A 56,245-nucleotide genomic window follows, 5' to 3' on the forward strand; every position below is an offset into this window, starting at 1 on the left:
CTGCACCTGACGGCTGAAACAACCGTGCCGCTGGTTTGCCAGCGCTGCCTGGCACCGGTGGATACGTTTGTTGCACCGGACCGCTGGTTCCGTTTCGTGGCCGATGAAGCCACGGCCGACGCCGAGGACGATGAATCGGAAGAAGACCTGCTGGTCGCGAGCCGCGATTTCGACCTCCACGCCTTGATCGAGGACGAGCTTTTGATGGAAATTCCCGTCATGCCCGTTCACGAGGTCTGCCCGACGCCAATCCAGCTGTCGTCCAGCGACGAGGACTTCAAGGCGGCGGAAGAGGCCAAGCCCAACCCGTTTGCGGTGCTCGGCGCGTTGCGCTCACGCAAACCGGAAGAGGGCAAGTAGCCCTTTTCCGTAGGCTGGGCTATAATCATGGGCTTCGCGCGCGCCGCCGTGAGCAGCAAGACAGACAAGGGCATTCCATACATGTCCCTGTATTGCCACCGCAAAAGAGCGCATCCAGTCACTCACCTAACAGTCCAGGAGCCATCATGGCCGTCCAGCAAAACAAGAAGTCGCCTTCCAAGCGCGGCATGCACCGTTCCCACAATGCGCTGGTCGTGCCCGGCATCGCCGTGGAACCGACCACCGGTGAAACGCATCTGCGTCACCATATCAGCCCGAACGGTTTCTACCGTGGCCGTCAGGTCCTCAAGAACAAGTCCGAAGCCTGATTTCGCATCCCAAGGCCGAGGCCCGAAGCTACTTTTGCTGTAGCGTCGGGCCTTTGTTTTGATGGTTACGTCTTCCTCCTCCGAATCCTCCGCCGCGCCCGCCGCAATCACGCTTGCCGTGGATTGCATGGGTGGCGACCATGGGCCGCGCGTCACGCTGGCGGCTTGCCGCGCGTTTCTCGACCGGCATGCGGAAGCATCGCTGCTTCTGGTCGGCGCGCCTGCCGCCTTGGCCGGTTTTGGCGAGCACCCGAGAGCGCGCATCGTGGCCGCCAGCGAAGTGGTGGGCATGGACGACCCGGTGGAAATCGCATTGCGCAAGAAGAAGGACTCTTCCATGCGCATCGCGATCCAGCAGGTCAAGGACGGCTCCGCCCAAGCCGCCATCTCGGCCGGCAACACAGGCGCGCTGATGGCCATCGCCCGCTATCTGCTCAAGACGCTCGACGGCATCGACCGCCCCGCAATTGCGCCCCAGCTGCCGAACATCAAGGGCGGCGCCACGACCGTGCTCGACCTAGGTGCGAATGTCGATTGCGACGCTGAAGACCTGTTGCAATTTGCCGTGCTCGGTTCGGCGCTGGTGTCGGCGCTCACCGGGAACGAGTCGCCCTCGGTCGGCTTGCTCAATGTGGGCGAAGAAGCGATCAAGGGCAGCGAAACGATCAAAAAAGCAAGTCAACTGCTTCGTACTGCCGCCAACTCGAAGGATCTGAACTTTTACGGAAACGTCGAAGGGAACGACATCTTCAAGGGAACCACCGATATCGTCGTTTGTGACGGCTTTGTCGGCAACGTGGCCCTGAAGGCGAGCGAGGGCGTCGCATCGATGATCGGCGAATTCATTCGCATCGAGTTTTCCCGAAGCATTCTGACCAAAGCTGCGGCAATTGTTGCTTATCCGGTGCTAAAAGCGTTTAAAAATCGCTTGGACCATCGCCGGTACAACGGCGCGGCGCTGTTGGGGCTGCGCGGGCTGGTGTTCAAGAGCCATGGCTCGGCTGATGAAGTGGCTTTCGGCCATGCGCTGGATCGCGCTTATGATGCCGCTCGCAACAACCTGCTCGATCGCGTGCGGGCCCGCATCGCCCACGCCGCGCCATTACTTGCGCGGCAGGACCCGGCGGTGCCAGCGGACGCGACGGCCCTTCACGTTTGATGAGCCCTTTTTCACGCATCACCGGCACCGGCAGCTATCTGCCCCCGCGCCGGGTGACCAACGACGACCTTGCCAGGGAATTGGCAACGCGCGGCATCGAAACTTCGGATCAGTGGATCGTCGAACGCACCGGCATCCATGCGCGCCACTTTGCGGCGCCCGAGGTAACGAGCAGCGATCTCGGCCTTGAAGCCGCCCGGCACGCGCTCGAGGCCGCCGGACGCAAGCCCGAAGACATCGACCTGATCATCGTCGCCACGTCGACGCCTGACATGGTGTTTCCGTCGTCGGCCGCTATTCTTCAGAACAAGCTCGGCATTGCCGGCTGCCCGGCGTTCGACGTGCAGGCGGTATGCAGCGGTTTTGTCTATGCGCTGACTGTGGCCGACGCCATGATCCGCACCGGCACCGCGCGTTGCGCGCTGGTGGTCGGCGCCGAAGTGTTCTCGCGCATTCTCGATTTCAACGACCGCACCACCTGCGTGCTGTTCGGCGATGGCGCCGGCGCGGTCGTGCTCGAAGCGAGCGAGGAGCCCGGCATCCTGGCGAGCGACCTGCACGCGGACGGCAAGCACGTCGGCATTCTTTGCGTGCCCGGCCATGTGTCGGGCGGCAATGTGCTGGGTACGCCCCTGCTGCACATGGACGGCCAAGCCGTGTTCAAGCTCGCGGTTCGCGTGCTCGAAGAGGCCGCGCGCGCCACGCTTGCAAAAGCGGGCAAGACCGAGGCCGACATCGACTGGCTCATTCCGCACCAGGCCAACATCCGCATCATGGAAGGCACGGCCAAGAAGCTGAAGCTTCCTCGCGAGAAGCTCATCGTCACGGTCAACGAGCATGGCAATACCTCGGCCGCCTCGATTCCGCTGGCACTCGATGAGGCCGTGCGGTCCGGCAAGGTGAAAAAAGGCGAGACCCTCATGCTGGAAGGTGTGGGCGGCGGCTTCACCTGGGGCGCGGTGCTATTGAATCTGTAGCGGATTGCAATGCCCGCATGGGCCTGCAGTGCGATATGACGCTTTAAAACATGAAATCCTTCGCTTTTGTCTTTCCAGGTCAGGGCTCGCAGGCCGTCGGCATGCTCGACGCCTGGGGCGACCATCCGGCCGTGGCTGAAACCCTGCGCGAGGCCTCCGAAGCGCTGGGCGAAGACATTGCCGGGCTGATCAAGAACGGCCCAAAGGAAGAGCTGGCGCTCACCACCAACACCCAGCCTGTGATGCTGGTGGCCGGTGTGGCCGCCTGGCGTGCATGGTTGGCCGAAGGCGGCGCAACCCCCTCCGTCGTGGCGGGACATTCGCTGGGCGAGTACTCGGCGCTGGTGGCGTCCGGCGTGCTTACGCTGGCACAAGCCGCGCCGCTGGTGCGCTTCCGTGCGCGGGCCATGCAGCAGGCGGTGCCGGTCGGAGCCGGCGCCATGGCCGCCGTTCTCGGCATGGAGGCCGGCAAGGTCGTGGCGGGCTGTGCGGAAATCACTGCGTCTTTCGGCGCAGACAGCGCCGAGATCGTCGAGGCGGTGAATTTCAACGATCCATTGCAAACCGTGATCGCGGGCAGCAAGGCGGCCGTCGACAAGGCGTGCGAGCTGCTGAAGGCCAACGGCGCCAAGCGGGCGCTGCTGTTGCCTGTGTCGGCGCCGTTCCATTCGAGCCTGATGAAGCCTGCTGCCGAAGCGCTGCAGGAGAAGCTCGGCACGATCACGCTCGCTGCACCCCGGATTCCGGTGCTGAACAACATCGACGTGGCCGTGGAAACCGACCCGGCGCGCATCCGCGAGGCCCTGGTGCGCCAGGCTGCCGGTCCGGTTCGCTGGGTTGAGAGCGTCCAGGCCTTGAAACTGCGCGGTGTAGCCGCCATCATCGAGTGCGGGCCCGGCAAGGTGCTGGCCGGAACAGTCAAGCGCATCGCCCCCGAGCTCGAAGCCGCGTCGGTGTACGACCCGGCAACGCTCGCGGACACCCGACAACTGCTCGCCGCCTGAACGGCGCAAGGCCCCCGATACTTCTTTTATGAGCATTCCCAAATTCGAAGGGCAAGTCGCCCTGGTCACCGGCGCATCGCGCGGCATCGGCGCAGCGATTGCGCTCGAACTGGCGCAGCGCGGCCTCAAGGTGGTTGGAACCGGCACCACCGAAGACGGCGCGGCCAAGATCACCTCGGCGCTCAGCGCCTTCGACGGCCGCGGCCGCGCGCTCGACGTGAACGACGGTGCCGCCGTCGAGGCATTGATCGACGAGATCGTGAAGGCCTACGGCGCCATCCACGTGCTGGTCAACAACGCCGGCATCACGCGCGACACGCTCGCCATGCGCATGAAGGACGACGACTGGGATGCGGTGCTCGACACCAATCTCAAGGCCGTGTTCGGCCTTTCGCGTGCCGTGATTCGCCCGATGATGAAGCAGCGCTACGGCCGCATCATCAGCATCACCAGCGTGGTCGGCGCCTCCGGCAATGCCGGGCAGGCCAACTACGCGGCCGCCAAGGCCGGCGTCGCGGGCATGACCCGTGCACTGGCACGCGAACTCGGCAGCCGCAACATCACGGTCAACTGCGTCGCGCCGGGTTTCATCGAAACCGATATGACGGCCAGCCTGCCCGAAGCACAACAACAGGCGCTGCTGCAGCAGATTCCGCTGGGCCATCTGGGCAAGCCGGCCGACATCGCGCATGCTGTAGCCTATCTCGCATCGCCCCAGGCTTCCTATGTGACGGGGCAGGAACTGCACGTCAACGGCGGCATGCACATGCAATAGAGCCGCAAGGCGCAATCTTTCCCCGTACCGGGTGCACGGCAAATGCCACAATGCGCCCGGCTAAAATCCACCGATTACCTACAACCCTCAGAGGGAACCAAATGAGCGATATCGAAGCACGTGTCAAGAAAATCATCGCCGAGCAACTCGGCGTGGAAGAGTCCCAAGTAACGAACGAAAAGGCCTTCGTGGCCGACCTCGGTGCGGACTCGCTCGACACGGTCGAACTGGTGATGGCACTCGAAGACGAATTCGGCATTGAAATTCCGGATGAAGACGCCGAGAAGATCACCACGGTGCAAAACGCCGTCGACTACGCCACCAAGAATCAAAAGGCCTGATCGGGCCGGCTGCAACTGCGACGGCCGGCGGCGCTTTTTTCCAGCTCCGTACGCGCCGCCAGCAGCTGTTCAGCGCTTCCAGAAAGGTTTGCCGGCATGACCAAACGCCGCGTCGTCGTGACCGGACTCGGTTGCATCGCTCCTGTCGGAAACACCGCACCCGAATCCTGGGCCAACCTGTTGGCCGGGAAGTCGGGCATTGCGAACATTACCGCGTTCGATGCAAGCGCCTTCGCCTGCAAGTTCGCAGGTGAGGTGAAGGGTTTCGACATCACCCAATACATCTCGGAGAAGGAAGCGCGCCACATGGACCGCTTCATTCATCTGGGGCTTGCCGCCGCCATGCAGGCGGTGCAGGACAGCGGACTGCCGACCGGCGAAGCGCTGCCCTATGAAAAAGCCGTGCGCATCGGCTGCAACATCGGCTCCGGCATCGGCGGCCTGCCGATGATCGAAGAGACGCACGGCGAATACGCGAGTCGCGGCCCGCGCCGCATTTCGCCGTTCTTCGTGCCGGCTTCCATCATCAACATGATCTCGGGCCACGTGTCGATCAAGTACGGCTTCAAGGGCCCGAACATCGCCGTCGTGACTGCCTGCACCACCGGCCTGCATGCCATCGGCACGTCGGCACGCATGATCGAATACGGCGATGCCGACGTCATGATCGCCGGCGGCGCGGAGTCGACCATTTCTCCGCTCGGCATCGGCGGCTTCACCGCACCGCGTGCACTGAGCACGCGCAACGACGACCCCGCAACGGCCTCCCGTCCTTGGGACAAGGACCGTGACGGTTTCGTGCTCGGCGAGGGCGCCGGCGTGCTGGTGCTCGAAGAGTACGAACACGCCAAGGCGCGCGGCGCCAAGATCTATGCGGAAGTGGCGGGCTTCGGCCTGACCGGCGACGCGTACCACATGACCGCACCCGACGTCGACGGCCCGCGCCGCTCGATGGCCATGGCGCTGGCCAATGCGGGCGTCAATGCCGACGAAGTGCAGTACCTGAATGCACACGGCACCTCCACGCAGATCGGCGACGTCAACGAGACCAATGCGGTCAAGAAGGCGTTTGGCGACCACGCTAAGAAGCTGGTCGTGAATTCGACCAAGTCGATGACCGGCCACTTGCTGGGCGGCGCCGGCGGTATCGAGTCGGTGTTCACGGTGCTTGCACTGCATCACCAGAAGAGCCCGCCGACCATCAACATCTTCAACCAGGATCCGGAGTGCGACCTCGACTACTGCGCCAATGCGGCGCGCGATCTCAAGATCGACGTCGCGGTCAAGAACAACTTCGGCTTCGGCGGCACCAACGGCACGCTGGTGTTCAAGCGCGCTTGAGCCTTGCTCTTTCATGCACAGCGCACCGTCGGTGACCTATCCGGTGGGGCGCTCGCGCGGCGCAACCCGGATTCTGATAGCCACATGGGCTCTGGGCGCCTGCTGTGCAGGCCTCTCATGCTATCTATTCGATAGTGCCGGCTGGCGCCAGGTGCTCCTGGTTCTGAGTGTTCTGTTTTCAGGCGTTGCGGCTGCACTCGGCCTGCGAAGCGACGGTGCCGGCGTCCTGCACTTCGACGGAATCTATTGGACCCTGACGGGCACCGACAAGGGCCGGGCCGTTCATGCGGCGCGGGCCTCCGTGGCGCTCGATCTTCAATCGCTGCTCCTGGTGCGGCTGACCCAGCCGGGCCGCGCCGGACGATGGATATGGATCGAGCAGCGCGCCATGCCGGAGCGCTGGCGCGATTTGCGTCGTGCGGTATATTCGCGCCCCCCGTCCGCGTCCCCCGCCGGCGAGCCTTGGCGAGCGACTGTGCCCGCCGACGCGCCCTGAACCCCCCTCGATGACAACTTCTCCGCCGCCAGTGCCACCGGACTCCGGCTTGACCGATGTGTCCGCCGAGGCGCCGCGCCCGGGCGAAGTCGACCTTCAGCTGGTTCAGCGCACGGTTGCGGGTGACCAGAAGGCATTCGAACTGCTGGTCATCAAATACCAGCGCCGGATCGAGCGCCTGATCGGGCGCATGGTGCGCGACGTCGACCTGGTCGAGGACATTGCGCAGGAAACCTTCATCCGGGCCTACCGGGCGCTCCACCAGTTCCGTGGCGACGCCCAGTTCTACACCTGGCTCTACCGGATCGCGGTCAATACCGCCAAGAAGGCGCTGGTCGACATGAAACGCGACCCGACCATCTCCGAAAGCGCCCTGCGGCCGTCTTCTGACGAAGACGATGAAACTTACCGCCCTGGAAACGAACCAATCAGCGACGAAACCCCCGAATCGATCCTGGCGGCGAACGAAATCGCCCGCGTTGTCGAGGCGGCCATGGAAGCGCTGCCTGCCGAGTTGCGCCAGGCTGTCACGCTGCGCGAGATCGAGGGCATGAGTTACGAAGAGATTGCCGAGGTCATGGATTGCCCTATCGGCACGGTGCGTTCGCGTATTTTCCGGGCGCGCGAGGCCATTTCGGCCAGGGTCAAACCGCTGCTGGACAACCAGTCCGGCAAGCGTTGGTAGGTAAGCAGGTGAACGAAATGAATCAGACAATGACGGCTCGTGAACAGGTGTCCGCGCTGGCGGACGGTCATTTGCAGGGCGAGGACTTCGCGCGGGCCATCGACGCCGTCTGCGCCGAAGACGACGCGCGCGGCGCCTGGCGCTCCTATCACCTGGTGGGCGACATCCTGCGCTCGGGCGCCCATGCGCCTTGCAGCGACACCGATGCGTTCCTGACCCGGTTCCAGCAGCGCCTTGCCGCCGAACCCGTGGTCGCGACCCCGGTCCTGGCACCGGTGACGGCAACCAAGGTGATTGCGATGCAGCGCAGGGCCGATGCAGCCAACGAACCGATGTTCCGCTGGAAGCTGGTGGCTGGCGCAGCGTCGCTGGTGGCCGTGGCCGCCATCAGCTGGACCCTGGTCGGTAACGGTGTCGGTTTTTCGTCGTCGGGAGCCCAGATCGCAGCCCAGCAGCAACCGGCCGCCAATTCGGTACTGGCCGCCGCTGCCGTCAACAACCAGCCGCCTGTCGCCAACACACTCACACCGACCCGCGTGATGGTCGGCAACGGCAGCCCCCAAGTCATGCTGCGCGATCCGCGCCTGGACCAATTGCTCGAGGCGCACCAGCAAGCCGGCGGCGCTTCGCAAATGCCTTCGAGTTTCCTGCGCAACGCGACCTTCGAGGGGCCTACGCGCTGACTGCGTGCCCGTTGTCGCTCCAATGACCGTTCAGATGCCGATCTCCGCACGCGCGTTCGCGCTAGTGTTCGCTGCTTTTTGTCTCGCGCAGATCGCGACTGCACAGACCCGTTCGGGTCCGGTGAATGCCAAGGGTGCGGCCTCGGCGCAGACGGGCGACGCGCCGCCGGCCATGGGTGTCGTCGAGTGGCTTCAGCGCATGCACACCGGAGCCCGGCAGCGCAATTACGTCGGCACTTTCGTGGTTTCTGCGGCGGGCGGCGATTTGTCGAGCGCACGCATCTGGCATGTTCGGGACGGCGACCTGCAGATCGAGCGCATCGAGGCCCTGTCGGGGCCGCCGCGCTCGACATTCAGGCGCAACCACCACGTGATGACCTTCCTGCCCGAGGCAAAGGTCGTGAAGGTCGAGAAGCGCGAGAACCTCGACATTTTCCCCAACCTGCCCGACAAGCCCGATTCGTCGATCGGCGATTTCTACGACGTCCGGGCCATCGGCAAAGACCGCGTGGCGGGCTTCGATGCCGATGTGGTGCAGTTGGTGCCGCACGACGCATTGCGCTTCGGTTACCGCATCTGGAGCGAGCGCCGCTCCGGTCTTGTCATCAAGCTGCAGACCGTGGACGGCGAATCCCGCGTGGTGGAGCAGTCGGCGTTTTCCGAATTGCAGCTCGATGCACCGGTCAAGGCACAGGCTCTCGCGCAGATGATGACCAATACCAGCGGTTACCGCATCGAGAAGCTGGAACTCGAGCGCACCAGCGCGCAGGACGAGGGCTGGGTTCTCAAGACGCCCGTGGCCGGATTCAAGCCGCGCAGCTTCTACCGCCGCCCGGCCGGCAGCGACAAGGCCGGGCAAGATCGCACCGTTCAGTGGACCTTCTCCGATGGCCTGGCTTCGGTGTCGCTTTTCATCGAGCGCTACGATGAGAAGCGCGCGCCGCGCGATGGGGTGCTGACAATCGGGGCCACCAACGCCATTCGCCGGCGATTGCCCGAGCCGGCGAGCGACTGGTGGCTCACTGCTGTGGGCGAAGTGCCGCAGCAGACGCTCAATGCGTTCGCTCAAAGTCTCGCGCGCACGCGCTGATTTTCTGCCCAAGCGCAGTTGGCGCTGAACCAAGTCCGCATCAGAGACTCATAGTTCTTCTTCTGGCCGCTCTGTTCTTTTGAAAGAAAACCGATGATTTTCAAAGTCGAGGGACACAAGCTTCGTTCCTATCTCTTCGCATTCGGTCTGGCCTGTTCGGCCACCGTGGGTTTCTTGCCGGCAACGTCGGCCCTTGCCCAGACACCGCAGGCGCGCGGATTGCCCGATTTCGCCGATCTGGTGGAGCAGGTAGGGCCTGCCGTGGTCGGGATCCGCACCGTCGAAAAAGTTGCCAACCGCGGCAGCGGCGGCGGCGGAGAAATGGACGAGGAAATGCAGGAGTTCTTCAAGCGCTTCTTCGGACAGCCGCTGCCCGGCAATCCGCGTCCGGGCCCGCGCCCGAACCGTCCGCAGCAGCCCCAGGAAGAAGAGCGTCCGCGCGGCGTGGGCTCGGGCTTCATCCTGACCGCCGACGGCTATGTGATGACCAATGCCCACGTGATCGAGGATGCATCCGAAATCCTCGTCACGCTGACCGACAAGCGCGAGTTCAAGGCCAAGCTGATCGGCGCCGACAAGCGCAGCGACGTCGCCGTGGTCAAGATCGAGGCGACGAGCCTGCCGGTGGTGAAGGTCGGCGACATCTCGAAGCTGCGCGTCGGCGAGTGGGTGATGGCCATCGGCTCGCCCTTCGGCCTCGAGAACACCGTGACCGCCGGCATCGTGAGCGCGAAGCAGCGCGACACCGGCGACCTCGTGCCGCTGATCCAGACGGACGTCGCCATCAACCCGGGCAACTCGGGCGGTCCGCTGATCAACCTGCGCGGTGAAGTGGTTGGCATCAACAGCCAGATCTATTCGCGCTCCGGCGGCTACATGGGCATTTCGTTCTCGATCCCGATCGACGAGGCGATCCGCGTCAGCGACCAGCTGCGCGCCACCGGCCGCGTCTCGCGCGGCCTCATTGGCGTGACCATCGGCTCAGTCTCGAGAGACGTGGCCGAGTCACTTGGCCTCGGCAAGGCGCGCGGCGCCGTGGTGAGCAGCGTGGTGCCGGGTTCGGCGGCCGACAAGGCCGGCGTGCGCGAAGGCGACATCATCACCAAGTACGGCGAGAAGCTCATCGAAACGCCGAGCGATCTCTCGCGCTCGGTGGCCAGCACCAAGCCGGGCGTCAAGAGCACGCTGACCGTGTTCCGCAACGGCAACTCGCGCGAGCTCTCGATCACCGTTGCAGAGGGCGATCCCGAAGCCAAGCCCTCCAGCAAGCGCCAGTCGGATCGCGAGGAGCCGCAGGCCAAGCCGCCGTCCGCGGCCGGCAAGTCGGTCGGTCTGGTGGTCAGCGATTTGACCGATGCCCAGAAGAAGGAACTCAAGGCCCGTGGCGTGCGCATCGACGCCGCGAGCGATGCCGCCGCGAGGGCCGGTCTGCGCGAAGGCGACGTGATTCTTTCGGTCGGCAATATCGAAGTGACGAGCGTCAAGGAATTCGAATCCGCGCTCGCGAAGGCCGACAAGAACAAGCCACTCAGCGTGCTGTTCCGCCGTGGCGAGTGGGCGCAATATGCCTTGATCCGACCCGCACGCTGATCTGGCGCTGCCGTCAAGTGGCCCCACCCGGCAGTCGGGTTTGGGGCCTTTTTTTGAGATGTTTGCGACGCCCAAGCGCCTGGTTTCAAAAAATTTTTTAGGCGCAAGAAAGCTGAATTTTGTTAGTGAAAACTAACTTATCCGAAGGCTTAGGACTGTTTTCGGTAGAATAGGGGCTGTTGGATGATGGGTCCATGCATAAGGAGTGTGATTTCCTTCACCATGCGAGATGTCAGACAGCAGTCCACCGGTGCTCCACAGATCGCCCACAAGTTGTTCATGGAGTGCTCCACCGATCCTGTGGATAAGTTGTTTATATCTTCCATGTTGTGGACCCGCAACGACCCGTTTTGACCCTGTCCCTGGATGTACGTGCCTCCCTTTTTGCCTACAATGAAGTTCCAACTACTGCAGTTGCCATTGCTTGTTGGTTCAGGGCGCGTCTCCAGAAGACGCGCCCTTTTTTCTTGCCTGTCGCACTCTGCGCACGAGCCAATTCAAGTACTTAAGCGTTCCCGTTGATGAATCACATCAGAAATTTTTCGATCATTGCGCACATCGATCACGGCAAGTCGACGCTCGCAGACCGTTTGATCCAGCGTTGCGGCGGTCTCGCAGAACGCGAGATGGAAGCGCAGGTGCTCGACTCGATGGACATCGAAAAAGAGCGTGGGATAACCATCAAGGCGCAGACCGCTGCGCTGCACTACAAGGCGCTCGATGGACAGGTCTACAACCTCAATCTGATCGACACGCCGGGCCACGTCGACTTTTCGTATGAAGTGAGCCGCTCTTTGTCGGCATGCGAAGGTGCGTTGCTCGTCGTCGACGCATCGCAAGGTGTTGAAGCGCAGACAGTGGCTAACTGCTACACCGCGCTCGACCTCGGTGTCGAAGTGGTGCCGGTGCTCAACAAGATGGATCTGCCGAACGCCGATCCCGACAACGCGCGCAGCGAAATCGAAGACGTGATCGGCATCGACGCCACCGATGCGATTCCGTGTTCCGCCAAGACGGGCCTCGGCATCGACGAGATTCTCGAAGCCGTCGTGCACAAGATGCCCGCACCGCGCGGCAATCCCGACGGCCCGCTGCGCGCCATGATCGTCGACAGCTGGTTCGATGCCTACGTCGGCGTCGTCATGCTGGTGCGCGTGGTGGACGGCCGGCTGGTGAAGGGCGAGCGCATCAAGATGATGGCGTCCGGCGCCATGTACAACGCCGACAACATCGGCGTCTTCACGCCGGCCAACGAACCGCGCGCATCGCTCGAGGCGGGCGAGGTGGGCTACATCATCGCGGGCATCAAGGAGCTGCAGGCCGCCAAGGTCGGCGACACCGTGACGCTCATCAAGCCGGGCACAGGCGGTGCGGCCGCCACAGCCACCGAAGCGCTGCCGGGCTTCAAGGAAATCCAGCCGCAGGTGTTTGCCGGCCTCTATCCGACCGAAGCCAGCGAGTACGACTCGCTGCGCGACGCGCTGGAAAAACTCAAGCTCAACGATTCGTCGCTGCGCTACGAGCCCGAGGTGAGCCAGGCGCTGGGCTTCGGCTTCCGCTGCGGCTTTCTCGGCCTGCTGCACATGGAAATCGTGCAGGAGCGGCTCGAGCGCGAGTTCGACCAGGACCTGATCACCACCGCGCCCAGTGTGGTGTACCAGGTGGTGCGCAACGACGGCGAAGTCATCATGGTCGAGAATCCGTCCAAGATGCCCGACGTCGGCAAGATGAGCGAGATTCGCGAGCCGATCGTCACCGTGCACCTTTATATGCCGCAGGAATACGTCGGCGCCGTCATGACGCTGGCCAACCAGAAGCGCGGCGTGCAGATGAACATGGCCTACCACGGCCGCCAGGTCATGCTGACCTACGAGATGCCGCTCGGCGAAATCGTGCTCGACTTCTTCGACAAGCTGAAGTCGGTCAGCCGGGGCTATGCCTCCATGGACTACGAATTCAAGGAATATCGCGCGTCCGACGTGGTCAAGGTCGACATCCTGCTGAACGGCGAGAAGGTCGATGCGCTGTCCATCATCGTGCACCGCACCCAGTCGCAGTACCGCGGCCGGGCCGTGGTCTCGAAGATGCGCGAGATCATTTCGCGCCAGATGTTCGACGTCGCCATCCAGGCGGCCATCGGGGTGAACATCATTGCGCGTGAGACAATCAAGGCGCTGCGCAAGAACGTTCTTGCCAAGTGCTACGGCGGCGACATCACCCGCAAGAAGAAGCTGCTTGAGAAGCAGAAAGCGGGCAAGAAAAGAATGAAGCAGATCGGCTCCGTCGAGGTCCCGCAAGAGGCCTTCCTCGCGATTCTGCAAGTCGAAGACTGATTCTCAAAAAATGGCATTCATCACTACTCTGGTCCTCGCGGCCTTTACCGGCTACGTCGGTGCCTGGTACTTTGGTGCCATCGAAGGCAACTTCGCGCTGCTTCTGTTCTGCGCCACCGTGGTCACCGGTCTCTACTGGCTGGCCGAGCGCTTCTATTTTCTGCCCCGGCGCGAGCGCGCCGCCGCCGCACTCGAGACTTCGCTGAGCGAGCGGAACGCGCGGTTGGCCGGCCAGGGCATCACGCAAGTCGACACGGTCGACGCCAAGGCAAGCGAGCGCTTGCTGATGCAACCGTGGTGGCTCGACTGGACGGCCGGGCTATTCCCGGTCATTCTGGTGGTGTTTCTGCTGCGCTCGTTCCTGTACGAGCCCTTCAAGATTCCGTCGGGTTCGATGATGCCGACGCTGCTCACGGGCGACCTGATCCTGGTCAACAAGTTCACCTACGGCCTGCGCCTGCCGGTCATCAATACCAAGATCACCGACGGCACGCCGCTGGCGCGCGGCGACGTGGTGGTGTTCCGCTATCCGCCCAAGCCGAGCATGGACTACATCAAGCGCGTGGTCGGCATCCCGGGCGACGAAGTGGCCTACCTGAACAAGAAGCTCACGATCAACGGGCAGCCGGTTTCCAAGAATTCGCTGCCCGACTACCTCGACGGCGACTCGATGCGCCTGCTCAAGCAGTTCACCGAAGACATCGGCGGCAAGCAGCACAGGCTGCTCAACGACGACGCCGGCCCGGCTTTCGTCCAGGGTGCCACCGACTTTCCGTTTCGCGAAAACTGCCGCTACTCCGTCGAAGGCGTGGTTTGCAAGGTGCCTGCCGGCAACTACTTCATGATGGGCGACAACCGCGATAATTCGGCGGACTCTCGTTTCTGGGGTTTCGTACCGGACAAGAACATCGTGGGCAGGGCGTTCTTTGTCTGGATGAACTTCGGCGATCTGGGTCGCATCGGTCCATTTCAATAAGCAATCAGCATTGTTCGAGGGGTAAGAGGGCATGAGAACAAATCGGTCTATCCGCAGCAGGGCCGCGCACCAGCGCGGCATCTCGTTCATCGGTCTGGTGTTTGTCGCCGTGGTGCTGGGCTGCCTGGGCGTGGTCGTCGCGCAGGTCATCCCCACGCTGATCGAATACCAAGCCATCGACAAGGCAGCCAACAAGGCCAAGGAAGGCACCACCGTGCCCGAAGTGCGCGCCATATTCGACCGGGCACAGGCCATCGACGACTTCAAGTCGGTTTCCGGCAAGGATCTCGACATCAAGAAGGTCGGCGACAAGGTCGTCGTGGCGTATGCGTACGAACGGGAAATTCCCTTGTTCGGCCCGGCCTACCTGGTGCTCAAGTACAAAGGCGAGACCCGCTGAACGCGGCGACACGCAAGGTGGACGGTGGCCTCGTAGCGCTGCAGGAGCGCCTCAAGCATTCGTTCTCCGACCCGCGGCTGCTCCAGCTTGCGCTCACGCACCGCAGTTTTTCGGCTGACCACAACGAGCGCCTCGAGTTTCTCGGCGACTCGGTGCTCAACCTCGCGGTTTCGCACCTGCTGTACACCCGCCTTTCGGCCTTGCCAGAAGGCGATCTGTCGCGCGTGCGGGCCAACCTGGTCAAGCAGGACACCCTGCATCGCCTGGCGCTGGAACTGCAGCTGTCGCCGCTGCTGCGGCTCGGCGAAGGCGAGGCGCGTTCCGGCGGGCCCAACCGGCCCTCGATCCTGGCCGACGCCCTCGAAGCGTTGATCGGCGCGGTCTACCTCGATGCGGGTTTTGCGGCCGCCGAGGCATTGGTGCGCCGGCTCTACGAATCCGTGGAGATCAATCCGCGCATGGAAGCTGCGGCCAAGGACCCGAAAACCGAATTGCAGGAATGGCTCCAGGGCCACAAAATGAAGTTGCCGGTGTACCGCGTAGCGGCCACGCTCGGCGCCGCGCACAAACAGACTTTCGATGTCGAATGCGAGGTGCCGGAGCTGGGCCTGCGCGAACGCGGCATTGGTGGCTCGCGCCGCGCCGGCGAGCAGGCTGCCGCGGCGGCCATGTTGATCCGGCTCAAGGCACGCGGGGCCGCGTGAAACCAGAATGAACGACGCTATAAATTCAGCAGCAAACCCCGAAGACGCAGCGGGCGGAACGGGTACAACGGGGCCCCAGCACTGCGGCCTGGTGGCCATTGTCGGCAAGCCCAACGTGGGCAAGTCGACGCTGCTCAACGCGCTGGTGGGCCAGAAGATCAGCATCACCTCGCGCAAGGCGCAGACCACGCGGCACCGCATCACGGGCATGCGCACCATCGGCGCGACGCAGTTCGTGTTCGTCGATACGCCGGGCTTCCAGACCCTGCACGCCAATGCGCTGAACAAATCGCTCAACAAGACCGTGCAGGGCGCGGTCGGCGATGTGGATTTGATTCTTTTCGTGGTCGAGGCGGGCAGCTTCACGCCGGCCGACGAGCGGGTGCTCAAGCTGCTCGGCAAGGGCATTCCGACCGTGCTCTTGGCCAACAAGCTCGACAACGTGCACCGCCGCGGCGATATCGCGCCCTGGCTGCAGACCATGCAGGCGAAGCACCCCTTCGCCGAGTTCGTGCCGATGTCGGCCAAGAATTCCAAGGATGTCGAGCGCCTGTTCGGCATCTGCGAAAAATACCTGCCCGAACAGCCCTGGTTCTACGCGGAAGACGAGTTGACCGACCGCAGCGAGAAATTCCTGGCCGGCGAGCTGGTGCGCGAAAAGCTGTTCCGGCTGACCGGCGACGAGCTGCCCTACACCTCGACCGTGATCATCGACAAGTTCGAGGAAGAGCCGCCGCAGAAAAAAGGCCAGAAGCGCCTGCTGCGCATTGCCGCCACCATCGTGGTCGAGCGCGACGGCCACAAGGCCATGGTGATCGGCGACAAGGGCGAGCGCATCAAGCGCATCGGCATGGAAACGCGGGTCGAGCTCGAGAAGCTGGCCGACGCCAAGGTTTTTCTCGAACTGTGGGTGAAGGTGCGCTCCGGCTGGGCCGACGACGAGGCCCGCGTGCGCTCGTTCGGTTACGAATGAAGTGGCCACTGCCCACCGCGTTTCGCACGAACCGGCGTACGTGCTCCATCGCTACGACTGGAGCGAGTCGAGCCTGATTCTCGAGGTCTTCACCCGGCACCACGGGCGCATTGCGCTCGTGGCCAAGGGGGCGAAGCGGCCGAGTTCCAATTTCAGGCCCGTGCTGCTGCCGCTGCAGCCGTTGCAGCTCAACTACGGCGGCGACGCCGAGATCCGCACGCTCAAGGGCGCCGAATGGATGGGCGGCCACGTCATGCCGACCGGCGAGGCGCTGCTCTCGGGCTACTACGTCAACGAACTGCTTCTGCGCCTGCTGGCGCGGGATGACGCCCACGAGGCGCTTTTCGATGCCTATGCGGGCGTGGTGCAGGTGCTGGCGGGCGACCACGCCGGCGCGCAGGCCGCAACCCAGGCCGCGGCGCTGCGCGCTTTCGAGCTGCTGCTGCTGCGCGAAGTGGGCCTCTTGCCGTCGCTCGACGCTCAAACCCTCACGCTGGAGCCACTCGTGGCCGATGCGCGCTACAGCCTGGTGCCGGAAGCCGGTTTGCGGGCGGCGGGCGAGGGCGAAGCGGCGCTGGCCGGCGCCGATTGGCGCTCCCTGCAGGGCGTGCTCGACGATCGCGCCCCCTTCACCGCCACGCTGCGGGAGGTTGCCACCATGAACGCCGGCAGCAACGGTGCCCTCAGAAACCAGCTGCGCGCCTTGCTCAACTACCATTGCGGTGTGTCCACGCTGCGCACGCGGCAGATGATGAGAGATTTGCAAGCCCTATGAGCACCCCCGGCCATTCCGCTACCACTTCACTGTCGGTCAACCTCAACAAGGTGGCCCTGGTGCGCAACACGCGCGCCCTCGGCATTCCGAGCGTGCTCGCCGCTGCCAAGGCTTGCCTTGCCGCCGGGGCGCAGGGAATTACCGTGCATCCGCGGCCCGACGCGCGCCATATCCGTGCGCACGATGTGAGCGACCTGGCCGCGATGCTGGCCAGGGATTGGCCGGCGGTGGAATTCAACATCGAAGGCAATCCGTTCCACAACCTGATGGACTTCGTGCGCGAGCTGAAGCCGCACCAGGCCACCTTCGTGCCCGACAGCGAAACCCAGTCGACCAGCGACCACGGCTGGAGCTTCCCCGAAGACGCCGAGCGCCTGCGTCCGCTCGTTGCCGAAGCCAAGGCCCTTGGCGTGCGCGTGAGCCTGTTCATGGACCCCATCCCGGAAATGATGGCCGCGGCCAAGGAAGTGGGCGCGGATCGCGTCGAGCTCTACACCGAAGGCTATGCCGCATCACGCGGCACACCTGACGAGCAGGCCGTGCTCGCGCGCTATGTCGAATCGGCACGCGCGGCGCAGGCCGCAGGCCTCGGCGTCAACGCGGGCCATGACCTGAGCCGCGAGAACCTCACCGCATTTTTGCGCGCCGTGCGCGGTGTTCACGAGGTCTCGATCGGACACGCCTTCATCGCCGATGCCCTCGAGCTCGGCTACGCCGCCACGACGCGGGAGTACCTGCGCTGCATCGACGAGGCGAAGTGAACGCTCCAGCGGCATGATCTACGGCATCGGTACCGACATCTGCGACCTGCGTCGCATCGCCGCCACCTTCGAGCGCCAAGGCGAACGCTTTGCTCGACGGGTGCTGAGCGACAACGAGCTCGCGGTGTGGAAGGCCCGAAGCGAGCGTTGGCCCAAGCGCGGCCTGAGCTATCTCGCCACCCGCTTTTCAGCCAAGGAGGCCTTCAGCAAGGCCATTGGCCTGGGCATGCGCATGCCGATGACCTGGCGGCTGTGCGAGATTGCGAACATGCGCAGCGGCAAGCCCGTCATCGTGCTGCACGGCGAGTTGAAAGAATGGTTCGAGGCCAAGGGTCTCACCGCACACGTGACGGTGACCGACGAAACCGAATACGCCGCGAGTTTTGTCGTGGTCGAATACAAGAACGAGGCATGACCCTGGCAACGACAAGCATTCACGCACCGCTGATCATCGATGTGGCGGGCACGGAACTCAGCGATGCGGATCGCCGCCGCGTGGCCAACCCCTTGGTCGGCGGCGTGATCCATTTCGCCCGCAACTGGCAGGGCCGCGCGCAAATGACCGCGCTCAATGCAGAGTTGAAGGCCATTCGCCCCGATCTGCTGATCTGTGTCGACCACGAAGGCGGCCGCGTGCAGCGGTTTCGCACCGACGGCTTCACGCGCCTGCCCTCGATGCGCGCCCTGGGCGAGCTGTGGATGCGCGATGCCATGCGCGCCACGCAAGCCGCAACGGCGACGGGCCAGGTGCTCGCCGCCGAGCTGCGCGCCTGCGGCATCGACTTCAGTTTTGCGCCGGTGCTCGACCTCGACCACGGCGGCAGCAGCGTGATCGGCGACCGCAGCTTTCACCGCGACCCGCGTGTGGTGGCGCTGCTGGCCAAGAGCGTGATGCACGGCATGCTGCAGATGGGCATGCGCAACTGCGGCAAGCACTTTCCGGGACATGGCTTCGTCACGGCCGATTCGCACGTCGAGATTCCAGTCGACCGCCGCGGCCTAAAGGCCATCCTGGATGACGACGCACGGCCGTTCGACTGGCTGTCGGGCGCGCTCACAGCCGTGATGCCGGCGCACGTGATCTATCCGAAAGTCGATAAAAGGCCTGCGGGCTTTTCGTCCAAATGGCTGAAAGACATCCTGCGCACCCGGCTCGCTTTCGATGGCGCGATCTTCAGCGACGACCTGAGCATGGAGGCGGGCCGCTACATCGGCGGGGAGCTGCTGAGCTATGCCCATGCCGCACTGGCCGCCCTCGATGCAGGTTGCGATCTGGCGATGTTGTGCAACCAGAGCATCGGCGAGGGCCGGCCGCTCGACGAGCTGCTCGATGATTTCGGCGCCGCGGCCAAGGCAGGGCGTTGGCTGCCGGATGCAAAGAGCGAAGCGCGCAGGCGGGCGCTTCTTCCCGATGCACCGCAAGTCGACTGGAATACGCTGACCGATTCGACAAGCTACAGGCAAGCAAGGCAGGTGCTGGCAAAGGCCGGCCTCGCCATGCCGCACAGCGCCTGAGGCCTTGCTACGGCGCCTTGCCCGGAGCCGGATGCGGCAGCGAGTTCGTCCATAAACGCTCACCGCTCGAATCCAGGTGCGTCAGGTACAGCCGGACATCGAATTCCAGCCGGTGGTAGCTGGGCTCCATGTGCTCGCAGAGCGCATAGAAGCTCTTGTCATGGTCCCGCTCCTTCATGTGCGCGAGCTCATGGACCACGATCATGCGCAGCCACTCGAGCGGCACCTCCTTGAACAGGGTCGCCACGCGAATCTCGCGCTTGGTCTTGAGCTTGCTGCCCTGCACGCGTGAAACCGTGGTGTGGGTGCCGAGCGCGTTGCGGATTACATGCAGCTTGCTGTCGAACGCCACCTTGGAGAGCGGCGGCGCCTTGCGCATGAAATCGCTCTTGAGCTCGCTCACATACTCATAGAGCGCACGGTCCGTCTGCATCTCGTGCATGGAACCGGGATAGCGGCTGCGCAGCAACGGCGCGAGCCCCTCGGTCGCGACCAGCTGCTGGACCTGGGCCAGCAGGGTGGGTGGATACCCCGCGAGATATTTCATGCAGCCGATCCGGCGCAGGCGAGCCCTGTCGCCACGCCGCCGAACAGGTCCCCCTCGACGAGGGGCACGCCGGCAAAGCTCTTGCGCAAAGCCTGCTGGAATGGCCGCAAGGCCGAAGAGCCGCCGGTCAGGTAGATCGCGTCGAGATCGCCGCTGCGCAGCCCGGCGCGCTTGACGCAGGCGTGCGCGCAGGCGATCACGCTTTCGAGCAGGGGCGAGAGTTGCTGGCCCATGTCGGCGGTCGAGAGCGACGCGGCCAGACCCGGTTCGGCGCAAGAGAGGTCGATGGCCGTGGCCGCATCGTTCACGGAGGTGTCGATCTTCGCCTGCTCCACCTCGCTGGCAATGCGATGGCCGTGGCGCTCTTCCAGCACCGTCATCAACCGGTCGTGCAGCCGGGTATCGCCGTAGCTCGTGCGCAGGTCTTTCGCCTGCCGCACCGCCTTGGCGGCATACAGCCAGTTGATCAGGTGCCACGACGAGAGCTCGAAGAACACCTTGCTCGGCACTTCGCGCCCCTGCGGCCCCGTGTGGCGAAAGCCGAATTCCGGCATGACGCGGTCGAGGTTCAGCCGCTGGTCGAAGTCGGTGCCGCCGATGTGCACGCCGCTGGTGGCCAGCACGTCGTCGCTGCGGTCTTCGCGTGCCGCGCGGTCAGGGCCGACCCGCACAACGGTGAAGTCGGAGGTGCCGCCGCCTACGTCGACGATCAGCACCAGCGACTCTTTCGTGATGCGCTGCTCGTAGTCGAAGGCCGCTGCAATCGGTTCGAGCTGAAAAGCGATGTCGCGAAACCCCGCCGCGCGGGCCGCGTGGCGCAGGCTTTCTTCCGCGCGTTCGTCGCGCTTGGAATCGTCATCCACGAAGTGAACCGGCCGGCCGATGACGACACGCTCCGGCACCCGGCCGAGTTCGCGCCCCGCCCGCACGGCGAGTTCGCGCAGAAAGCGCGCGATGATGTCCTCGAAGCTCACGAGCCCGTCGTAGATCGCCGTTTTCTCCTGCATCAGCGCGCTGCCGAGCAGGCTCTTCAGCGAACGCATCAGGCGGCCTTCGACGCCCGCAAGATAGAGCGCAACGGCATCGCGGCCGAAATGGGTGGTGCGGTCTTCGGCATTGAAGAAGATCGCGGTCGGCAGCGTGGTGGCCGCACCTTCGATGGGCAGCAGGCGGGCCACGCCGTCGACCCGGCAGGCCACGGCGGAATTGGAGGTGCCGAAGTCGATGCCGATCGTCGGCAGCGACGACGGTAACTTCACGCTCAAGACTCCCTGCGCAGCGCCGGGAACAGGATCACGTCGCGGATGCTTGGCGAATCCGTCAACAGCATCATCAGCCGGTCGATGCCGATGCCGCAGCCGCCGGTGGGCGGCATGCCGTATTCGAGCGCACGCACGAAGTCGTGGTCGTAGAACATGGCTTCGTCGTCGCCGCTGTCCTTGGCGGCCACCTGGGCGTTGAAGCGCGCGGCCTGATCTTCGGCGTCGTTGAGCTCGCTGAAGCCGTTGCCGAATTCGCGGCCGGTGATGTAGAGCTCGAAGCGCTCGGTGACCTCGGGGCGTTCGTCATTGGCGCGGGCCAGCGGCGAGATCTCGGTGGGGTGCTCCATGATGAAGGTGGGCTGCCAGAGCTTCTCTTCCACGGTCTCTTCGAAGTACATCACCTGCAGGCTGGCAAGGCTGCGCTGCGAGAGCTTGTCTTTTTCTTCGCTCAGGCCGATCTTGCGCAGCGCGTTGATGAGCCAGGCGATGTCGTCCACCCCATCACCGGCCTCTGTGTGCTTGAGGATGGCTTCGCGAATCGTCAGGCGCTCGAAGGGCTGGGTCAGGTCGACCGGCTTGCCCTGGTAGGTGAGCTGCTGCGTGCCCACGGCCTTGTCGGCAATGGTGCGGATGAGCGTTTCGGTGAAGTCCATCAGGTCGCGGTAGTTCCAGTAGGCCGCGTAGAACTCCATCATGGTGAACTCGGGGTTGTGCCGCACCGAGATGCCCTCGTTGCGGTAACTCCGGTTGATTTCGAACACACGCTCGAAGCCGCCGACGATCAGGCGCTTGAGGTACAGCTCGGGCGCAATGCGCAGGAACATCTCCTGGTCGAGCGCGTTGTGATGTGTCTTGAAAGGCTTGGCGTTGGCGCCGCCTGGAATCGGGTGCAGCATCGGCGTTTCGACTTCGAGGAAGTCATTGGCCACCATGAACTCGCGCAGCGCGCTCACGGCCTTGCTGCGCGCCGTGAAGCGCACGCGTGCGGATTCGTCGGTGATCAGGTCGACGTAGCGCTGGCGGTACTTCTGCTCCTGGTCGGCCATGCCATAGAAGTCACCAGGCAGTGGGCGCAGGCTCTTGGTGAGCAGGCGCAGCCTGGTCACCTTGACCGACAGTTCGCCGGTCTTGGTCTTCATCAGCGTGCCTTCGGCGCCGAGGATGTCGCCGAGGTCCCAGCGCTTGAATTCGGCGTAGATATCCTCGCCGACCGCATCACGGGTGACGTAGAGCTGAATGCGACCGGTGGCGTCCTGCAGGGTCGCGAAGCTGGCCTTGCCCATCACGCGCTTGAGCATCATGCGGCCCGCCACGCTCACGGAAACGGCCTGCGCTTCGAGTGTTTCGGCTTCGGTGGCACTGTGCGCCTCGCTCAGCGCAGCCGCGCGGTGACCCGGCTTGAAGTCGTTCGGAAACGCGACGCCCTTGCCTTCGGCCTGCGCGGTGCGCAGCAGCTTGAGTTTTTCGCGGCGTTCGGCGATGAGCTTGTTGTCGTCGACGGCAGGCGCGGAGGCTGGAACCGCGTCGGGCGTGGGAATGGAAGGGATCAGGTGGTCGGACATGAAGAGCGGAGGAGGGCGCAACGGGAGCATGCGCAACCCGCCATTTTAGCTGATCGGGTTCGAATGGAACCGGCCTCCAGTGCCCGCCAATCCTGTGCGATACGCTATGAAAAAAGTAGCGACCTATTCAGTGATACCCGCACGTGCCAGCAAATCGCTGACCAGTTCGAGTCGCATCAGGGGGCTGTCGAGCTCCATGAGCCGTTGCCGGAGTTCGAGTTGCATGGGCACCAGTTCGCACCAACGGTTGGCGACCCAGCCGCAATCGTTGAACTGATAGGGCTCGCCGATGGGCAGGCGCACTGTTTCCGCGCCCTGCGCGCGGCGGCGTTCTTCGAGCGTGTCGACCAGGCGCCGGAGTGCCGTGGCGGTGTGCTGGAGGTCGTCGGGAATTTCGAGTGCGGTGTCTGCGACAACGGCTTCCACCTCGGCCACCCACAAACCGTATTTCTGCAGCTCGGTATGGCGAACCCGGAACCGCTGGGTGCCGACGCATTCGATCTGGAGCAGGCCGCTTTGCGGTGAATCGAATTCGCGAATGACGGCCAGCGTGCCGATGGCCGCAAAGCTTTCCGCCTCGGCGCCGGCTTTGCGCACCTCGCTGCCGCTCGTGAGGCTGACCACGCCGAACGGCGCATCGGCCTTGCGGCATTTGCCGACCATGTCGAGATAACGTACTTCGAAAATACGCAGGGGAAGCACGCCGCCCGGGAACAGAACCGTACCGAGCGGGAACAATGGCAGTGAATGCAGAAGGGGCTGTGTCGTCATCGAAGAACCTTGCATGGCTATCATCGCATTCCGCTCACGACCCTGCCCCATGCTCTACCAGATCCCCTCGTTTCTTCTCGACGTGATCGTCGGCCTGCTCGGCGGCGCCTGCCTGCTGCGCCTTTACATGCAGTACCACCGGGTGCCGTTCGGCAATCCGCTCGGGCGCTTCGTGTTCGCGATTACCGACTGGATCGTGCTGCCGCTGCGCCGCATCGTGCCGTCGGTCAAGCGCTGGGACCTGGCGAGCGCGATCGCGGCCTGGCTGCTGGTGATCGTGAAGTTCCTGCTGCTGTGGCTGCTGATCGGCAACCTGGGGCGTATTGCCGCCTTGCCGCTGGTCTCACTGGTGGGGCTGCTGCAGCTCGCAGTGTCGGGCCTCACCGCGCTGCTGGTGGTCTATGCCGTGCTGTCGTGGATACCGGGGGCATCGCCGATGCTGCTCGACCTCATCTCGCGATTGGCCGAGCCACTGGTGCGGCCCTTTCGGCGCTTCATTCCGCTGATTGGCGGCGTGGACCTGTCGCCCCTGGCCGCCATCGTGGTGCTGCAGGTGATTGCCATCGTGCTGGGCAACCTGCTGGTCTGGGCCTACCGGCTGGGCTGAGGCCCTTCCGGCAGGATCCTTGTCAGATGACCGCGTCGGCGGGCTGACGCAGCAGCATCGCCAGCGTGCTCGCAATGGTCTTGCGCAGCTCGCGGCGGTCGCTGATGAAGTCGATGGCGCCCTTGGTCTGAAGGAACTCGGCGCGCTGGAAGCCTTCGGGCAGCGTGACGCGCACGGTCGATTCGATCACGCGCGGGCCGGCAAAGCCGATGAGCGCCTTGGGCTCCGCAATGACCACATCGCCCACGAAAGCGAAGCCGGCCGAAACGCCGCCCATGGTCGGGTCGGTCAGCACGCTGATGTAGGGCAGGCCCTTTTTCGCGAGACGCGTGAGCGCCGCGTTGGTCTTGGCCATCTGCATCAGCGAAAGCAGGCCTTCCTGCATGCGCGCACCGCCGGTGGCGGTAAAACAGATGAACGGCACCTTCTGCTCGATGGCCGTTTCGACGCCGCGCACGAAGCGCTCGCCGACGACGCTGCCCATGCTGCCGCCCATGAACTCGAATTCGAAGCAGGCCACGACCACGCTGATGCTGTGGACCGAGCCGCCCATGACGACCAGGGCATCGGTTTCGCCGGTGTTCTCGAGCGCTTCCTTGAGCCGCTCGGGGTAACGGCGGCTGTCCTTGAACTTCAGCGCGTCGACGGGGAGCACTTCCTGGCCGACTTCGTAGCGGCCTTCGGCGTCGAGGAAGGCGTCGAGCCGTGCGCGGGCGCCGATGCGATGGTGGTGGCTGCAGCTCGGGCAGACATTCTGGTTGTGCTCGAGATCGGTCTTGTAGAGAACGGTCTCGCAGGCGGGGCATTTGATCCACAGGCCCTCGGGCACCTGGCGGCGCTCCGACGGGTCGGTTTGTGCGATCTTGGCGGGTAGCAGTTTTTCAAGCCAGCTCATAGGACTCCGAATTAGCTCCCCTCTTCCGCAATGCGGAAAAGGGGCTGGGTGAGGGCAACGGCGATTATCGGCCAGCCGCGTTCTTGGGGGTAGCTGCCGGCAGGGCGTCGAGCGCCTCGCGGATTTCGGCAAGAAATTCGCGCACCGCGGGCACGACCTTTTCGCGCGGCTGGCCGTCGATCAACTGGATGATCTTGGTGCCGATCACGACCGCATCGGCCGCCGATCCCACAGCCTGGGCCGTGCGCGCATCGCGGATGCCGAAGCCCACGCCGACGGGGATGTTCACGTGCTCGCGGATGCGCGGAATCATCTGGCCGACGGCTTCGGTGTCGAGGTGGCCCGCGCCCGTCACGCCCTTGAGCGAGACGTAGTAGACATAGCCGCTTGCGATGCGCGCGACCTGGGCCATGCGCTCATTGGTGCTGGTAGGCGCCAGCAGGAAGATCAGGTCGATGTTCGCAGCTTTGAGCTCCGCGGCGAAGTCTTCGCATTCCTCGGGCGGGTAGTCGACCACCAGGAGGCCGTCGACGCCGGCGGCCGATGCATCGCGGATGAACGCCTTCTTGCCGTGCACAAGGTCATACCGCTCGACCGGGTTGGCGTAGCCCATCAGCACCACGGGCGTGGCCGCGTCCTTCTGGCGGAAGGTGGCCACGATGGCGAGCACCTGCTTCATGCCGATGCCCAGGGCCAGCGCCGCTTCACCGGCTTTCTGGATCACCGGGCCGTCGGCCATCGGGTCGGAGAACGGCACGCCGAGCTCGATCACGTCGGCGCCCGCCTCGACCATGCCGTGCATCAGCTCGGGCGTGATGTCGGCAAAGGGAAAGCCGGCAGTGACGTAAGGAATCAGCGCACGGCGACCGTCTTTTTTCAGCGCGTCGAAGGTGGCGGCAATGCGGCTCATCACTTGCCTCCCTTCACGCTCAGGCCGCGCATCGAGGGCCGATCGTAGAAGTCGACGCCCGACAGGTCGGCCACGGTGCCGATGTCCTTGTCGCCGCGGCCTGAGAGGTTCACCAGGATCGACTGGTCCGGCCGCATGGTCTTGGCGAGCTTCATGGCATAGGCCACGGCGTGGCTCGATTCGAGGGCCGGAATGATGCCCTCGGTGCGGCACAGGTAGTGGAAGGCTTCGAGCGCTTCGGTGTCGGTAATGCCCACGTATTCCGCGCGGCCGATGTCGGCCAGGTACGCGTGCTCCGGGCCCACGCCCGGGTAGTCGAGACCGGCGCTGATGCTGTGGGTTTCGGTGATCTGGCCGTCTTCGTTCTGCAGCAGGTAGGTGCGGTTGCCGTGCAGCACGCCCGGGCTGCCGCGCAGGATCGACGCGGCGTGTTTGCCGCTGTCCAGCCCTTCGCCGGCCGCTTCGACGCCGATGAGCCGGGTGCCGGCAAACGGAATGTAGGGGTGGAAGATGCCGATCGCATTGCTGCCGCCACCCACGCAGGCGACCACCACGTCGGGCTGCTTGCCCTCGGCCTCTCCGGTAATGCCGTCGGCCGCGAGCATTGCGGGCATCTGGTCGATGCACTCGGTGCCGATCACGCTCTGGAAATCGCGCACCATCGTCGGGTAGGGGTGCGGGCCGGCCACGGTGCCGATGATGTAGAAGGTGTTTTCCACGTTGGTCACCCAGTCGCGCATGGCCTCGTTGAGCGCGTCCTTCAGCGTCTTGCTGCCCGACTCCACCGGCACCACTGTCGCGCCGAGCAGGTTCATGCGGTAGACGTTGGGGCTCTGGCGCTTCACGTCCTGGCTGCCCATGTAGACCACGCATTCGAGGCCGTAGCGCGCACAGATGGTGGCGGTGGCCACGCCGTGCTGGCCCGCGCCGGTTTCGGCGATGACGCGGGGCTTGCCCATGCGTCGCGCGAGCATCGCCTGGCCGATCACGTTGTTGATCTTGTGCGCGCCGGTGTGGTTGAGGTCTTCGCGCTTCAGGTAGATCTGCGCGCCGCCCATCTCACGGCTGGTGCGGGCCGCGTGGTAGATCGGGGAGGGCCGGCCGACGAAGTGCTTCAGCTCGTAGTGAAATTCGGCAAGAAACGCCGGATCGTCCTTGAACCTGGCGTACGCATCGCGCAGCTCATTGATCGCGTGGGTGAGCGTTTCGCTCGCGAAGGTGCCGCCGTAGTTGCCGAAATGGCCGGTGGCGTCGGGTTGCTGGTAGTCCTGGAATTGGCTTTGCATGGTTCTCGATCGTTGGGCCGCAGCCCGAAATCACGATCGGGTGCGGCGGCTAACTGGAGAAGGACGAGGCGTCCGCCGCTCTCACGGCGGCGACGAATTGCCGGATTTTTTCGGCGTCCTTCAGGCCCTTGTTTCCCGGGCCGTCGATTTCGACGCCCGAGCTCACATCAACGGACAGCGACTTGCAGCGCGTCCGCAGGATGCGAATGCCATCGCTCACGTTTGCAGGTGTGAGCCCACCACTCAAGACGAGGTGAGCGTCGACGGCGGGTGGAAGAAGTGACCAATCGAATGCCTTGCCGCCACCACCATAACCTTCGACATGGGCGTCGAGCAGGATGGCCTGGGCGTGAGAGTAATTGGAAGCGTATTTTACGAGGTCGAAGCCCGCTCCGGCAGCCCCCAGCGGAATACGGGCGGCTCGCATGTAGCGAAAGCGGCCCTGGCCGGCGGCTTCTTCGCATTGTTCCGGCGTTTCCTCGCCGTGAAACTGCGCGATCGATCCTCTCACGCGTGCGAGAGACGCTGCGACTTCAGGAGCAGCCTCGTTGACGAACAGCAGCACCGGCGTGATGAAAGGGGGGAGGCGCAAAGCCAGTTCCGCGGCGCGAGCGGCCGTTACGGCGCGCGGGCTCTTGGGATAGAGCACGAAGCCGACCGCATCGGCGCCCGCCTCGATCGCGGCATCCACGTCGGCCTCGCGCGTGAGGCCGCAGATCTTGATTCGGGTGCGGGGAGCGGCAGTCATGGCGGCCCATCATAAGGAGCGCCGCCGGCCTGCAGCGTGGCCTCGGCCGGCAGACCCCACTTGGCGTCGTACAACGGTCCTAGAAAGTACAGCCCGTGGGCGGAGAAGGTGGGGGCCGCTACCTCGCGGCTGCGAGCCTCGAGCACCTCGGTGATCCATTCGGGCCGCTCGTCGCCGCGCCCGATGCGCACCAGGCAGCCCATCAGGTTGCGGATCATGTGGTGCAGGAAGGCATCGGCCTCGAACTCGAAGTGCCAGCGGCAACGCTCGCCTTCGCCGTGGCGCGTGATCTCGATGCGCCGCAGGTCCTTCACCGGCGAGCGCGCCTGGCAGGCCGAGGCGCGAAAAGAGCTGAAATCGTGCCGGCCCACCAGCAGGGCGGCGGCGGCGCGCATCGCATCGCCGTCGAGCGCATGCATCGACCAGCCGACCCGGCCCGAATCGAGGCTGGGCCGCACCGGCGACTGCGACAGCACGTAGAGGTAGCGGCGGGCCAGTGCGCTGGCGCGGCAATGGAATTCGTCGGGCACCGGGTGTGCCCACTGCACGGCGATGTCGTCGGGCAGGTAGCGGTTGGTGCCGCGCATCCAGGAGAAGGGTTCGCGTTCGACGTCGGTGTCGAAGTGCACCACCTGCATCAGTGCGTGCACGCCGGCGTCGGTACGGCCGGCGCACAGCGTGCCGATGGGCTGTGCGGCGAACTTGGCGAGCGCGGCTTCCAGCTTGTCCTGAACCGTGCGGCCCGAGCGCTGGCTCTGCCAGCCCTCGTACGCCTGGCCGTTGTAGCGGATGCCTAGCGCCAGCCTCACGAATTCAGAAAACGGGGGAAAGCAGCCGCTCAGCGCAGCTCGGCGAGCAGTTGCCTTGCCTGCGACTTGAGGTCGCCGGCGCTTTCAGCTTCGACTTCCTCGACCAGCGAGCGGGCGCCTTCGACGTCGCCGATGGCCTGCAGTTCGCGCGCCAGCGACAGCTTGACTGCGTGGGGGCTGTCGTCACCGTCGTCTTCCGGCATGGCCGCAGCAGGCCGGGCCGCTTCGGCGGTGCCGGCCACCGGACGGGTGGGAAGGCCGGCCAGTGCGCTCATGTCGAATTCGATAAAACCCGAATCCGCGGGAAGGCTGGCACTGCGCAGGGCCGCCGGACGGGTGTTGTCGTCGGTTTCGTTCGGCGCAGCGGGGCGAGTCGTGATCGGCGACAGAGCTCCGGGTGCGGTGTCGAAGTCGTTTTCCAGGTCGACCGGCGCCGGTGCGTGCGCATGGCCGTTGCTCAAGGGCGCGGTTGCGGCGGGTGCGTAGGTGGCCTTCGGCAGGCTGGCGCTCACCGGAGCGGGGCTCGGTGCGAGGGCCGCGGGCTGGCTCAGGTCGAGGTCGAAGTCCAGCGGTGCGACCGAGGGCATGAAGGCGGGTGCGGCGACAGCAGCCGCCACGGGGGCGGGCGCTGGGGCCGGGGGAACCGCGGCAGCGGGCTTGGCCGCGGTGGCAAGGGCGCCCGCAAAAGCGGCGCTTTCGGCCTGGCTCACGCCGCTCCGGGTCGTGCCCGATTCGTACAGCGGATTGCCCGGATCGAGGTCCTTGCCCATTTCGACCACGCGGTTCCAGTCGGAACCGGCGCCGTTGGTCAGCTTGTGCACTTCGGTCGCAAGGCCTTCATAGGCCCGGACGTCGCGTCGCTTGGCGTGGATTTCGAGCAGCTTGAGGTGAATGGCCGTGCGGTCCGGATTCACGCGCAGGGCTTCGCGAAGGATTTCCTCGGCTTGCAGGTCGCGGCCATAGGCGAGGTACACGTCGGCTTCGGCCACGGGGTCGACATCGCCCGCGTCGAGCTGGCTCGGCGAGTACGACAGCGACGAGACGGTGGAATCGCCGCGGTGCTTGGTGTCGACCGATTCGCCGCCGCTGGCGCCGAAGAACGAGTCTTTCGGGATGCGGCTTTCGAGGAACACGCTTTCGCTCATTTCCTCGCGCCGGCGGCCCAGCACGCGGTAAAGCAGGAAGCCGATCAGCAATGCGATCAACGCCGCACCGGCCAGCATCAGCGGGTTGTCCATCAATTCGTCGAAGAAGCTGCGTTCGACGGGCGGCGGCGGCGGGGCTGCCTTCACCACCGGCTTGGGTGCCGGCGCGGGGGCTGCGGCACTTGCTGCCGCCGCGGGAGCGCCCGGCATCGTTTCAGCCGATGCCGCGGCGTCTGGTGCTGCAGCGGTGGTGGGAGCGGCAGCGGGCGTGACTGCCGCCGCGGGTGCGGCAGCTTCTGCCGGTGCCGAAGCGCTGGGCGTTGCGGCAGGCGTTGCAGCTGGTGCGACAGGCGCGGCAGGAGCCACAGGTGCCGCCGCGGCGGGCGCGGGCGCAGCCGGTGCCGGGCTGACCGCCGTCGGCGAAGCCGTGGCCGCCACGCCCGGGTTGGGGACCGGGATGCCAGGAGCGGTCGGCGCGGGTGCCGAGCCAGCGGCGGGGGCCGCAGAACCGGTGGCCGCCTTGAGCTTGGCCAGTTCGTTGATGTTCTTCGAAAGCTCCGCAACGCGGTTGTTGCTCTCCTGCGCCTGGCGGGTTTGAGCAACCTTCTCGTCGGCGGCGCGAGCGGCCGCACTGCCTTGCGAGATCGTCAGCTTGTCGGGTGCGCTGGCCGTTGCATTGCGATCTTCGACATTGGCTTGCACCTTGCCCGAGGCGTTGCGGCCGGCAGCGGCCACATTCGCGGTGGGCGCGTTCTCGGCCAGACGCTGGCGGTAGGCACCGAAGTCGCGGCTTTGCGCGGTCACGGTGCGTCGTGCTTCCGCGGGCGGAATGGCGCCGGCTTCGGCGGCACCCGGCAAATCGAGCACTGCGCCGGCCTTCATGCGATTGACGTTGCCGCCAATGAAAGCATCGGGGTTGGCCAGCAAAAGCGCCACCAGCATCTGGTCGAGCGATATGTCGGCGGGCTTGTGGGCGCCGGCGATCTTGCTGGCGGTATCGCCGCGCTGCACCGTGACTTGTTCGCCGCCGCCTGCCGGACGAGCCGGCGCCGCAGAGCTGGGGGCTTGCGGTGCCGCGGTTGCAGGCGCCGGAGCGGCTGCAGGTGGAACGGTGACGGGAGCCACAGGTGCGCGTTCGCGGCGTGCGCGAGCGGCAGCCGAACCCGAACGTTCCGCGGGAGGCGTGCTGACCTGCGGCGTGGAAGGCGAAATCGGCGCGCTGGGCGCCGCTTGGCGGGTCACCGGCGGATCGAGCAGCACTGTGTAGTCGCGCACCATGCGGCCGGACGAACCGTTGGCTTCGAGCAGCAGGTCGACGAAGGGATCGTTGAGCGGACGCGTGCCGGTCAAGCGCACCACGTACTGGCCGCCGGCGCGGCGCTGCAGCGTTGCCTTGACGTCGCTCAATGCGGCGTTGTACGGAACGCCCGCGTTCTTGAACGCATCCGCACTGGCAACGTTGATCTTCAGGCTTTCCGCTTCGGCAGCCGCCATTTCCGTGACGTCGATTTCAGCGCGAAGGGGTTCCCCCAGTGCGGATTGCACCTTCAATTGGCCGAGCGCGAAGGCGCTGGCATCGGTGCTTGCAACACCCATGGCCACCGCCACGGCGGCGCCAAGAACGGAAAGGCGAAGGCCTTTCAAAGGCAGAGAAGGGCGAGCGGCCGATGGGCGGGCCGCGGGCAACAGATGTCTTGTCATGCTGATAGGGGCGGCTCAGGCCCAGAAATTGTAAGAGGACGTTAGCACCAACACCGGGTACTGACAAGGCGCTGCGCCTGTTCTACCCAGTACGCGCATACTTACGCACACATCTTCTGTTGCTTTGAGGCAACATTCGGGGCCAACGGTGAGCCTATATGGCCCCATCAAGCCTCGAGCAAGATGCGCAGCATGCGGCGCAGCGGTTCGGCAGCGCCCCACAACAGCTGGTCGCCGATGGTGAAAGCGCCGACATATTCAGGGCCCATCGCAAGCTTGCGGATGCGCCCCACGGGGATGCCCATGGTGCCCGTCACGGCCACCGGGGTCAGGTCCTTGAGGGTGGCCTCGCGGGTGTTCGGAACCACCTTCGCCCACTGGTTGTCGGCCGCGATCATGGCTTCGATGTCCGCCAGCGGCACGTCCTTCTTGAGCTTGAAGGTCAGCGCCTGGCTGTGGCAGCGCATCGCGCCGATGCGCACGCAGAAGCCGTCGACCGGCACGGCGGCGGTGCCGAAGCCCGCACCCTGGCCGAGAATCTTGTTGGTTTCCGCGCCGGCCTTCCATTCTTCCTTGGACATGCCGTCGCCCAGGTCCTTGTCGATCCAGGGGATGAGCGAGCCGCCCAGCGGGGCGCCGAAGTTGGCCGTTTCAGCGGCACTCAGGTTCTGCTGCTTGTGCAGCACCTTGCGGTCGATTTCAAGGATGGCGGACTTCGGGTCGTCCAGCAGGGCGCGCACCTCGGTATTGAGGGTGCCGAACTGCGTCAGCAGCTCGCGCATATGCTGCGCGCCGCCGCCCGAAGCAGCCTGATAGGTCATGCTGGTCATCCACTCGACCAGGCCGGCCTTGTAGAGGGCGCCCACGCCCATGAGCATGCAACTCACGGTGCAGTTGCCGCCGATCCAGTTCTTGCCGCCGTTGGTGAGCGCGTTCTGGATGACCGGCAGATTGACCGGGTCGAGCACGATGACGGCGTCGTCCTGCATGCGCAGGGTGGAAGCGGCGTCGATCCAGTGGCCGCTCCAGCCGGCGGCGCGCAGCTTGGGGAACACCTCGCTGGTGTAGTCGCCGCCCTGGCAGGTGATGATGATGTCGCACTTCTTCAGTGCGTCGATGTCGTTCGCATCCTTCAGCGCGGTTTCGTTCTTCGCCATCGCCGGGGCCTTGCCGCCGGCGTTGGAGGTCGAGAAGAACAGCGGCTCGATGAGCCCGAAGTCGCCTTCGGCCTGCATGCGGTCCATCAGGACCGAGCCGACCATGCCGCGCCAGCCTACGAGGCCGACCAGAGGTTGAGATGCGTTCGCCATTTCAGTTTGCCCTATTAAAAGAAAGAAAAAAGTGGTCTTTTCTTGCCCCCGACTCGTCGAGCCGGGGAGGGGCGTGACGAAGCGGGCTGCGGTTAGCCGGTAATCGTCTTTTTGGTGATTGCTGCAACGACCGCGTCGCCCATCTCACGGGTGCCGACGCGCTTCGTACCTTCTGACCAGATGTCACCCGTGCGCAGCCCGGAGGCGAGCACATGCTTGACCGCCGACTCGATACGGTCGGCAGCTTCGGCTTGGTTGAGTGAAAAGCGGAGCATCATGGCAGCGGACAGTATTGTAGCCAATGGATTGGCAACCCCTTTGCCGGCGATGTCGGGGGCGCTGCCGTGGCTGGGTTCATACAGGCCCTGGTTGCTCGAATTGAGCGATGCCGAGGGCAGCATGCCGATGGAGCCGGTAAGCATGGCGGCCTCGTCCGAGAGGATGTCGCCGAACATGTTGCCGGTGACGATCACGTCGAATTTCTTGGGCGCCTTCACGAGCTGCATGGCCGCGTTGTCGACGTACATGTGGTCGAGTTCGATGTCCGGATAGTCCTTGTGCACCTCGGTCACGACGTCTTTCCAGAACTGGAAGGTCTCGAGCACGTTGGCCTTGTCGACGCTGGTCACGCGCTTGTTGCGCTTGCGGGCGGCTTCGAAGGCCACGCGGGCGATGCGCTCGACCTCGGGGCGCGAATAGCGCATCGTGTCGAAGGCTTCTTCGGCGCCCGGAAAGTGCCCGTCGACAGCCGTGCGGCGGCCGCGCGGCTGGCCAAAGTAGATGTCGCCTGTCAGCTCGCGGATGATGAGGATGTCCAGGCCCGCGATGAGTTCGGGCTTCAGGCTCGATGCGTCCACCAGTTGCTCGTAGCAGATGGCCGGGCGGAAATTGGCGAACAGGCCGAGGTTCTTGCGCAGGCCAAGAATGGCCTGCTCGGGGCGCAGCGGGCGGTCGAGCTTGTCGTACTTCCAGTCGCCGACCGCGCCGAACAGCACCGCGTCAGCTTCCTTCGCCAGCTTGAGCGTCGATTCGGGGAGCGGATGGCCGTGTGCCTCGTAGGCCGCACCGCCGACCAGCGCAGTTTCCATTTCGAACGAGAGGTCGAGCGCGTCGAGCACGCGGATGGCCTCGGCCACGATTTCGGTGCCGATGCCGTCACCCGGGAGAACTGCAATTTTCATGATGCTTTGGTCTGAGGTTTGAATACGGAAATGCAAATGCCGATCAGGCGATCAAGCAATCATCGAGTGCGCGAGCCAGGGCTTCTGCGCCAGGCGCTCGGCCTCGAAGGCCTTGATCTTGTCCTTGTGGCGCAGCGTCAGGCCGATGTCGTCCAGCCCGTTGATCAGGCAGTACTTGCGGAAGGCCTGCACGTCGAAGGCGAACTCGCCGCCGTCGGGCTTCACCACCACCTGGCGCTCCAGGTCGATGGTCAGCGTGTAGCCGGGGAAGGCAAGGGTCTCGTCGAACAGCTGCGCGACTTGCGCTTCGGGCAGCACGATCGGCAGCAGGCCGTTCTTGAAGCTGTTGTTGAAGAAGATGTCGGCATAGCTCGGCGCAATGATCGCCCGAAAGCCGTACTGGTCGAGCGCCCACGGCGCATGCTCGCGCGACGAACCGCAGCCGAAGTTCTTGCGTGCCAGCAGCACGGAGGCACCCGCGTAGCGCGGCTGGTTCAGCACGAAGTCGGGGTTCGGCTTGCGGCTGGCCGGGTCCTGGCCCGGAAAGCCGGCGTCGAGATAGCGCCATTCGTCGAACAGGTTCTGGCCGAAGCCGGTCTTGCGGATCGACTTCAGAAACTGCTTCGGAATGATCGCGTCGGTGTCGACGTTCTCGCGGTCCATCGGAGCCACGAGACCCTTGTGCACGGTGAATTTCTGCATGTGAATCTCTCTTCTCTCTGTTCAGGCGAAGGTGCGCACGTCGACGAAGTGGCCGTGCACCGCAGCGGCGGCGGCCATGGCCGGGCTCACGAGGTGGGTACGGCCGCCGGCGCCCTGGCGGCCTTCGAAGTTGCGGTTGCTGGTCGATGCGCAGCGCTCGCCGGGTTCCAGCCGGTCGGCGTTCATGGCCAGGCACATCGAGCATCCGGGCTCGCGCCATTCGAAGCCCGCGGCCTTGAAGATCACATCGAGGCCTTCGCGCTCGGCCTGTTCCTTCACCACGCCCGAGCCCGGGACCACCAGGGCGAGCTTCACGTTCTTCGCGACCTTCTGGCCGAGTTTCTTCACCACGGCGGCGGCTTCGCGCATGTCCTCGATGCGGCTGTTGGTGCACGAACCGATGAACACCTTGTCGACGAAGATGTCGTTGATCGCCTTGTTCGGCTCCAGGCCCATGTAGACCAGCGCGCGCTCGATGGCGCCGCGCTTGCTGGCGTCTTTTTCCTTCTCGGGATCGGGCACGCGGCCGTTGATGTCGACCACCATCTCGGGCGAGGTGCCCCAGGTGACCTGCGGCTGGATTTGCGTCGCGTCGAGCTCGACCACAGCGTCGAACTTCGCGCCGGGGTCCGACTGCAGCGTGCGCCAGTAGCTCACGGCCTGGTCCCATTCCACCCCCGTGGGTGCGAGCGGGCGGCCCTTCACGTAGCTGATGGTCTTTTCGTCGACCGCCACCAGCCCCGCTCGCGCGCCGGCCTCGATGGCCATGTTGCAGACCGTCATGCGGCCTTCCATGCTCAGGTCGCGAATGGCCGAGCCCGCGAATTCGATGGTGTAGCCCGTGCCGCCGGCGGTGCCGATCTTGCCGATGATGGCCAGCACGATGTCCTTGGCGGTGCAGCCGAGCGGCAGCTTGCCCTCGACCTTCACGAGCATGTTCTTCGCCTTCTTGCCGAGCAGCGTTTGCGTGGCCATGACGTGCTCGACCTCGCTGGTGCCGATGCCGTGCGCCAGCGCGCCGAACGCGCCGTGCGTGGAGGTGTGCGAGTCGCCGCAGACCACGGTCATGCCTGGCAGCGTGGCGCCCGACTCGGGGCCGATCACGTGCACGATGCCTTGGCGCTTGCTCAGGAACGGAAAGAACGCTGCGGCGCCGAATTCGGCGATGTTCTTGTCCAGCGTGGTGACCTGTTCCTTGCTGGTCGGATCGGCAATGCCTTCGTAGCCGAGTTCCCAGCCGGTGGTCGGCGTGTTGTGGTCTGCCGTGGCCACCACCGAGCTGATGCGCCACAGCTTGCGGCCGGCCTCGCGCAGACCCTCGAAGGCCTGCGGGCTGGTGACCTCGTGCACCAGGTGGCGGTCGATGTAGAGGATGGCGGTGCCGTCGTCCTCGGTGTGGACGACGTGTTCGTCCCAGATCTTGTCGTAGAGCGTGCGTGCCATGTCGGTCTCTGTCTTTCGTGGGGAGGTGAATTGTCTTGTTTTCTAGGCGGCGATCGGCTCGGCGGCATCGTGGGCGGCCGCCGGCGTGTGCAAATGGTTGACCAGCGTGCGCGCGGCCACCGGCAGGGTCGAGAAGTCGCGCGCCACCAGCCGGATTTCGCGGTTGGACCAGGCGTCGTTCAGCGCCACGCTGCACAGGCGGCTGCCGATGCCCGCCTGCAGCAGTTCGAACGCGCGCTGCGGCATCACGCCGATGCCCAGGCCGTTGTCGATCATGCGGCACATCGCGTCGAGCCCGGTCACGTGGATGCGCAGCTTGACGCTGCGCCCCGCGTCAACGGCGGCCTGGTGCATGGCTACGTAGATCGAGCTGTTGGTGTGGAGCCCGACATGGTCGAAATCGAGCGAGGCGGCGAAATCGATCGCCCCCTGCGCGGCCAGCGGATGCCTGGCGGGCACGATCAGCACGAGCCGGTCGTGGCGGTAGGGCAGCGTCTGCAACTCGTTCGTGCCGTCGGGAATGTGGCAAATGCCGAGGTCGGCGGCGCCTTCCTGCACCGCGCGCACCACTTCGTTGCTCAGATGCTCTTCGAGGTCGATCTTGATCGCGTCATGCTCGCGCGTGAAGGCGCCAAGATCCTCCGGAAGAAACTGCACGATGGCCGAGATGTTGGCATGCACCCGAACATGGCCGCGCACGCCCTCGGCATATTCGCTGAGCTCGCCCTGCATTTTCTCGAGGCTGTAGAGCACCGAGCGCGCATGGTGCAGCAGGCTTTCACCCGCGGGCGAAAGATCGACCCCGCGCGCGTGGCGGTAGAGAAGGGTGGTGCCCAGGGTGGCTTCCAGGTCCGACAGCCGCTTGCTGATTGCCGAGGCGGCAATGAATTCGCGTTCCGCCGCCCGCCCGATGCTGCCCAGTTCGCAAACGGCCACGAACAGCTGCAGCGACGTGAGGTCGATGCGCCGGGCGAAATTGCGCTCGGAAGATGGGGAAGGGGTCATACGGGCCTTGGCATCTCGTATGGAGATGGAGGTCCGTATTTTCCCCTTGTTTTCAGGTTTGAGTCATCGCCATGCGCGATGACATTACTGTCGGTGCGCGATGAGCGTAAGAGGCGTCATTGGCGCTTCTTCGACGAATCCTCCATCTTTTCCCCGGCCTTCTGCACGTCCTGGCCGGCTCCTCTCCAAGTATTGCAACCCGACAGCGGTACCGCAAGGGCAAATGCAACGGCGAATAATGCGACAAGCGACTTCATGATGGAACTCCTTCGGCTCTAAGTGCTTTACAGCCTATCGCCGGCGTCCCGGTGCCGCATGTCAGCCAAGACGCAAAAAAGCTGCCCGAGGGCAGCTTTTAGGGATGAACGCCGGAAGCGCGCGATCAGCGCTTGCCGATGGGCTGCACGTCGCGCTTGGGCGAGCCTTCGAACAGCTGGCGCGGACGGCCGATCTTGTATTCGGGGTCGCCGATCATTTCGTTCAGCTGGGCAATCCAGCCGACCGTGCGGGCCAGCGCGAAGATCGCGGTGAACAGCGGCACCGGAATGCCGATGGCGCGCTGCACGATGCCCGAGTAGAAGTCGACGTTCGGGTAGAGCTTGCGCGACACGAAGTACTCGTCTTCCAGGGCGATCTTTTCCAGTTCCTTGGCCAGCTTGAACAGCGGGTCTTGCTCCAGGCCCAGCTCGGTCAGCACTTCGTTGCAGGTTTCCTGCATCAGCTTGGCGCGCGGGTCGTAGTTCTTGTACACGCGGTGGCCGAAGCCCATGAGCTTGACGTTCGAGTTCTTGTCCTTCACCTTCTTGATGAACTCGCCGATCTTCTCCACGCCGCCTTCCTTCTGGATGTCGTAGAGCATGTTCAGCGCCGCTTCGTTGGCACCGCCGTGGGCAGGGCCCCAGAGGCAGGCCACGCCGGCCGCAATGGCCGCGAAGGGGTTGGTGCCCGACGAGCCGCACAGGCGCACGGTCGAGGTCGAAGCGTTCTGCTCGTGGTCTGCGTGCAGGATGAAGATGCGGTCGAGCGCGCGCTCGAGCACCGGGTTCACCTTGTACTCCTCGCACGGCGTGGCGAACATCATGTGCAGGAAGTTGCCCGCGTAGCTCAGGTCGTTCTTCGGGTACATGTACGGCTGGCCGATCGTGTACTTGTAGGCCATGGCCACGAGCGTGGGCATCTTCGCGATCAGGCGGATCGCGGCGATCTCGCGGTGCTCGGGATTGTTGATGTCCGTGCTGTCGTGATAGAAGGCCGACAGGGCACCCACCAGGCCGGTCATGATGGCCATCGGATGCGCGTCGCGGCGGAAGCCGCGCAGGAAGAATTGCATCTGCTCGTTGACCATCGTGTGGTTGGTCACGAGCTTGGTGAAGTTGGTCTTCTTGGCCTGGTCCGGCAGCTCTCCGTAGAGCAGCAGGTGGCAGGTTTCGAGGAAGTCGCAGTTGGTTGCGAGCTGCTCGATCGGGTAGCCGCGATACAGCAGTTCGCCCTTGTCGCCGTCGATGTACGTGATGGCCGACTGGCATGCGGCCGTCGACATGAAACCCGGGTCATAGGTGAACATGCCGGTCTGCGCATACAGCTTGCGGATGTCGATCACGTCGGGGCCCACGGTGCCCTTGTAGATCGGCAGTTCGACGCTGTCGCCGCCGTTGCTGAACGACAGCGTGGCCTTGATATCGGAAGCTTTCATTTCGGGTTTCTTTCAGAGAGTATTCAGGAAGGCGAAGAGGAAACGGGGGCGGAAACGGAGGTCGCGGGGCGCTGCGCGCCATCGGTGCGCATCAACTGCAGCAACTCGACCACCTCGGCCCCGGCCCATTCGGGCTCGGGCTCCTTTCTTCGCAGCAGAAGATCGAGGAGGTCGTTGTCCGACAGGTCCATCAATGTCTCCATCGCTCCCGCCTGGCCGGCAGTCATGTGGGACTCGTGCCGTTCGAAGAAGCGGGCGATGAACAAATCGTTCTCGAGCAGACCGCGCCGGCAGCGCCATTTCAGCTTGCTCAGCGCGCGTTCGCTGATCGGCTGTGCGAGTTCGGCAGCGGTTTGCATGGTTTCTCTCGGGAAGTAAAGGTTCAGATGGCGCGGCGCACCATCAGTTCCTTGATCTTGCCGATCGCCTTCGTCGGGTTCAGGTTCTTCGGGCACACGTCGACGCAGTTCATGATCGTGTGGCAGCGGAACAGGCGGTACGGGTCTTCGAGGTTGTCCAGGCGCTCGGCGGTGGCTTCGTCGCGGCTGTCGGCGATGAAGCGGTAGGCCTGCAGCAGGCCGGCCGGGCCCACGAACTTGTCGGGGTTCCACCAGAAGCTGGGGCAGCTGGTGGAGCAGCTCGCGCACAGAATGCACTCGTACAGGCCGTTGAGCTCTTCGCGCTCTTCCGGCGACTGCAGGCGCTCCTTCTCGGGCGGCACGTTGTCGTTCTGCAGGTAAGGCTTGATCGAGTTGTACTGCTTGAAGAACTGCGTCATGTCCACGATCAGGTCGCGGATCACCGGCAGGCCCGGCAGCGGCTTCAACACGATCGTGCCCTTGAGCGTGAGCATGTTGGTCAGGCAGGCGAGGCCGTTCTTGCCGTTGATGTTCATGGCGTCGGAGCCGCAGACGCCTTCGCGGCACGAGCGGCGGAACGACAGCGTGGGATCCTGCGCCTTGAGCTTCATCAGGGCGTCGAGCAGCATGCGCTCATGGCCGTCGAGTTCGATCTCGATGGTCTGCATGTAGGGCTTGGCGTCCTTGTCCGGGTCGTAGCGGTAGATCTGGAATGTGCGCTTCATCGTGAAACCTTGTGATGTTGTTCTTGTTTAGAACGTACGGACCTTGGGAGGAACGGAGTCGACCGTCAGCGGCTTGAGGTTGACCGGCTTGTAGGAGAGGCGGTTGTCCTGGCTGTACCAGAGCGTGTGCTTCATCCAGTTCGCGTCGTCGCGGCCGAGCGGTGCCACCGGGTCGTCCGACGGACGCTCGTAGTCTTCCACCGTGTGCGCGCCGCGGCATTCCTTGCGTGCGGCCGCCGAGACCATCGTGGCCTGCGCCACTTCGATGAGGTTGTCGACTTCCAGCGCTTCGATGCGCGCGGTGTTGAACACCTTGGACTTGTCCTTCAGGCCGATGGCGTTGACGCGCTCGCGCACGGCAGCGATCTTGACCACGCCTTCGTCCATCGAGGCTTGCTTGCGGAACACGGCGGCGTGCTGCTGCATGACGGCGCGGATTTCGCCGGCCACGTCCTGCGCGTATTCGCCGTCGGTGGTCGCTTCGAGCCGGTTCAGGCGCTCCAGCGTGCGGTCGGCGGCATCAGCCGGCAGCGGCTTGTGCTCTTTCAGCTTGTCATTGAACTCGACGATGTGGTTGCCGGCCGCGCGGCCGAACACCAGCAGGTCGAGCAGCGAATTGGTGCCCAGGCGGTTGGCGCCATGCACGCTCACGCAGGAGCATTCGCCCACGGCATAGAGGCCGTTCACCACGGCGCTGTTCTGCTCGCCCTGCTGAATCACGACCTGGCCGTTGATGTTGGTCGGAATGCCGCCCATCTGGTAGTGGATGGTCGGCACCACGGGAATCGGCTCCTTGGTGATGTCGACGTTGGCGAAATTCACGCCGATTTCGTACACCGAGGGCAGGCGCTTGTGGATGGTCTCGGCACCGAGGTGGTCGAGCTTCAGCAGCACGTAGTCCTTGTTGGGACCGCAGCCGCGGCCTTCCTTGATTTCCTGGTCCATCGAGCGCGAAACGAAGTCGCGCGGTGCCAGGTCTTTCAGGGTGGGCGCATAGCGCTCCATGAAGCGTTCGCCGTTGCTGTTGAGCAGGATGGCGCCTTCGCCGCGGCAGCCTTCGGTCAGCAGCACGCCGGCACCGGCCACGCCGGTCGGGTGGAACTGCCAGAACTCCATGTCCTGCAGCGGAATACCCGAACGCGCGGCCATGCCCAGGCCGTCGCCCGTGTTGATGAAGGCGTTGGTCGAGGCCTGGAAGATGCGGCCCGCGCCGCCGGTGGCCAGCAGCACCGTCTTGGCCTGCAGGATGTGCAGGTCGCCGGTTTCCATTTCGAGGGCCGTGACGCCGACCACGTCGCCTTCGGCGTCGCGGATCAGGTCGAGGGCCATCCATTCGACGAAGAACTGGGTGCGTGCCTCGACGTTCTTCTGGTAGAGCGTGTGCAGCATGGCGTGGCCGGTGCGGTCGGCCGCGGCGCAGGCGCGCTGCACGGGCTTTTCGCCGTAGTTGGCCGTGTGGCCGCCGAACGGACGCTGGTAGATCGTGCCGTCGGGGTTGCGGTCGAACGGCATGCCGAAGTGTTCGAGCTCGTACACGACCTTCGGTGCTTCACGGCACATGAACTCGATCGCGTCCTGGTCGCCGAGCCAGTCGGAGCCCTTGATCGTGTCGTAGAAGTGGTAGTGCCAGTTGTCCTCGCTCATGTTGCCGAGCGATGCGCCCACGCCGCCTTGGGCCGCGACCGTGTGCGAGCGCGTGGGGAACACCTTGGAGAGCACCGCCACGTTCAGGCCGGCGCGGGCCAGTTGCAGCGAAGCGCGCATGCCGGAGCCGCCGGCACCGACGATCACGACGTCGAACTTGCGCTTGGTGATTTGTTCTTTTGTGTAGGTCATGGTGGGGTCAGATCTTCCAAAGCACTTGAATGGCCCAACCCGCACAACCGACAAGCCAGACGATGGTGAAAATTTGAAGGGCGAGGCGAATGCCGACGGGCTGGACATAGTCCATCCACACATCGCGCATGCCAACCCACACGTGATAGAGCAGGGAAACGATCACGGAGAAGGTCAGCACCTTCATCCACTGCGCGGCGAAGATGCCGGCCCAGAGGTCGTAGCCGAGGGGACCACGCGTGAAGATCAGTTGCGCGAGCAGGATGATCGTGAAGAGCGCCATCAGGCCGCCCGTGATGCGCTGGCTGAGCCAGTCGCGCAAACCGTAATGCGCGCCGACGACGATGCGCTTGGAGCCGTAATTCACAGACATGGTTGGCTCCTTCTCAGTACAGGCCGAACAACTTGGCGCCGAGCACCAACGTGAGCACGATGCTCAGGAACAGCGTGGCGATCGCCGAACTGTGTCCGAATTCCTTGGTGACGGCGGCGTGGCTCACGTCCATCCAGAGGTGGCGCAGGCCGGCGATGAAATGGTGCAGGTAGGCCCAGATCAGCGCGAGAGCGACCAGCTTGAAGAACCAGCCCGGAACGAAACCAAGGCCGCTGTTGAAGGCGGCCTTGAATCTGGCAAACGAATAGTCGGACGAAAGCGAGGTGTCGAACATCCAGATGATGAACGGCAGCAGCAGGAACATGATCACGCCGCTCACGCGGTGCAGGATCGACACGATGCCGGCCGGCGGCAACCGGTAGGTCGTGAGATCGGTGAAGGCATTGATGTTCCGGAATTCGCGACGCGGCGGCCGGGGAGGGGTTGCAAGCTCTGTCATTGGGGGGAGGCTTTCGTGGCTTGGTGGCTTGTTCTGATAGCGAACGCTTTTGTTTCTTCTGCGGAATGCAAACAACGCAAAATTCTATTGCAATGCACCATTGCATGGCGGAGGTGCTCTTGTCGGCGCAGCGCTGCAGTCGGATGCTATTGACTTCGGAGCGTGCTGCGCAGGGGGCGCCGATGCTGCAATGCGGGTCGATCGTGGTTTCATTTGACGCGATCTCAGCCGAGCTGATTGCGGTAGTGGTGCGTGTCGGTGCGATAGAGGCCGCGACGCAGTTCCATCGGCATGTCGTGATAGGTGTGGGCCAGGCGCTCCACGCTGAGCAAAGGCATCTGCAGCGACACGTCGAGCAGCGCCGCCTGCTCCGGATCGGGCAGCACCGCGCGAATTTTTTCTTCGGCGCGCACCATGCGCACGCCGAATTCGGTTTCGAACATGGCGTACATCGGGCCCGGCCAGGCCCGCAGCCGCTCGGCCGTGAGTCCCTTGAAGGGCGCTCCGGGGAGCCAGAGGTCTTCGAGAATGGTCGGCACGCCCACGTAGGCGAGCACGCGCCGCACCTGCAGCACCGCGTCGCCCGTGCGCAGGCCCAACGCGCGCGCCACGTCGGCCGAGGCGCGCTGGCGGCGGCAATCGACGATGGTGCGCTCGGCCGGGCCTTCGGTGCTCGGCGTGCCGACATCGGGCACGAGCTTGAGAAAGCGGTACTGCACGTGCTGCTCGGCATGCGTGGCAACGAAGGTGCCCTTGCCCTGGCGCCGCACCACCAGATTTTCGGCCGCCAGCTCGTCGATGGCCTTGCGCACCGTGCCCTGGCTCACGCGATACCGCGCTGCAAGATCCATTTCGCTCGGGATCGGCTCGCCCGGCTTCCACTCGCCGGCCTGCAGGCTCTGCAGGATCAAAGTCTTGATCTGCTGATAGAGCGGACTGAAGGATGGCGTCGCAGATTCTTCAAGGACGGTGGGGGCATTCATGGCAGCGGTGGGGTGCGCCGTGGCGGAACCTCCGAGCATATCTTATATAAGACATAAGACGGCTTGCGCCGATTCGGCTTAAAATGCGGGCCGGCCTGCGCCGCGGGAAGGATTTCCGCCCTGCAGGACACCGGCGCTACGCGCGCCCGCCGACACCGTTTCACCATCTTCTGGAGTCTTCCCATGAGCAAAAAACCCGTCCGCGTTGCCGTCACCGGTGCCGCCGGTCAAATCGGTTACGCCTTGTTGTTCCGTATCGCGTCCGGCGAAATGCTCGGCAAAGACCAGCCGGTCATCCTGCAATTGCTCGAAATCCCCGACGAGAAGGCCCAGAAGGCGCTCAAGGGCGTGATGATGGAACTCGACGACTGCGCCTTCCCGCTGCTGGCCGGCATGGAAGCCCACGGCGACCCGATGACCGCCTTCAAGGACGCCGACTACGCCCTCTTGGTCGGTTCGCGTCCGCGCGGCCCGGGCATGGAGCGTGCCGAGCTGCTGGCCGTCAACGGCGCCATCTTCACGGCGCAAGGCAAGGCCTTGAACGCCGTTGCCAGCCGCAACGTGAAGGTGCTCGTGGTCGGCAACCCCGCCAACACCAACGCCTACATCGCGATGAAGAGCGCCCCCGACCTGCCGCGCAAGAACTTCACCGCCATGCTGCGCCTGGACCACAACCGCGCCGCCAGCCAGATCGCTGCCAAGACCGGCAAGCCCGTGGCCGACATCGAGAAGCTCACCGTCTGGGGCAACCACTCGCCCACGATGTACGCCGACTACCGCTTTGCCACCATCAAGGGCGAAAGCGTTGCCAAGATGATCAACGACCAGGAATGGAACGCCAACACCTTCCTGCCCACCGTCGGCAAGCGCGGCGCGGCCATCATCGAAGCGCGCGGCCTGTCGTCGGCTGCCTCGGCTGCCAACGCCGCCATCGACCACATGCGCGACTGGGCCCTGGGCACCAACGGCAAGTGGGTCACCATGGGCATTCCGTCGGACGGCCAGTACGGCATTCCGAAGGACACCATGTTCGGCTTCCCGGTCACCTGCGAGAACGGCGAATACAAGCTGGTCGAAGGCCTCGAAATCGACGCGTTCAGCCAGGAACGCATCAACAAGACCCTGGAAGAGCTGCAGGGCGAGCAGGCAGGCGTCGCTCACCTCCTGTAATCGCAAATCGCAGCATCGGCATGCTCGACTGGAACCCCGCGCTCTACCGTCGCTACGAGGACGAGCGCACCCGACCCGCACAGGAACTCCTGGCGCGGGTGCCGTTGTCCGAGGCGGCCCATGTGGTCGACCTCGGCTGCGGACCGGGCAATTCCACCGAGCTGCTGGCACGCCGGTTCCCGAAGGCACGCGTCGTCGGGACCGACAACTCCGAAGCCATGCTGGTCAGCGCGCGCGAGCGCCTGCCGCAAGCGCGCTTCGAGTTGAGCGACATCGCGACCTGGGCGCCGCAAGACCAAGCGCCCGACCTCATTTATGCCAACGCAGCCCTGCAGTGGGTGCCGGATCACGAAACGCTGATCCCGCGCCTGTTCGCTGCGCTGGCCCCGGGTGGCGTGCTCGCCATCCAGATGCCCGACAACCGCGAAGAGCCCACGCACCGCCTGATGCGCGCCGTGGCCGGCGAGGCGCCCTGGGCCGAGCCCATCGGCAATGCCGACCGCATGCGCACCTTGCTGTTGCCGCTCGGCGGCTACTACGACCTGCTGGCACCCGAAGCGGCCAAGGTCGATGTATGGCACACCATTTACCAGCACCCCATGGCCGACGCTGCGGCCATCGTCGAATGGGTGCGCGGCACGGGACTGAAGCCTTTCGTGGATCGGCTGCCGGCCGACCTGCAGGCAAGCTATCTCGCCGAGTACGAGCGCCGCGTCGACCAGGCCTATCCCGCTCATGCCGACGGCAAGCGATTGCTGGCTTTCCCGCGCATGTTCATCGTGGCGCAGAAAAAAGCATGACGAAGTCCGTCCATCCCGGCGAAGTGTTGCTTGGCGCGCAAGCCGGTGCCGTGACCTTGCCCGTTTGCGACCACTACAGCGGCGTTGAAGCCCGCATGAAGAAGAGCCTCGCTCTGCAGGCCGAAATGGCCGAGGAGTTCGGTGCCTGCGTGTTCGACGTCACGCTCGATTGTGAAGACGGTGCTCCCGTGGGCGGCGAGGCGGAGCATGCCGCGCTCGTCACCGAACTGGCACTTGCCGCAAAGCCGGGCATGCGAGTCGGTGTGCGCGTTCATCCCGTCGATCACCCGGCCTTCGCCGGCGACGTGATCACCATTGCGGGCCGCGCCGGGCATCGGCTCAGCCACCTGATGGTGCCCAAGGTCGAATCCGCGGCCGATGTGGCGCAGGCGGTGGCGGCGCTCGAGGCCGCCGATGCCGATGCGCTGCCGCTGCATGTGCTCATCGAATCGCCGCTCGCCGTGCACAACGCGTTCGAAATCGCGGCGCATCCGCGCGTGCAATCGCTGAGCTTCGGCCTGATGGACTTCGTTTCCGCCCACGCGGGCGCCATTCCCGCCGATGGCATGGGGGCGGCCGGCCAGTTCACGCATCCGCTGGTGGTGCGCGCCAAGCTGGCCATCGCATCGGCGGCGCACGCCTACGGCAAGGTGCCTTCGCACTGCGTGGTCACGGAGTTCAACAACACCGACGCCATGCGCACGGCGGCCCGCAAGGCGGCCACCGAATTCGGCTACACGCGCATGTGGAGCATTCATCCGAACCAGATCCGGCCGATCCTGGAAGCGTTTGCGCCGGACGAGGCCCAGATTCAAATTGCCGTAGAAATCATTACAAATGCCGCACTCGCGAATTGGGCGCCGACACAAATTGATGGCACATTGCACGACCGCGCGAGCTATCGCCATTTTTGGCAAGTGCTGACGCGTGCCCACGCAACAGGGCGCGCGTTGCCTGCAGAGGCAAAAGCCTGGTTTGCACTCGCGGCCTCCTGAAACTTACGAATCCAGCCTCAAGGAAATACCCATGAAGAAACTTGCTCTGATCGCAGCCCTGGCCCTGGCGCTCCCGTTTGCCGCCACGGCGCAAACCCCCGCTGCCAAGCCGGCCGCCAAGGCCGAAGCCAAGAAGGCGCCCCCCAAGAAGCAGGTCACCCGCAAGGCCGCCAAGGCCGTCGAAGAAGTGACGCCCATCGCCGATGAAACCAATATCGTGCTGACCGACGCCGACCTCGAAGTCGCCAAGCGCGTTTCGCTCGGCAAGGCACAGTGCGAACTCGGCGCCGACGTGACCGTGGCGGCCGACGAGAAGAAGCCCGGCTTCTTCAACGTGACGACCAAGGGCCTCAAGTACCGCATGCACCCGGTCGAAAGCCGCACCGGCGCCATCCGCCTCGAAGACGCCCGTGCCGGCGCCATGTGGCTCCAGCTCGGCAACAAGTCGATGCTGATGAACCAGAAGGCGGGCCTGCGCATTGCCGATGAATGCCAGACGGCAGAGCAGGTCGCATTTGCCGAAGAAATGAAGAAGAACCCGCCGAAGAGCCTGTTCGAAGGCGCCGACGCGGCCAAGAAATAAGAGTACCGAACCAGGGGTGCGGCGCGGCTCTTGCTTGCCGTACCGCACGCCCGCCAGCCCAGTTTCCGGAGAAAAGAAGATGTTGCAAGCCTACGTTGACCATGTTGCCGAACGCGCCGCGCTCGGTATTCCGCCGCTGCCATTGAGCGCGAAGCAAACTGCCGAAGCCATCGAGCTCCTCAAGAGCGCGAATGCCAAGGACGGTGCCTTCCTGCTCGATCTGCTCACCTATCGCGTGCCCGCCGGCGTCGACGACGCGGCCAAGGTCAAGGCGAGCTACCTGGCGGCCGTGGCCCACGGTACCGAAAAGAACGCGTTCATTTCGCGCGCCCGCGCCACCGAATTGCTCGGCACCATGCTCGGCGGCTACAACATCAGCCCGATGATCGACCTGCTCGACGACGCCGAAGTAGGCGCCGTGGCAGCCGAGGGCCTGAAGAAAACCCTGTTGATGTTCGACCAGTTCCACGACGTCAAGGAAAAGGCCGACAAGGGCAACGCCCACGCCAAGGGCGTGCTGCAAAGCTGGGCCGATGCCGAATGGTTCACCAGCCGCCCCGAAGTGCCGCAAAGCATCACGGTCAGCATCTTCAAGGTGGCCGGTGAAATCAACACCGACGACCTGTCCCCCGCACCCGACGCCACCACGCGTCCCGACATTCCGATGCACGCCCTGGCGATGCACAAGAACGCCCGCCCCGGCATCGTGCCCGAGGAAGACGGCAAGCGCGGCCCGGTGAAGTTCATTGAAGACCTGCGCGCGCGCGGCCACCTCGTGGCCTACGCCGGCGACGTGGTCGGCACCGGCTCTTCGCGCAAGAGCGCCACCAACTCGGTGCTCTGGTTCACCGGCGAAGACATTCCCTTCGTGCCCAACAAGCGCTTCGGCGGCGTCTGCCTCGGCGGCAAGATCGCCCCCATCTTCTACAACACCATGGAAGACTCGGGCGCACTGCCCATCGAGCTCGACGTGAGCCAGATGAACATGGGCGACGTGGTCGAGCTGCGTCCCTACGAAGGCAAGGCGCTGAAGGACGGCAAGGTCATCGCCGAATTCACCGTCAAGAGCGACGTGCTGTTCGACGAAGTGCGCGCCGGCGGCCGCATTCCGCTGATCATCGGCCGCGGCCTCACGACCAAGGCGCGCGAAGCGCTGGGCCTGCCGGTCTCCACGCTGTTCCGCCTGCCGCAAAGCCCGGCCGACACCAAGAAGGGCTTCTCGCTCGCACAGAAGATGGTCGGCCGCGCTTGCGGCCTGCCCGAAGGCACCGGCGTTCGCCCGGGCACGTACTGCGAACCCAAGATGACTTCGGTCGGCTCGCAGGACACCACCGGCCCGATGACGCGCGACGAGCTGAAGGACCTGGCCTGCCTGGGCTTCTCGGCCGACCTCGTGATGCAGTCGTTCTGCCACACGGCGGCGTACCCGAAGAAGGTCGACGTCAAGATGCACCACGAACTCCCCGAGTTCATGGCCAACCGCGGCGGCGTTTCGCTGCGCCCCGGCGATGGCGTGATCCACAGCTGGCTCAACCGCCTGCTGACGCCCGACACCGTCGGCACGGGCGGCGACAGCCACACCCGTTTCCCCATCGGCATCAGCTTCCCGGCCGGCTCCGGCCTCGTGGCCTTCGCGGCCGCCACCGGCGTGATGCCGCTGGACATGCCCGAATCGGTGCTCGTGCGCTTCAAGGGCAAGATGCAGCCCGGCGTCACGCTGCGCGACCTGGTCAACGCCATTCCGCTGTACGCCATCAAGTCGGGTCTGCTGACGGTGGCCAAGCAAGGCAAGAAGAACATCTTCTCGGGCCGCATCCTCGAAATCGAAGGCCTGCCCGACCTGAAGGTCGAACAAGCCTTCGAACTGAGCGACGCCTCGGCCGAACGCTCGGCCGCCGGCTGCACGGTGCACCTGAACAAGGAACCGATCATCGAGTACATCAACAGCAACATCACGCTGATGAAGTGGATGATTGCCGAAGGCTATGCCGACGCCCGCACGCTGGCACGCCGCATCGCCGCACAGGAAGCCTGGCTCAAGGACCCGCAACTGCTCAAGGGCGATGCAGACGCCGACTACGCCGCCGTCATCGAGATCGACCTGGCCGAAATCCACGAACCCATCGTGGCCTGCCCGAACGACCCTGACGACGTGAAGACGCTGAGCGACGTGGCCGGCGCGGTCATCGACGAAGTGTTCATCGGCTCGTGCATGACCAACATCGGCCACTTCCGCGCCGCGTCGAAGCTGCTCGAAGGCAAGCGCGACATCCCGGTCAAGCTGTGGATTGCGCCGCCCACCAAGATGGACGCGCAGCAGCTCACCGAAGAAGGCCACTACGGCGTGTTCGGCAATGCCGGTGCGCGCACCGAAATGCCGGGCTGCTCGCTGTGCATGGGCAACCAGGCGCAGGTGCGCGAAGGCGCCACGGTCATGTCGACCAGCACCCGCAACTTCCCGAACCGCTTGGGCAAGAACACCAACGTGTACCTCGGCTCGGCCGAACTGGCCGCCATCTGCTCGCGCCTCGGCCGCATTCCGACGCGCGAGGAGTACATGGCTGCAACGGGCGTGCTGGATGCATCGAGCGCCCAGATCTACCAGTACCTGAACTTCGACAAGATCGACGACTACAAGACCGAAGCGGCTGCTGTCGTGGCGCCTGCCGCAGTCGCAGCCTGATCAGAGCGCATAACTCGCGGTTCAAGAAAGCCCCGCTTCGGCGGGGCTTTTTTCATGCCGGCTGTGCCGCCAGCGCGGTCAGCGCCGCAGCCGTCTGCGTATCGGCCGGAAAGAACGACTCCACCGCCAGCTCCTGCAAGGTAACGTCCACCGGCGTGCCGAAGATCGTGGTGGTGCTGATAAAGCTCAGCACACCGTTCGGCGTGACCAGCTGAAAAGGCACCACGACGCCTGACAGTTCCGTGTTCGCGGCCGGCGCGTCGTGGCTTACGCTGGGCGTGGGGTAGGCCTCGAGCTCGTCGTGCAGCGCCTGCAGCACGGCATCGCCTGTCGCGGCAATCTGCTGCTGCAGGCGTTCGAGCAGATGGGCGCGCCACTGCGCAAGGTTGGCGATGCGCGAGGCCAGGCCCTCGGGGTGCAGGCTCAGGCGCAGCACATTGATGGGGGCTTGCACCAGCTCCGGCGCCGCGCCGGCCATGAGCATCGGCACCAGCGCGTTGTAGGCCACCAGGTTCCAGTGGCGGTCCACCGCCAGGGCGGGAAACGGCTCGTGGCCCTTCAGCACCAGGTCCACCGCGCGCCGCGCCGAAGCCAGGGCGGGGTCGTCGAGCGAGCGCTGCCGGTACATCGGCGCGAAGCCCGCGGCCACCAGCAGTGCATTGCGCTCGCGCAGCGGCACTTCCAGCCGTTCGGCCAGGCGCAGCACCATCTCGCGGCTGGGTGCGGCACGGCCGGTTTCCACATAGCTCAGGTGGCGCGTCGAAACCTCGGCCTCCTGCGCGAGATCGAGCTGGCTCAGCCGGCGATGAGTGCGCCAGTGCCGCAGGTGCGCGCCGAACGGATCACGCGCGCCGGGCTGGCCGGGCTTGGACGAGTGGGAGCGGGGAGTAGTCATGGCCCGCATTCTGGCGCGCCGGCGCCGGTGCGCCATGACCTCCGAGGTTATCGACGGGATGCGCACCCTCCGGAATCATTGGCTCCAACGCGGCAGGACAGGCTTGCGGCGTACCACCCGAAGGAGATTCTCATGTCCGTCTTTGCATCCCCCCGTTTCCTCCCCAACGTCATGTGGGCCGACGCCGCCTCTTGCGCCGCAACCGGTGCGTTGCAGGTGGCTTTCACCGATGCGCTGGCACGGCTGACCGGCCTGCCGGCGCCCTTGCTCATGAGTACCGGCGTATTCCTGCTGGCATACGCGGCGGCCGCGGCCTTCATGGCCATGCGCCGCACACCGCCCCGCACGCTCATCGGGCTGGTGGTGGCCGGCAATTTCGGCTGGGCCGTGGCGTGCGTGGCGTTGTTGATGAGCGGCATGTTCGCGGTTACCGCATTGGGCATGGCCTGGGTGCTGGCACAGGCGCTGTGCGTGGTGGTGCTGGCCGAGCTGCAATGGACGGGCCTGCGCCGGACACGCGGCGGCGCGAACGTGGCCCTGGCCTGAGCGCGGCGGATGCCGGCAACACCTGTTTACCCGGCATTTCTGGCCATGAGAAAGGTGGCACTTCAAGGGCATTGCAGGGAAGACCGACTACAACAACTGACATCGATCCCTGCTATCTTTGAGGTGCTTCCACGAACAGATCGAACCAACAGGAGTTCCTCAATGGCCAAAGCACCGGCGCACGCCTTTGCGTCCACCCTCAAGACCTTCAAGACCCCATCCGGCGCATCCGGCAAATACTGGTCCCTGAAGGAGCTGGCCAAACAATATCCCTCCGTGAACCGGCTGCCGGTGTCGATCCGCATCGTGCTCGAGTCGGTGCTGCGCAATTGCGACGGTCAAAAGGTCTCGCCCAAGCATGTCGAAGAACTTGCGCACTGGGCGCCCAACGCAGACCGAATCGACGAAATTCCCTTCGTCGTGACCCGCGTGGTGCTGCAGGACTTCACCGGCGTGCCGCTGCTGGCCGACCTGGCCGCCATGCGCAGCGTGGCCGCCAAGCTCGGCAAGTCGCCCAAGACCATCGAGCCGCTGGTGCCGGTGGACCTGGTGGTCGACCACTCCGTGATGGTCGACTACTACGGCACCTCCAATGCGCTCGACCTCAACATGAAGCTGGAGTTCCAGCGCAACAACGAGCGCTACCAGTTCATGAAGTGGGGCATGCAGGCCTTCGACACCTTCCGTGTCGTGCCCCCCGGCTTCGGCATCGTGCACCAGGTCAACCTCGAATACTTTGCGCGCGGCGTCTATAAGAGCTCGAGCGACACCGCCGAGGTGCCGGTGTACTACCCCGACTCGCTGGTCGGCACCGACAGCCACACCACCATGATCAACGGCGTTGGCGTGGTCGGCTGGGGCGTGGGCGGCATCGAGGCCGAGGCCGCCATGCTGGGCCAGCCCGTGTACATGCTGACGCCCGATGTGGTGGGCTTCGAGCTCACCGGCAAGCTGCGCGAAGGCGTCACGGCCACCGACCTGGTGCTGTACGTCACGGCCATCCTGCGCGCTGAAAAAGTGGTGGGCAAGTTCGTCGAGTTCTTCGGCCCGGGGGCCGCGTCCATCGCCGTGCCGGACCGCGCGACCATCGGCAACATGGCGCCCGAATACGGCGCCACCATGGGCTTCTTCCCGGTCGACGAAATGACCGTGGCCTATTTCGAAGGCACCGGCCGCACCAAGGAAGAGGTCGAGCGCTTCGAGGCCTACTACAAGGCGCAAGGCCTCTTCGGCATGCCCGCCCCGGGCGACATCGACTACACCAAGATCGTCAAGCTCGACCTCGGCACCGTGTCGCCGAGCCTCGCGGGTCCGAAGCGGCCGCAGGACCGCATCGACCTGGGCCACCTGTCCACCAAGTTCTCAGAACTCTTCAGCAAGCCCAACGACGCCAACGGCTTCAACCAGCCGGCCGAGCGGCTCAAGCTGCGCTATGCGCTGACCACGAGCGGCCAGGGCGACGACAACGAAGCCGCGCCGCCGCCGCCCGGCGCGCCGCGCGAAGTGGTCGAGATGGTGGCCAACCGGTCGACCAAGGCGGCCGCGCATGTGAACGCCACCGCGCCGGCGGCGCCCAAGGGCGGCGTGACCATCGGCAATGGCGACGTGCTGATCGCGGCCATTACCTCGTGCACCAACACCTCCAACCCGAGCGTGATGCTCGCGGCCGGCCTGCTGGCCAAGAAGGCGGTGGAGGCGGGCCTCACGGTCAAGCCGCACGTCAAGACCTCGCTCGCGCCCGGCTCCCGCATCGTCACCGAATACCTCGAGAAAGCGGGCCTGCTGCCGTATCTCGAAAAGCTCGGTTTCTATCTGGCCGGCTATGGTTGCACCACCTGCATCGGCAACGCGGGAGACCTCACGCCGGAGATCAACGACGCCATCACCAAGAACGACCTGGTCGGTGCGGCCGTGCTTTCGGGCAACCGCAACTTCGAGGCGCGCATCCATCCGAACCTGAAGGCCAACTTCCTGGCCTCGCCGCCGCTGGTGGTGGCCTTTGCGATTGCGGGCAACGTGATGGTCGACCTCATGACTGAGCCGGTCGGCAAGGGCAAGAACGGCAAGAACGTGTACCTGGGCGACATCTGGCCGACGCCGAAGGAAATCGACGACAACCTGCGCTATGCGATGAACGCCAAGTCGTTCCGCGAGAACTACGACAAGGTGAAGACCGACCCCGGCAAGTTCTGGAGCAGCATCCAGGGCACCAACGGCCAGGTCTACGACTGGCCTTCTTCGACCTACATCGCCGAGCCGCCGTTTTTCGAGGGCTTCAAGATGGAGCCGCACGCGTCGGACGCGGGCTTCAAGGGCGCGCGGATCATGGCGCTCTTCGGCGACTCGATCACCACCGACCATATTTCGCCCGCAGGTTCCATCAAGGAAAGCTCGCCCGCGGGCATCTGGCTCAAGGCGCACGGCGTGGCCAAGGCCGACTTCAACAGCTACGGCTCGCGGCGCGGCAATCACGACGTGATGATGCGCGGCACTTTTGCCAACGTGCGCATCAAGAACCTGATGATTCCGCCGGACATCAACGGCACGCAGGAAGAGGGCGGCGTCACGCTGTTCCAGCCTGGCAACCAGAAGATGTTCATCTACGACGCTGCCATGAAGTACATGGAGCAGGGCATTCCGACCGTGGTCTTTGGCGGCGAGGAATACGGCACCGGCTCGTCGCGCGACTGGGCCGCCAAGGGCACGCAGCTGCTGGGCATCAAGGCCGTGGTGGCGCGCAGCTTCGAGCGCATTCACCGCGCCAATCTGGTCGGCATGGGCGTGTTGCCGCTGCAGTTCCGCGGTGCCGATTCATGGCAGACGCTGGGCCTCACGGGCGAAGAAAAAATCGACGTGGTGATCGGCGGAGCACTCAAGCCGCAGATGGATGTGAAGCTGGTCGTGCACCGTGCCGACGGCACGCACCAGGAGGTGACAGTGCGCCTTCGCATCGACACGCCGATCGAGGTGGACTACTACAAGCACGGCGGCATCCTGCCGTTCGTGCTGCGGCAGTTGCTTGCCTGATGATGCAGGGCGTCTCAACGACCACCCGGATATTCGGCGGTGCTTCGAAGGCTCGGCGTGGAGTGCCTGGCCATCGACTACACCGCGGGCGGCGGTGCCAACCGGGCTGAGCGCCAGGAACTGATCATCTACAACTGGGGACCGCGAGGCCGAACCGGCTTGACTCTTCTAAAGGCTACAAGTCGGCAAAGTCTGGCCTAGAGGTGAGGCTGTGCTTCAGGTTCAGATGTGCGCACAAGCCTACGAGATCCGGGAACATGGATTTCGGCGTGAAGCCCGTGGCTTGCAACATGTCTAGGATGGGTTCCCTCGCAGCGGATGGAATCACGATCTCTGACAGATGAGGCTTCACCTGCCGATTGCTTTCCAGCGTCACGAATTTGCCTTGGCTTGCAAAGGCGTGCAAAGTGAACCAGCCATCTTGGGCGGTGACCCGCGGGTTGTTCAGCCGCGGTTGGAATACCACGGTCTTCCGTCGTCCGAATGGATCGCCCTCGTAGACGGTCCTGTCAAGAAGCTTCTCCGCGTGCAGCACATAGACGTAGACCGGGCCTGGTTCGTGCGAGCTGCAAGCAAAAAACAAGGCCACCAATGGGTTGGCCGACCAGTCAAGCAGGCGAGTCTTCAACCCGTGGTGCTGAGCTATGACCATCAAGTCGACCATCGTGTGTTGGCCAGGAGACATGAGAGACGCCCCCAAGAGTCCAAATTGCTCCAATGCGTCGCTCTCACTCAGCACGCGGTTGCGATCTGGGGTGCCGCGCGCGACGCCGGGTAGCAGGTTCCCGCGTCTGTCCTGCCCGCGAAAAATGTATTGGCCCTCGTCATTCTGAAGGCGCTCGACCACTCGGACATAAGCGCCAAAGTCGTTCACCCTCTCGCTGGGAATCGTCATCGTTGTTGCCATGCTGCTCCTCTTGTAAGCCGTCTGCGAAAGCCCGGAACATCCGGCGTGAGGCAGGCGGCGAGCAGTATTGTTGTCTACGCGCGGCCTTGGAGGCTTCCACCGAAGCGAGAGAGAAGATGTGACATATTCCGTTGACGCCGCTGCGATGGATGGGGGCGTGTATAGGGTAGGCCCCTCAACTCCTTGAAAACAGAGACGCGCATGACGGACGAAAAAGCAATTGAGGCGGTGAGGGAGGCGCTCGGCAAACCAGTGCTTCCAGAGTTTTCTGACGCCACCTCAAAGATTCGGCTCAATTTAATGATCGTGGCCTGCATCACGATCGCCATGATCATTCTGGACGTCAAGGTTGCCCCGCAGAACACGTTGCTCGGCGTGACATTTGAGGGCCTGACCACAGAGAACCTGAAAACCGGACTCTTGGCGATCAACCTGTACATGTTCATCCATTTCGCATGGTGTGCGATGGACGGTTTGCAAGAATGGCGGCTGCGGGTGACCGGCACGAGAGTCGCATTCATAACCGGCGCCCGATTTTCGTCCCCCGACGCCGACCATCCGAGCGATCCCCGCCAATCTACTCTGTACAACTGGTGGCTGGCTCAAAGTGCCCGAATGAAACGCATCGATGAGGGCTCCACAAAGCTCCAGGCAGACCTGACGAGATTTGTTCAGGAGTCACGCCACGCTGACTTCCAAAGCGGTCTAGAGCCGGGGGCGCCGATTCGATCGATCTTGGATGGCCTCAAATCCGACATGCAGACCCTCACTCATGAGGTGGGCCTAGCAAAAGGGGTGGTGAACTCTGTCCGGATTCCAGTGTCACTTCAGCGGTTTGAAAACGCATTTCAACTATTTCTCCGAAGCCAGAACCTGCGTTGGTTGGTCGTTGAAGCTGGTTTTCCGCTGCTCTTGGGCGTTTCGAGCATTTTTTTGCTGTTGAACGAACGCTGGAGCTAAGACCGGCGGTGCAACCGCTGCAATTCCTTTGCAGCCTTTGCAACGCGCATCTGAACGATTTATCTCAGCGAACCATCGCTAGTTATCGTGCCGCCGCGC

General features: G+C 64.5%; 56 protein-coding genes (1 of these 56 running past the window's edge). 31 read left to right on the plus strand and 25 right to left on the minus strand.

The window, feature by feature from the left end:
* The 22 genes from ABIC94_RS16640 to nagZ all read left to right on the plus strand — a co-directional run.
* On the plus strand, window positions 1-360 hold the 3' portion of the coding sequence (locus ABIC94_RS16640; protein WP_354374219.1) for a YceD family protein. 198 nt of this gene lie to the left of the window's left edge; only the last 360 of its 558 coding nucleotides appear in the window; the start codon falls outside the window, past its left edge; it ends in the stop codon at window positions 358-360.
* 146 nt (window positions 361-506) lie between these two features.
* Window positions 507-689 carry a 50S ribosomal protein L32 gene (rpmF, locus tag ABIC94_RS16645; RefSeq protein WP_007830466.1) on the plus strand — a complete coding sequence of 61 codons (183 nt, stop codon included), beginning with the start codon at window positions 507-509 and terminating at the stop codon, window positions 687-689.
* A gap of 61 nt (window positions 690-750) precedes the next feature.
* Entirely contained in the window at window positions 751-1,848 is a 1,098-nt protein-coding gene (plsX, locus tag ABIC94_RS16650; RefSeq protein WP_354374109.1) for a phosphate acyltransferase PlsX, read from the plus strand.
* Window positions 1,848-2,825: a beta-ketoacyl-ACP synthase III gene (locus tag ABIC94_RS16655; protein ID WP_354374110.1), complete on the plus strand. Its 978-nt coding sequence runs from the start codon at window positions 1,848-1,850 to the stop codon at window positions 2,823-2,825. Before plsX ends, ABIC94_RS16655 begins: the two co-directional genes overlap by 1 nt.
* A 50-nt stretch (window positions 2,826-2,875) precedes the next feature.
* Entirely contained in the window at window positions 2,876-3,829 is a 954-nt protein-coding gene (gene fabD / locus ABIC94_RS16660) for an ACP S-malonyltransferase (RefSeq protein ID WP_354374111.1), read from the plus strand.
* A 28-nt stretch (window positions 3,830-3,857) separates the two neighbouring features.
* Window positions 3,858-4,604 carry a 3-oxoacyl-ACP reductase FabG gene (fabG, locus tag ABIC94_RS16665; RefSeq protein ID WP_354374112.1) on the plus strand — a complete coding sequence of 249 codons (747 nt, stop codon included), beginning with the start codon at window positions 3,858-3,860 and terminating at the stop codon, window positions 4,602-4,604.
* Window positions 4,605-4,705: 101 nt separating this feature from the next.
* Window positions 4,706-4,945 carry an acyl carrier protein gene (acpP, locus tag ABIC94_RS16670; RefSeq protein ID WP_007830471.1) on the plus strand — a complete coding sequence of 80 codons (240 nt, stop codon included), beginning with the start codon at window positions 4,706-4,708 and terminating at the stop codon, window positions 4,943-4,945.
* Window positions 4,946-5,041: 96 nt separating this feature from the next.
* Window positions 5,042-6,286 (plus strand): beta-ketoacyl-ACP synthase II, encoded by a 1,245-nt coding sequence (fabF, locus tag ABIC94_RS16675; RefSeq protein WP_354374113.1) that lies wholly within the window; start codon window positions 5,042-5,044, stop codon window positions 6,284-6,286.
* A 151-nt stretch (window positions 6,287-6,437) separates the two neighbouring features.
* Window positions 6,438-6,782: a hypothetical protein gene (locus tag ABIC94_RS16680; protein ID WP_354374114.1), complete on the plus strand. Its 345-nt coding sequence runs from the start codon at window positions 6,438-6,440 to the stop codon at window positions 6,780-6,782.
* Window positions 6,783-6,792: 10 nt separating this feature from the next.
* The gene (gene rpoE, locus ABIC94_RS16685; RefSeq protein ID WP_354374115.1) at window positions 6,793-7,467 is read left to right on the plus strand and encodes an RNA polymerase sigma factor RpoE; all 675 of its coding nucleotides are present in this window, start codon (window positions 6,793-6,795) and stop codon (window positions 7,465-7,467) included.
* A 17-nt stretch (window positions 7,468-7,484) separates the two neighbouring features.
* On the plus strand, window positions 7,485-8,150 hold the full coding sequence (locus tag ABIC94_RS16690) for a sigma-E factor negative regulatory protein (RefSeq protein WP_354374116.1): 666 nt from the start codon (window positions 7,485-7,487) through the stop codon (window positions 8,148-8,150).
* A gap of 22 nt (window positions 8,151-8,172) precedes the next feature.
* Window positions 8,173-9,240, plus strand: coding sequence for a MucB/RseB C-terminal domain-containing protein (locus ABIC94_RS16695; RefSeq protein ID WP_436318032.1), 1,068 nt, complete (start codon window positions 8,173-8,175; stop codon window positions 9,238-9,240).
* A gap of 93 nt (window positions 9,241-9,333) precedes the next feature.
* Window positions 9,334-10,830 carry a DegQ family serine endoprotease gene (locus ABIC94_RS16700; protein ID WP_354374118.1) on the plus strand — a complete coding sequence of 499 codons (1,497 nt, stop codon included), beginning with the start codon at window positions 9,334-9,336 and terminating at the stop codon, window positions 10,828-10,830.
* Window positions 10,831-11,351: 521 nt separating this feature from the next.
* Window positions 11,352-13,163 (plus strand): translation elongation factor 4, encoded by a 1,812-nt coding sequence (gene lepA / locus ABIC94_RS16705; RefSeq protein ID WP_354374119.1) that lies wholly within the window; start codon window positions 11,352-11,354, stop codon window positions 13,161-13,163.
* 10 nt (window positions 13,164-13,173) lie between these two features.
* Window positions 13,174-14,139, plus strand: a complete 966-nt coding sequence (gene lepB / locus ABIC94_RS16710; RefSeq protein WP_354374120.1) for a signal peptidase I — start codon at window positions 13,174-13,176, stop codon at window positions 14,137-14,139.
* A gap of 31 nt (window positions 14,140-14,170) precedes the next feature.
* Window positions 14,171-14,539, plus strand: a complete 369-nt coding sequence (locus tag ABIC94_RS16715; RefSeq protein ID WP_354374121.1) for a DUF4845 domain-containing protein — start codon at window positions 14,171-14,173, stop codon at window positions 14,537-14,539.
* Between the two features lie 17 nt (window positions 14,540-14,556).
* Window positions 14,557-15,243: a ribonuclease III gene (gene rnc, locus ABIC94_RS16720; protein WP_354374122.1), complete on the plus strand. Its 687-nt coding sequence runs from the start codon at window positions 14,557-14,559 to the stop codon at window positions 15,241-15,243.
* 7 nt (window positions 15,244-15,250) lie between these two features.
* Window positions 15,251-16,216 (plus strand): GTPase Era, encoded by a 966-nt coding sequence (gene era / locus ABIC94_RS16725; protein WP_354374123.1) that lies wholly within the window; start codon window positions 15,251-15,253, stop codon window positions 16,214-16,216.
* Window position 16,217: 1 nt separating this feature from the next.
* Complete coding sequence (gene recO / locus ABIC94_RS16730) at window positions 16,218-16,991, plus strand: DNA repair protein RecO (protein WP_354374124.1); 774 nt, start codon at window positions 16,218-16,220, stop codon at window positions 16,989-16,991.
* The gene (locus ABIC94_RS16735; protein WP_354374125.1) at window positions 16,988-17,752 is read left to right on the plus strand and encodes a pyridoxine 5'-phosphate synthase; all 765 of its coding nucleotides are present in this window, start codon (window positions 16,988-16,990) and stop codon (window positions 17,750-17,752) included. Before recO ends, ABIC94_RS16735 begins: the two co-directional genes overlap by 4 nt.
* Before the next feature lie 13 nt (window positions 17,753-17,765).
* Window positions 17,766-18,167, plus strand: a complete 402-nt coding sequence (gene acpS, locus ABIC94_RS16740) for a holo-ACP synthase (protein ID WP_354374126.1) — start codon at window positions 17,766-17,768, stop codon at window positions 18,165-18,167.
* Entirely contained in the window at window positions 18,164-19,267 is a 1,104-nt protein-coding gene (gene nagZ / locus ABIC94_RS16745; protein WP_354374127.1) for a beta-N-acetylhexosaminidase, read from the plus strand. The genes acpS and nagZ overlap by 4 nt, the downstream gene beginning before the upstream one ends.
* Window positions 19,268-19,274: 7 nt before the next feature.
* On the opposite strand, the gene ABIC94_RS16750 is transcribed toward nagZ, so the two are convergent.
* The 4 genes from ABIC94_RS16750 to ABIC94_RS16765 all read right to left on the minus strand — a co-directional run bounded on the left by ABIC94_RS16750 (window position 19,275) and on the right by ABIC94_RS16765 (window position 23,409).
* A complete protein-coding gene (locus ABIC94_RS16750; protein WP_354374128.1) occupies window positions 19,275-19,814 on the minus strand; it encodes a YgjP-like metallopeptidase domain-containing protein in 540 nt (179 codons plus the stop codon).
* Window positions 19,811-21,073 carry an Hsp70 family protein gene (locus ABIC94_RS16755; protein ID WP_354374129.1) on the minus strand — a complete coding sequence of 421 codons (1,263 nt, stop codon included), beginning with the start codon at window positions 21,071-21,073 and terminating at the stop codon, window positions 19,811-19,813. Before ABIC94_RS16755 ends, ABIC94_RS16750 begins: the two co-directional genes overlap by 4 nt.
* 2 nt (window positions 21,074-21,075) lie before the next feature.
* On the minus strand, window positions 21,076-22,638 hold the full coding sequence (lysS, locus tag ABIC94_RS16760) for a lysine--tRNA ligase (RefSeq protein WP_354374130.1): 1,563 nt from the start codon (window positions 22,636-22,638) through the stop codon (window positions 21,076-21,078).
* A gap of 123 nt (window positions 22,639-22,761) precedes the next feature.
* Window positions 22,762-23,409, minus strand: a complete 648-nt coding sequence (locus ABIC94_RS16765; RefSeq protein WP_354374131.1) for an LON peptidase substrate-binding domain-containing protein — start codon at window positions 23,407-23,409, stop codon at window positions 22,762-22,764.
* A gap of 49 nt (window positions 23,410-23,458) precedes the next feature.
* Between ABIC94_RS16765 and ABIC94_RS16770 the strand changes: the two genes are divergently transcribed.
* Window positions 23,459-24,016 carry a YggT family protein gene (locus ABIC94_RS16770; protein ID WP_354374132.1) on the plus strand — a complete coding sequence of 186 codons (558 nt, stop codon included), beginning with the start codon at window positions 23,459-23,461 and terminating at the stop codon, window positions 24,014-24,016.
* Window positions 24,017-24,038: 22 nt separating this feature from the next.
* On the opposite strand, the gene accD is transcribed toward ABIC94_RS16770, so the two are convergent.
* From accD to ABIC94_RS16865, 19 genes are all read right to left on the minus strand, one after another.
* Window positions 24,039-24,911 carry an acetyl-CoA carboxylase, carboxyltransferase subunit beta gene (gene accD, locus ABIC94_RS16775; RefSeq protein WP_281149595.1) on the minus strand — a complete coding sequence of 291 codons (873 nt, stop codon included), beginning with the start codon at window positions 24,909-24,911 and terminating at the stop codon, window positions 24,039-24,041.
* Between the two features lie 64 nt (window positions 24,912-24,975).
* Window positions 24,976-25,821 carry a tryptophan synthase subunit alpha gene (trpA, locus tag ABIC94_RS16780; RefSeq protein WP_354374133.1) on the minus strand — a complete coding sequence of 282 codons (846 nt, stop codon included), beginning with the start codon at window positions 25,819-25,821 and terminating at the stop codon, window positions 24,976-24,978.
* On the minus strand, window positions 25,821-27,107 hold the full coding sequence (gene trpB / locus ABIC94_RS16785; RefSeq protein WP_354374134.1) for a tryptophan synthase subunit beta: 1,287 nt from the start codon (window positions 27,105-27,107) through the stop codon (window positions 25,821-25,823). The genes trpA and trpB overlap by 1 nt, the downstream gene beginning before the upstream one ends.
* A 49-nt stretch (window positions 27,108-27,156) precedes the next feature.
* The gene (locus ABIC94_RS16790; protein ID WP_354374135.1) at window positions 27,157-27,855 is read right to left on the minus strand and encodes a phosphoribosylanthranilate isomerase; all 699 of its coding nucleotides are present in this window, start codon (window positions 27,853-27,855) and stop codon (window positions 27,157-27,159) included.
* Window positions 27,852-28,664: a tRNA pseudouridine(38-40) synthase TruA gene (gene truA / locus ABIC94_RS16795; protein ID WP_354374136.1), complete on the minus strand. Its 813-nt coding sequence runs from the start codon at window positions 28,662-28,664 to the stop codon at window positions 27,852-27,854. Before truA ends, ABIC94_RS16790 begins: the two co-directional genes overlap by 4 nt.
* Window positions 28,665-28,693: 29 nt before the next feature.
* Window positions 28,694-31,453 (minus strand): FimV/HubP family polar landmark protein, encoded by a 2,760-nt coding sequence (locus ABIC94_RS16800; protein ID WP_436318035.1) that lies wholly within the window; start codon window positions 31,451-31,453, stop codon window positions 28,694-28,696.
* A gap of 224 nt (window positions 31,454-31,677) precedes the next feature.
* Window positions 31,678-32,820 carry an aspartate-semialdehyde dehydrogenase gene (gene asd, locus ABIC94_RS16805; protein ID WP_354374138.1) on the minus strand — a complete coding sequence of 381 codons (1,143 nt, stop codon included), beginning with the start codon at window positions 32,818-32,820 and terminating at the stop codon, window positions 31,678-31,680.
* Between the two features lie 92 nt (window positions 32,821-32,912).
* Window positions 32,913-34,001: a 3-isopropylmalate dehydrogenase gene (leuB, locus tag ABIC94_RS16810; protein WP_258504774.1), complete on the minus strand. Its 1,089-nt coding sequence runs from the start codon at window positions 33,999-34,001 to the stop codon at window positions 32,913-32,915.
* A 51-nt stretch (window positions 34,002-34,052) separates the two neighbouring features.
* On the minus strand, window positions 34,053-34,703 hold the full coding sequence (gene leuD, locus ABIC94_RS16815) for a 3-isopropylmalate dehydratase small subunit (protein ID WP_354374139.1): 651 nt from the start codon (window positions 34,701-34,703) through the stop codon (window positions 34,053-34,055).
* A 21-nt stretch (window positions 34,704-34,724) separates the two neighbouring features.
* Window positions 34,725-36,146 (minus strand): 3-isopropylmalate dehydratase large subunit, encoded by a 1,422-nt coding sequence (gene leuC, locus ABIC94_RS16820; RefSeq protein ID WP_354374140.1) that lies wholly within the window; start codon window positions 36,144-36,146, stop codon window positions 34,725-34,727.
* A 42-nt stretch (window positions 36,147-36,188) separates the two neighbouring features.
* A complete protein-coding gene (locus ABIC94_RS16825) occupies window positions 36,189-37,151 on the minus strand; it encodes a LysR substrate-binding domain-containing protein (protein ID WP_354374141.1) in 963 nt (320 codons plus the stop codon).
* Window positions 37,152-37,267: 116 nt separating this feature from the next.
* Complete coding sequence (locus tag ABIC94_RS16830; protein WP_319430678.1) at window positions 37,268-37,408, minus strand: entericidin A/B family lipoprotein; 141 nt, start codon at window positions 37,406-37,408, stop codon at window positions 37,268-37,270.
* Between the two features lie 125 nt (window positions 37,409-37,533).
* Entirely contained in the window at window positions 37,534-38,844 is a 1,311-nt protein-coding gene (gene gltA, locus ABIC94_RS16835) for a citrate synthase (protein ID WP_354374142.1), read from the minus strand.
* 23 nt (window positions 38,845-38,867) lie between these two features.
* The gene (locus tag ABIC94_RS16840; protein ID WP_354374143.1) at window positions 38,868-39,203 is read right to left on the minus strand and encodes a succinate dehydrogenase assembly factor 2; all 336 of its coding nucleotides are present in this window, start codon (window positions 39,201-39,203) and stop codon (window positions 38,868-38,870) included.
* 23 nt (window positions 39,204-39,226) lie between these two features.
* On the minus strand, window positions 39,227-39,928 hold the full coding sequence (locus tag ABIC94_RS16845) for a succinate dehydrogenase iron-sulfur subunit (RefSeq protein WP_013540023.1): 702 nt from the start codon (window positions 39,926-39,928) through the stop codon (window positions 39,227-39,229).
* Between the two features lie 27 nt (window positions 39,929-39,955).
* On the minus strand, window positions 39,956-41,764 hold the full coding sequence (gene sdhA / locus ABIC94_RS16850) for a succinate dehydrogenase flavoprotein subunit (RefSeq protein ID WP_354374144.1): 1,809 nt from the start codon (window positions 41,762-41,764) through the stop codon (window positions 39,956-39,958).
* Window positions 41,765-41,771: 7 nt separating this feature from the next.
* A complete protein-coding gene (sdhD, locus tag ABIC94_RS16855) occupies window positions 41,772-42,137 on the minus strand; it encodes a succinate dehydrogenase, hydrophobic membrane anchor protein (RefSeq protein ID WP_055804289.1) in 366 nt (121 codons plus the stop codon).
* Window positions 42,138-42,150: 13 nt separating this feature from the next.
* Entirely contained in the window at window positions 42,151-42,597 is a 447-nt protein-coding gene (gene sdhC, locus ABIC94_RS16860; RefSeq protein ID WP_354374145.1) for a succinate dehydrogenase, cytochrome b556 subunit, read from the minus strand.
* Between the two features lie 224 nt (window positions 42,598-42,821).
* A complete protein-coding gene (locus tag ABIC94_RS16865; RefSeq protein WP_354374146.1) occupies window positions 42,822-43,580 on the minus strand; it encodes a GntR family transcriptional regulator in 759 nt (252 codons plus the stop codon).
* Between the two features lie 183 nt (window positions 43,581-43,763).
* On the opposite strand from ABIC94_RS16865, the gene ABIC94_RS16870 reads away from it, so the two are divergent.
* The 5 genes from ABIC94_RS16870 (at window position 43,764) to ABIC94_RS16890 (ending at window position 49,811) form a co-directional block, all read left to right on the plus strand.
* Window positions 43,764-44,750, plus strand: coding sequence for a malate dehydrogenase (locus ABIC94_RS16870; protein WP_307702257.1), 987 nt, complete (start codon window positions 43,764-43,766; stop codon window positions 44,748-44,750).
* Window positions 44,751-44,770: 20 nt separating this feature from the next.
* Entirely contained in the window at window positions 44,771-45,550 is a 780-nt protein-coding gene (tam, locus tag ABIC94_RS16875) for a trans-aconitate 2-methyltransferase (RefSeq protein WP_354374147.1), read from the plus strand.
* The gene (locus ABIC94_RS16880; protein WP_354374148.1) at window positions 45,547-46,545 is read left to right on the plus strand and encodes an HpcH/HpaI aldolase/citrate lyase family protein; all 999 of its coding nucleotides are present in this window, start codon (window positions 45,547-45,549) and stop codon (window positions 46,543-46,545) included. The genes tam and ABIC94_RS16880 overlap by 4 nt, the downstream gene beginning before the upstream one ends.
* 31 nt (window positions 46,546-46,576) lie before the next feature.
* Entirely contained in the window at window positions 46,577-47,128 is a 552-nt protein-coding gene (locus ABIC94_RS16885) for a hypothetical protein (protein WP_354374149.1), read from the plus strand.
* Window positions 47,129-47,207: 79 nt separating this feature from the next.
* On the plus strand, window positions 47,208-49,811 hold the full coding sequence (locus tag ABIC94_RS16890; protein ID WP_354374150.1) for a bifunctional aconitate hydratase 2/2-methylisocitrate dehydratase: 2,604 nt from the start codon (window positions 47,208-47,210) through the stop codon (window positions 49,809-49,811).
* 52 nt (window positions 49,812-49,863) lie between these two features.
* On the opposite strand, the gene ABIC94_RS16895 is transcribed toward ABIC94_RS16890, so the two are convergent.
* Window positions 49,864-50,706 carry a helix-turn-helix domain-containing protein gene (locus ABIC94_RS16895; protein WP_354374151.1) on the minus strand — a complete coding sequence of 281 codons (843 nt, stop codon included), beginning with the start codon at window positions 50,704-50,706 and terminating at the stop codon, window positions 49,864-49,866.
* Window positions 50,707-50,838: 132 nt separating this feature from the next.
* Between ABIC94_RS16895 and ABIC94_RS16900 the strand changes: the two genes are divergently transcribed.
* Entirely contained in the window at window positions 50,839-51,252 is a 414-nt protein-coding gene (locus ABIC94_RS16900; RefSeq protein ID WP_354374152.1) for a hypothetical protein, read from the plus strand.
* 162 nt (window positions 51,253-51,414) lie between these two features.
* Complete coding sequence (locus ABIC94_RS16905; protein WP_354374153.1) at window positions 51,415-54,279, plus strand: aconitate hydratase; 2,865 nt, start codon at window positions 51,415-51,417, stop codon at window positions 54,277-54,279.
* A gap of 175 nt (window positions 54,280-54,454) precedes the next feature.
* On the opposite strand, the gene ABIC94_RS16910 is transcribed toward ABIC94_RS16905, so the two are convergent.
* Window positions 54,455-55,186 carry an FRG domain-containing protein gene (locus tag ABIC94_RS16910; RefSeq protein WP_354374154.1) on the minus strand — a complete coding sequence of 244 codons (732 nt, stop codon included), beginning with the start codon at window positions 55,184-55,186 and terminating at the stop codon, window positions 54,455-54,457.
* 201 nt (window positions 55,187-55,387) lie between these two features.
* On the opposite strand from ABIC94_RS16910, the gene ABIC94_RS16915 reads away from it, so the two are divergent.
* Window positions 55,388-56,146: a hypothetical protein gene (locus tag ABIC94_RS16915; RefSeq protein WP_354374155.1), complete on the plus strand. Its 759-nt coding sequence runs from the start codon at window positions 55,388-55,390 to the stop codon at window positions 56,144-56,146.
* Window positions 56,147-56,245: the final 99 nt, after the last annotated feature.

Origin of the sequence: Variovorax paradoxus (assembly GCF_040544635.1) — a bacterium.
GTDB classification, from domain to species: domain Bacteria; phylum Pseudomonadota; class Gammaproteobacteria; order Burkholderiales; family Burkholderiaceae_C; genus Variovorax; species Variovorax paradoxus_R.

Coding starts and splice junctions, on each gene's coding strand:
- plsX (WP_354374109.1), top strand. CDS start 751: ATGGTTACGTCTTCCTCCTCCGAATCCTCCGCCGCGCCCGCCGCAATC.
- trpA (WP_354374133.1), bottom strand. CDS start 25,821: ATGAGCCGCATTGCCGCCACCTTCGACGCGCTGAAAAAAGACGGTCGC.
- acpS (WP_354374126.1), top strand. CDS start 17,766: ATGATCTACGGCATCGGTACCGACATCTGCGACCTGCGTCGCATCGCC.
- ABIC94_RS16790 (WP_354374135.1), bottom strand. CDS start 27,855: ATGACTGCCGCTCCCCGCACCCGAATCAAGATCTGCGGCCTCACGCGC.
- fabG (WP_354374112.1), top strand. CDS start 3,858: ATGAGCATTCCCAAATTCGAAGGGCAAGTCGCCCTGGTCACCGGCGCA.
- ABIC94_RS16735 (WP_354374125.1), top strand. CDS start 16,988: ATGAGCACCCCCGGCCATTCCGCTACCACTTCACTGTCGGTCAACCTC.
- sdhC (WP_354374145.1), bottom strand. CDS start 42,597: ATGACAGAGCTTGCAACCCCTCCCCGGCCGCCGCGTCGCGAATTCCGG.
- gltA (WP_354374142.1), bottom strand. CDS start 38,844: ATGAAAGCTTCCGATATCAAGGCCACGCTGTCGTTCAGCAACGGCGGC.
- sdhD (WP_055804289.1), bottom strand. CDS start 42,137: ATGTCTGTGAATTACGGCTCCAAGCGCATCGTCGTCGGCGCGCATTAC.
- ABIC94_RS16690 (WP_354374116.1), top strand. CDS start 7,485: ATGAATCAGACAATGACGGCTCGTGAACAGGTGTCCGCGCTGGCGGAC.
- ABIC94_RS16890 (WP_354374150.1), top strand. CDS start 47,208: ATGTTGCAAGCCTACGTTGACCATGTTGCCGAACGCGCCGCGCTCGGT.
- ABIC94_RS16700 (WP_354374118.1), top strand. CDS start 9,334: ATGATTTTCAAAGTCGAGGGACACAAGCTTCGTTCCTATCTCTTCGCA.
- trpB (WP_354374134.1), bottom strand. CDS start 27,107: ATGCAAAGCCAATTCCAGGACTACCAGCAACCCGACGCCACCGGCCAT.
- ABIC94_RS16715 (WP_354374121.1), top strand. CDS start 14,171: ATGAGAACAAATCGGTCTATCCGCAGCAGGGCCGCGCACCAGCGCGGC.
- fabD (WP_354374111.1), top strand. CDS start 2,876: ATGAAATCCTTCGCTTTTGTCTTTCCAGGTCAGGGCTCGCAGGCCGTC.
- sdhA (WP_354374144.1), bottom strand. CDS start 41,764: ATGACCTACACAAAAGAACAAATCACCAAGCGCAAGTTCGACGTCGTG.
- leuD (WP_354374139.1), bottom strand. CDS start 34,703: ATGCAGAAATTCACCGTGCACAAGGGTCTCGTGGCTCCGATGGACCGC.
- leuC (WP_354374140.1), bottom strand. CDS start 36,146: ATGGCACGCACGCTCTACGACAAGATCTGGGACGAACACGTCGTCCAC.
- ABIC94_RS16840 (WP_354374143.1), bottom strand. CDS start 39,203: ATGCAAACCGCTGCCGAACTCGCACAGCCGATCAGCGAACGCGCGCTG.
- ABIC94_RS16880 (WP_354374148.1), top strand. CDS start 45,547: ATGACGAAGTCCGTCCATCCCGGCGAAGTGTTGCTTGGCGCGCAAGCC.
- ABIC94_RS16825 (WP_354374141.1), bottom strand. CDS start 37,151: ATGACCCCTTCCCCATCTTCCGAGCGCAATTTCGCCCGGCGCATCGAC.
- asd (WP_354374138.1), bottom strand. CDS start 32,820: ATGGCGAACGCATCTCAACCTCTGGTCGGCCTCGTAGGCTGGCGCGGC.
- ABIC94_RS16865 (WP_354374146.1), bottom strand. CDS start 43,580: ATGAATGCCCCCACCGTCCTTGAAGAATCTGCGACGCCATCCTTCAGT.
- ABIC94_RS16770 (WP_354374132.1), top strand. CDS start 23,459: ATGCTCTACCAGATCCCCTCGTTTCTTCTCGACGTGATCGTCGGCCTG.
- ABIC94_RS16655 (WP_354374110.1), top strand. CDS start 1,848: ATGAGCCCTTTTTCACGCATCACCGGCACCGGCAGCTATCTGCCCCCG.
- rpoE (WP_354374115.1), top strand. CDS start 6,793: ATGACAACTTCTCCGCCGCCAGTGCCACCGGACTCCGGCTTGACCGAT.
- ABIC94_RS16870 (WP_307702257.1), top strand. CDS start 43,764: ATGAGCAAAAAACCCGTCCGCGTTGCCGTCACCGGTGCCGCCGGTCAA.
- lysS (WP_354374130.1), bottom strand. CDS start 22,638: ATGTCCGACCACCTGATCCCTTCCATTCCCACGCCCGACGCGGTTCCA.
- ABIC94_RS16750 (WP_354374128.1), bottom strand. CDS start 19,814: ATGAAATATCTCGCGGGGTATCCACCCACCCTGCTGGCCCAGGTCCAG.
- nagZ (WP_354374127.1), top strand. CDS start 18,164: ATGACCCTGGCAACGACAAGCATTCACGCACCGCTGATCATCGATGTG.
- acpP (WP_007830471.1), top strand. CDS start 4,706: ATGAGCGATATCGAAGCACGTGTCAAGAAAATCATCGCCGAGCAACTC.
- ABIC94_RS16695 (WP_436318032.1), top strand. CDS start 8,173: ATGACCGTTCAGATGCCGATCTCCGCACGCGCGTTCGCGCTAGTGTTC.
- ABIC94_RS16885 (WP_354374149.1), top strand. CDS start 46,577: ATGAAGAAACTTGCTCTGATCGCAGCCCTGGCCCTGGCGCTCCCGTTT.
- ABIC94_RS16915 (WP_354374155.1), top strand. CDS start 55,388: ATGACGGACGAAAAAGCAATTGAGGCGGTGAGGGAGGCGCTCGGCAAA.
- ABIC94_RS16895 (WP_354374151.1), bottom strand. CDS start 50,706: ATGACTACTCCCCGCTCCCACTCGTCCAAGCCCGGCCAGCCCGGCGCG.
- ABIC94_RS16900 (WP_354374152.1), top strand. CDS start 50,839: ATGTCCGTCTTTGCATCCCCCCGTTTCCTCCCCAACGTCATGTGGGCC.
- ABIC94_RS16845 (WP_013540023.1), bottom strand. CDS start 39,928: ATGAAGCGCACATTCCAGATCTACCGCTACGACCCGGACAAGGACGCC.
- era (WP_354374123.1), top strand. CDS start 15,251: ATGAACGACGCTATAAATTCAGCAGCAAACCCCGAAGACGCAGCGGGC.
- lepA (WP_354374119.1), top strand. CDS start 11,352: ATGAATCACATCAGAAATTTTTCGATCATTGCGCACATCGATCACGGC.
- tam (WP_354374147.1), top strand. CDS start 44,771: ATGCTCGACTGGAACCCCGCGCTCTACCGTCGCTACGAGGACGAGCGC.
- accD (WP_281149595.1), bottom strand. CDS start 24,911: ATGAGCTGGCTTGAAAAACTGCTACCCGCCAAGATCGCACAAACCGAC.
- rpmF (WP_007830466.1), top strand. CDS start 507: ATGGCCGTCCAGCAAAACAAGAAGTCGCCTTCCAAGCGCGGCATGCAC.
- ABIC94_RS16765 (WP_354374131.1), bottom strand. CDS start 23,409: ATGACGACACAGCCCCTTCTGCATTCACTGCCATTGTTCCCGCTCGGT.
- ABIC94_RS16905 (WP_354374153.1), top strand. CDS start 51,415: ATGGCCAAAGCACCGGCGCACGCCTTTGCGTCCACCCTCAAGACCTTC.
- ABIC94_RS16830 (WP_319430678.1), bottom strand. CDS start 37,408: ATGAAGTCGCTTGTCGCATTATTCGCCGTTGCATTTGCCCTTGCGGTA.
- fabF (WP_354374113.1), top strand. CDS start 5,042: ATGACCAAACGCCGCGTCGTCGTGACCGGACTCGGTTGCATCGCTCCT.
- ABIC94_RS16910 (WP_354374154.1), bottom strand. CDS start 55,186: ATGGCAACAACGATGACGATTCCCAGCGAGAGGGTGAACGACTTTGGC.
- leuB (WP_258504774.1), bottom strand. CDS start 34,001: ATGAAAATTGCAGTTCTCCCGGGTGACGGCATCGGCACCGAAATCGTG.
- lepB (WP_354374120.1), top strand. CDS start 13,174: ATGGCATTCATCACTACTCTGGTCCTCGCGGCCTTTACCGGCTACGTC.